This is a genomic window from Lysinibacillus xylanilyticus, from assembly GCF_001183605.1.
Classification (GTDB): domain Bacteria; phylum Bacillota; class Bacilli; order Bacillales_A; family Planococcaceae; genus Lysinibacillus; species Lysinibacillus xylanilyticus.
Genome location: NZ_LFXJ01000003.1, coordinates 1 through 57,671 on the forward strand (window position 1 = coordinate 1; position 57,671 = coordinate 57,671).

At 38.0% G+C, this 57,671-nt stretch carries 39 protein-coding genes and 1 riboswitch (1 of these 40 running past the window's edge); of the genes, 16 read left to right on the plus strand and 23 right to left on the minus strand.

Annotated features, from left to right (window positions below):
- Window positions 1–391: 391 nt before the first annotated feature.
- From ACZ11_RS02670 to hutH, 6 genes are all read right to left on the minus strand, one after another.
- Complete coding sequence (locus tag ACZ11_RS02670) at window positions 392–2,239, minus strand: SLC13 family permease (RefSeq protein ID WP_049663534.1); 1,848 nt, start codon at window positions 2,237–2,239, stop codon at window positions 392–394.
- Between the two features lie 233 nt (window positions 2,240–2,472).
- On the minus strand, window positions 2,473–3,087 hold the full coding sequence (gene nadD, locus ACZ11_RS02675; RefSeq protein ID WP_049663536.1) for a nicotinate-nucleotide adenylyltransferase: 615 nt from the start codon (window positions 3,085–3,087) through the stop codon (window positions 2,473–2,475).
- Window positions 3,088–3,522: 435 nt separating this feature from the next.
- Complete coding sequence (gene hutI, locus ACZ11_RS02680; protein ID WP_049663539.1) at window positions 3,523–4,809, minus strand: imidazolonepropionase; 1,287 nt, start codon at window positions 4,807–4,809, stop codon at window positions 3,523–3,525.
- Window positions 4,806–6,476, minus strand: coding sequence for a urocanate hydratase (hutU, locus tag ACZ11_RS02685; protein WP_049663542.1), 1,671 nt, complete (start codon window positions 6,474–6,476; stop codon window positions 4,806–4,808). The genes hutI and hutU overlap by 4 nt, the downstream gene beginning before the upstream one ends.
- Window positions 6,477–6,491: 15 nt before the next feature.
- Entirely contained in the window at window positions 6,492–7,757 is a 1,266-nt protein-coding gene (locus ACZ11_RS02690) for a YjiH family protein (RefSeq protein WP_082172645.1), read from the minus strand.
- Window positions 7,758–7,921: 164 nt separating this feature from the next.
- The gene (hutH, locus tag ACZ11_RS02695; RefSeq protein ID WP_049663546.1) at window positions 7,922–9,436 is read right to left on the minus strand and encodes a histidine ammonia-lyase; all 1,515 of its coding nucleotides are present in this window, start codon (window positions 9,434–9,436) and stop codon (window positions 7,922–7,924) included.
- Window positions 9,437–9,669: 233 nt separating this feature from the next.
- Here hutH and ACZ11_RS02700 point away from each other — a divergent pair, with 233 nt between their 5' ends.
- On the plus strand, window positions 9,670–11,115 hold the full coding sequence (locus tag ACZ11_RS02700; protein WP_049663548.1) for a response regulator transcription factor: 1,446 nt from the start codon (window positions 9,670–9,672) through the stop codon (window positions 11,113–11,115).
- 447 nt (window positions 11,116–11,562) lie between these two features.
- Complete coding sequence (locus tag ACZ11_RS02705) at window positions 11,563–13,068, plus strand: catalase (protein WP_049663550.1); 1,506 nt, start codon at window positions 11,563–11,565, stop codon at window positions 13,066–13,068.
- A 130-nt stretch (window positions 13,069–13,198) separates the two neighbouring features.
- Here ACZ11_RS02705 and thiC read toward each other — a convergent pair whose 3' ends face one another.
- The 3 genes from thiC to ACZ11_RS02720 all read right to left on the minus strand — a co-directional run bounded on the left by thiC (window position 13,199) and on the right by ACZ11_RS02720 (window position 19,126).
- Window positions 13,199–14,977 carry a phosphomethylpyrimidine synthase ThiC gene (gene thiC / locus ACZ11_RS02710; protein WP_049663551.1) on the minus strand — a complete coding sequence of 593 codons (1,779 nt, stop codon included), beginning with the start codon at window positions 14,975–14,977 and terminating at the stop codon, window positions 13,199–13,201.
- Between the two features lie 135 nt (window positions 14,978–15,112).
- Window positions 15,113–15,227: riboswitch (TPP riboswitch) on the minus strand.
- Between the two features lie 280 nt (window positions 15,228–15,507).
- Window positions 15,508–16,437, minus strand: coding sequence for an AEC family transporter (locus tag ACZ11_RS02715; RefSeq protein WP_049663554.1), 930 nt, complete (start codon window positions 16,435–16,437; stop codon window positions 15,508–15,510).
- A 586-nt stretch (window positions 16,438–17,023) separates the two neighbouring features.
- On the minus strand, window positions 17,024–19,126 hold the full coding sequence (locus tag ACZ11_RS02720) for a methyl-accepting chemotaxis protein (protein ID WP_049663556.1): 2,103 nt from the start codon (window positions 19,124–19,126) through the stop codon (window positions 17,024–17,026).
- Window positions 19,127–19,377: 251 nt separating this feature from the next.
- Here ACZ11_RS02720 and ACZ11_RS02725 point away from each other — a divergent pair, with 251 nt between their 5' ends.
- The 5 genes from ACZ11_RS02725 to ACZ11_RS02745 all read left to right on the plus strand — a co-directional run bounded on the left by ACZ11_RS02725 (window position 19,378) and on the right by ACZ11_RS02745 (window position 25,788).
- A complete protein-coding gene (locus tag ACZ11_RS02725; RefSeq protein WP_201778494.1) occupies window positions 19,378–21,288 on the plus strand; it encodes an S-layer protein in 1,911 nt (636 codons plus the stop codon).
- Between the two features lie 448 nt (window positions 21,289–21,736).
- Complete coding sequence (locus ACZ11_RS02730) at window positions 21,737–23,038, plus strand: hypothetical protein (RefSeq protein WP_049663557.1); 1,302 nt, start codon at window positions 21,737–21,739, stop codon at window positions 23,036–23,038.
- A 398-nt stretch (window positions 23,039–23,436) separates the two neighbouring features.
- Window positions 23,437–23,697, plus strand: coding sequence for a FeoA family protein (locus tag ACZ11_RS02735; RefSeq protein WP_049663559.1), 261 nt, complete (start codon window positions 23,437–23,439; stop codon window positions 23,695–23,697).
- Window positions 23,694–24,419 carry a FeoB small GTPase domain-containing protein gene (locus ACZ11_RS02740; protein WP_049663561.1) on the plus strand — a complete coding sequence of 242 codons (726 nt, stop codon included), beginning with the start codon at window positions 23,694–23,696 and terminating at the stop codon, window positions 24,417–24,419. The genes ACZ11_RS02735 and ACZ11_RS02740 overlap by 4 nt, the downstream gene beginning before the upstream one ends.
- Window positions 24,391–25,788, plus strand: a complete 1,398-nt coding sequence (locus ACZ11_RS02745; protein WP_049663564.1) for a nucleoside recognition domain-containing protein — start codon at window positions 24,391–24,393, stop codon at window positions 25,786–25,788. The genes ACZ11_RS02740 and ACZ11_RS02745 overlap by 29 nt, the downstream gene beginning before the upstream one ends.
- Window positions 25,789–25,903: 115 nt before the next feature.
- Here ACZ11_RS02745 and ACZ11_RS02750 read toward each other — a convergent pair whose 3' ends face one another.
- The gene (locus tag ACZ11_RS02750) at window positions 25,904–30,322 is read right to left on the minus strand and encodes an S-layer homology domain-containing protein (protein ID WP_049663567.1); all 4,419 of its coding nucleotides are present in this window, start codon (window positions 30,320–30,322) and stop codon (window positions 25,904–25,906) included.
- 675 nt (window positions 30,323–30,997) lie between these two features.
- On the minus strand, window positions 30,998–32,560 hold the full coding sequence (locus ACZ11_RS02755) for a sensor domain-containing diguanylate cyclase (RefSeq protein ID WP_049663568.1): 1,563 nt from the start codon (window positions 32,558–32,560) through the stop codon (window positions 30,998–31,000).
- Window positions 32,561–33,179: 619 nt separating this feature from the next.
- Here ACZ11_RS02755 and ACZ11_RS02760 point away from each other — a divergent pair.
- A complete protein-coding gene (locus ACZ11_RS02760; protein WP_049663570.1) occupies window positions 33,180–34,091 on the plus strand; it encodes a CAP domain-containing protein in 912 nt (303 codons plus the stop codon).
- A 452-nt stretch (window positions 34,092–34,543) separates the two neighbouring features.
- On the plus strand, window positions 34,544–35,728 hold the full coding sequence (locus ACZ11_RS02765) for a CaiB/BaiF CoA transferase family protein (RefSeq protein WP_049663571.1): 1,185 nt from the start codon (window positions 34,544–34,546) through the stop codon (window positions 35,726–35,728).
- A gap of 197 nt (window positions 35,729–35,925) precedes the next feature.
- On the opposite strand, the gene ACZ11_RS02770 is transcribed toward ACZ11_RS02765, so the two are convergent.
- From ACZ11_RS02770 to ACZ11_RS02785, 4 genes are all read right to left on the minus strand, one after another.
- On the minus strand, window positions 35,926–37,401 hold the full coding sequence (locus tag ACZ11_RS02770; RefSeq protein ID WP_049663573.1) for a hypothetical protein: 1,476 nt from the start codon (window positions 37,399–37,401) through the stop codon (window positions 35,926–35,928).
- Window positions 37,402–37,970: 569 nt separating this feature from the next.
- A complete protein-coding gene (locus ACZ11_RS02775; RefSeq protein WP_049663575.1) occupies window positions 37,971–38,525 on the minus strand; it encodes an HPP family protein in 555 nt (184 codons plus the stop codon).
- A 224-nt stretch (window positions 38,526–38,749) separates the two neighbouring features.
- Complete coding sequence (locus ACZ11_RS02780; protein ID WP_049663576.1) at window positions 38,750–40,108, minus strand: acetamidase/formamidase family protein; 1,359 nt, start codon at window positions 40,106–40,108, stop codon at window positions 38,750–38,752.
- Between the two features lie 82 nt (window positions 40,109–40,190).
- Window positions 40,191–40,805 carry a PH domain-containing protein gene (locus ACZ11_RS02785; RefSeq protein WP_049663578.1) on the minus strand — a complete coding sequence of 205 codons (615 nt, stop codon included), beginning with the start codon at window positions 40,803–40,805 and terminating at the stop codon, window positions 40,191–40,193.
- Window positions 40,806–41,285: 480 nt separating this feature from the next.
- On the opposite strand from ACZ11_RS02785, the gene ACZ11_RS02790 reads away from it, so the two are divergent.
- Both ACZ11_RS02790 and ACZ11_RS02795 read left to right on the plus strand, forming a co-directional pair.
- Entirely contained in the window at window positions 41,286–42,008 is a 723-nt protein-coding gene (locus ACZ11_RS02790) for a response regulator transcription factor (RefSeq protein WP_049663579.1), read from the plus strand.
- A complete protein-coding gene (locus tag ACZ11_RS02795) occupies window positions 42,005–43,384 on the plus strand; it encodes a sensor histidine kinase (protein ID WP_049663581.1) in 1,380 nt (459 codons plus the stop codon). The genes ACZ11_RS02790 and ACZ11_RS02795 overlap by 4 nt, the downstream gene beginning before the upstream one ends.
- Window positions 43,385–43,411: 27 nt before the next feature.
- Here the strand turns inward: ACZ11_RS02795 and ACZ11_RS02800 are convergent, their stop codons facing one another.
- From ACZ11_RS02800 to ACZ11_RS02830, 7 genes are all read right to left on the minus strand, one after another.
- The gene (locus tag ACZ11_RS02800) at window positions 43,412–43,774 is read right to left on the minus strand and encodes a YxeA family protein (protein WP_049663584.1); all 363 of its coding nucleotides are present in this window, start codon (window positions 43,772–43,774) and stop codon (window positions 43,412–43,414) included.
- A 1-nt stretch (window position 43,775) separates the two neighbouring features.
- A complete protein-coding gene (locus ACZ11_RS02805) occupies window positions 43,776–45,644 on the minus strand; it encodes an ABC transporter permease (protein WP_049663587.1) in 1,869 nt (622 codons plus the stop codon).
- Window positions 45,631–46,398, minus strand: a complete 768-nt coding sequence (locus ACZ11_RS02810) for an ABC transporter ATP-binding protein (RefSeq protein ID WP_049663590.1) — start codon at window positions 46,396–46,398, stop codon at window positions 45,631–45,633. Before ACZ11_RS02810 ends, ACZ11_RS02805 begins: the two co-directional genes overlap by 14 nt.
- A 1,256-nt stretch (window positions 46,399–47,654) precedes the next feature.
- Window positions 47,655–48,128, minus strand: a complete 474-nt coding sequence (locus tag ACZ11_RS02815; RefSeq protein WP_049663592.1) for a glutathione peroxidase — start codon at window positions 48,126–48,128, stop codon at window positions 47,655–47,657.
- Window positions 48,129–48,146: 18 nt separating this feature from the next.
- Window positions 48,147–49,481, minus strand: coding sequence for an FAD-dependent oxidoreductase (locus ACZ11_RS02820; protein WP_049663594.1), 1,335 nt, complete (start codon window positions 49,479–49,481; stop codon window positions 48,147–48,149).
- A gap of 13 nt (window positions 49,482–49,494) precedes the next feature.
- Window positions 49,495–50,640: a VanZ family protein gene (locus ACZ11_RS02825; RefSeq protein ID WP_049663596.1), complete on the minus strand. Its 1,146-nt coding sequence runs from the start codon at window positions 50,638–50,640 to the stop codon at window positions 49,495–49,497.
- A gap of 749 nt (window positions 50,641–51,389) precedes the next feature.
- A complete protein-coding gene (locus ACZ11_RS02830; RefSeq protein ID WP_049663598.1) occupies window positions 51,390–51,677 on the minus strand; it encodes a DUF6509 family protein in 288 nt (95 codons plus the stop codon).
- Window positions 51,678–51,846: 169 nt separating this feature from the next.
- On the opposite strand from ACZ11_RS02830, the gene ACZ11_RS02835 reads away from it, so the two are divergent.
- The 5 genes from ACZ11_RS02835 (at window position 51,847) to tatC (ending at window position 56,989) form a co-directional block, all read left to right on the plus strand.
- A complete protein-coding gene (locus ACZ11_RS02835; protein ID WP_049663599.1) occupies window positions 51,847–53,031 on the plus strand; it encodes a serine-tRNA(Ala) deacylase AlaX in 1,185 nt (394 codons plus the stop codon).
- Window positions 53,032–53,372: 341 nt separating this feature from the next.
- Window positions 53,373–54,119: a gluconate 2-dehydrogenase subunit 3 family protein gene (locus ACZ11_RS02840; protein ID WP_049663601.1), complete on the plus strand. Its 747-nt coding sequence runs from the start codon at window positions 53,373–53,375 to the stop codon at window positions 54,117–54,119.
- Between the two features lie 18 nt (window positions 54,120–54,137).
- Window positions 54,138–55,850, plus strand: a complete 1,713-nt coding sequence (locus ACZ11_RS02845; protein WP_049663603.1) for a GMC family oxidoreductase — start codon at window positions 54,138–54,140, stop codon at window positions 55,848–55,850.
- Window positions 55,851–55,928: 78 nt separating this feature from the next.
- Window positions 55,929–56,132: a twin-arginine translocase TatA/TatE family subunit gene (gene tatA, locus ACZ11_RS02850; protein ID WP_049663606.1), complete on the plus strand. Its 204-nt coding sequence runs from the start codon at window positions 55,929–55,931 to the stop codon at window positions 56,130–56,132.
- Between the two features lie 11 nt (window positions 56,133–56,143).
- Window positions 56,144–56,989 carry a twin-arginine translocase subunit TatC gene (gene tatC, locus ACZ11_RS02855; RefSeq protein ID WP_049663607.1) on the plus strand — a complete coding sequence of 282 codons (846 nt, stop codon included), beginning with the start codon at window positions 56,144–56,146 and terminating at the stop codon, window positions 56,987–56,989.
- 15 nt (window positions 56,990–57,004) lie between these two features.
- Here the strand turns inward: tatC and ACZ11_RS02860 are convergent, their stop codons facing one another.
- Window positions 57,005–57,671 carry the 3' portion of a metallophosphoesterase gene (locus ACZ11_RS02860; protein ID WP_049663608.1) on the minus strand. 149 nt of this gene lie beyond the right edge of the window, so only the last 667 of its 816 coding nucleotides appear in the window; the start codon falls outside the window, past its right edge; it ends in the stop codon at window positions 57,005–57,007.

Below are 57,671 nucleotides of genomic sequence, written 5' to 3' on the forward strand. Positions count from 1 at the left end.
TTGATTACGTTTTGCTTGTTCAGTTTTCAAGGTTCATGTCGTTACCGTTTTCTCAACAGCAACTTTTATATAATATCATGTCGAAAACTCTATGTCAACAACTAATTTCATTTAATTTAATTGTTTTTCAGTAGATGTCTTAGCGACTTGTATAATAATACACGCTTAATCTAATACGGTCAACACTTTTTCTAAAAAAAATTGATAGTTTTTCATTTTGCTGAGAAACTTCCTATTATAATGATCACGAAAAAAATTAAATATTAGACTCACAATCTGAAGTTAATTTAATGTTTTATTGTTATTTAAAATATAACTTTATCATAATCTCTATTAAAAAATTAATTATTTTTCAACTGAAAATAAAAAACTCGGTTATTATACCGAGTTTTTAAAACGGGAAGAAAAATGGAATTGCTAGCATCATGACAATAAACATAATAATCTGTAATGGTATTCCAATCTTCACAAAATCCATAAATTTATAACCGCCAGCCGTCATTACAAGCGCATTTGTCGGGGAAGCAATTGGTGTAACAAACGCCATACTTGCTGCTACAGCAACAGCAATCATAAATGTCGTTGGACTTGCTTCCATTGCAATCGCCGCATTCATAGCAATTGGTGCAAACAAGACAGCAGTCGCCGTATTACTAATAAATTGTCCAAAAATAACTGTTAAAATATATACACCAACTAGTACCCCATATGGTCCATAATCTCCAAGTGCGTTAATAATACCATCGGATAGAATAACCATACCACCTGTTTTCTCCAATGCAGTCGCCATCGGAAGCATCGCAGCTACAAGCACAATACTTTCAAAGTTCATATTGCTGTATGCATCCTCCATATTACGTAAACAGCCTGTTAATATCATTAATACAGCACCAATCATGACGGAAATAACAGCAGGGAAAATTTCAAATGCCATTAACACAATCATTAAAAGCATAATGACACCAGCAATACCAGCTTTACCCGTTGCTGCCGCGACACTCGCATGCTCTTTCGGCTGACCGACAACAACGACATCCTGCGTTTCCCTTGCAAGTAATAGAATTTCATCCCATGATCCTTGCACTAAAATGGCATCGCCAAATTTCAATTTATGCTTCACCATGTCTTGAAGTTTATAGCCGCCTCTACGATTAATGCCGATTATATTAAGATTATATTTTTCTCGGAAGCCCAGGGTGCTAACAGTCTCGTTAATAAAGCTCGAATTTGGCGTTAATAATACTTCAGCAATACCAAGATGTTTCGATACCAATTCATCCGCTTCTCCTTCGACTAGTTCCTGCATCTCTAGACTATAATCCGCAGCAAAGCGACGAATATTTTCTTCCTCACCTTGGACATACAATTCATCTTTGGCATGTATCACGCTTGTCGGACCTGCCATCTCCTGATATGTCATCGGTAAAAAATTAATACCTTCTTGAGATCGGCGGTGAATTTTCATCATACAAAGCATATATTTGGCCGGAAGCTTTAGTTCTGCTAATGTTGCATCAATAATCGGCGAACCTTCAGGGACAAACACTTTAAACAAATGATTGTTTAAATCATATTGCTTAATAATCTTCTTCGGTGATAGTTTATAGTCAGCTTTTGTTTGTGTGCGATTTTTTTTATTCGGTAAAAGAATATTGCGCACGAGTACTAAATAGATAATACCGGCAATCATTCCTACAATACCGATGGGAGTCACTTCGAAAAATCCTAGTTTATTATAGCCACGGTCTACTAATAACTGACTGACAATTAAATTTGTTGGTGAAGCAATTAATGTCATAAGCCCCGAAAGACTCGCAACATAAGAAAGTGGTAGCAAGAATTTCGAAGGGCTTTCCTTCATACTAATGGCAATACTAACAACGATCGGCATCATTAAAGCTACAGTACCTGTATTACTCATAAAGGCACCTACCGTCCCTACAATAATGAGCAGTAACACAAATAATTTTAGCTCACTATCACCAGACCATTTCAACAACAATCGTCCTGCCATCCCTGCAAGTCCAGTACGTAAAATTCCTGCACCCACAACAAACAACCCTGCAATCATTAAAACTACAGAGTTCGAAAAGCCAGCAAGCGCCTCTGTCGGCGTTAAAATATCTGTAATGACGAAGGCAAGAAGCGACACAATCGCAACGAGATCTGCCCGTACTTTATTTGTCACGAATGCAAAAATTGTCGCTCCTAAAATAAGAAATGTTAATGTAAGCTGCACTTCTAAGAATTCCTTTCTAACATTAAATATTGTGCTAGGTAATACGCAAAACCTTTTGTAATTGTAGCACCTTGCACTTTTGCTATATCACTTTGTTTTATTATATCTTACCCAAAACGATATATGAGAGAGTTCACCATCTTTTCAAAATAAAAGATTCATTGCTTTTGCCTATAATCTGAGATGTGCGGTATTAAACCGCATTCTACTATCATGTATCGGCCTTACCCAGATTATTTTTGATAAAGATTATGTTCTTTAATATAGTCATAACAAGCGGAAGGCAATAGATATTTTGGTTCACCGCCCATTGCGAATTCTTCTCGAATATAGGTAGAGCTAATTTCCATCGCCAAACCTTTGTCAATCAAATGAAATCTTCCATCATCATGATTCCTCAAAATTGGAGAACGACTAATTGTTGATAACATATCAATTCCATGCCTTGCCATTACAATAAATTTGTTCTCATCTACTAACGCTTCTCCGTTTTTCCATAATCCTGCGCCAATATCAACTAATAAATCGGCTCCCATAATAAAATGAATGTCATCATTCGGGTTTTGTTCTCTAAAATATTTCATCGTATCATATGTGTAAATGTTCCAGCCTTCTTGCTCCATTTCATATGAATTTGCAATAAAACGCTCATCCTTAGCAATAGCCAGCTGTAACATATTCCATCGATGCGTATTTTCAGTTTTTATCTCCTTGTCCTTTCGTTTATTTGAACAAGGTAAAAAAATTACTTTATCTAATTTGCAACGATGTGCGACTGTGCTCGCGGTCCAAAGATGAACATTTGTGATTGGATCAAAGGATGATCCGTAAATCCCTATTTTCGCCATCATCTATCCCTCCATTTCCATCCCCTATTAATTTCCCCTACTCATCATCTTCTCGACTTTTTCTTTAATTTCTTTAATTTCTTTAATTCTTGTCATTTTGTTATCCCAGCACGCTTGGCTTAAATCGATGGGATACTTTTCTGGATTCATTGTTCATTTATACTCACTCCATAGTAGATGTAAATTCTCTTCTACATATACTTGGATTTCTTTAAATCTTGGTTCTTTGTAAAGAATAGACCCATTTATACAATGTCTTGATGTAATTCTTTTGCTGTGAAATCCGTCATAAATTTACTGATATAAGTATAAACAAGGCTAAACATTTTCAAGCGCGCTTCCTCATACGGGTTTACATAGTAAACGCAATATAATCCCTTCAATTAAAAAGGCATAAACAAAGCATCTCTGCCTTATTTATGCCTTTCGTATTATTTAATTCACTAGTTGGTTTTTCAAAAGAATACCATCCTGTACGACAACTCGACCATTTTTAATTACAGTATTCGTATGATTCATGCCATAGAAATATTGTAACTGCTTGTAATTGGCAACATCCAATATAATGACGTCGGCTTGTTTACCCGCTTCAAGAGAGCCAATTTGATGTCCACGGTTAAGTGCATATGCTGCATTAATTGTTGTCGCAGTTAACACTTCCTCTAATGTCATACCCATATGCATACAAGCTAAATTCATGATAAACGGCAGACTCAACGTTGGGGATGAACCCGGGTTAAAATCAGTTGATATAGCTACAGGTACCCCTTCATCAATCATTAGGCGTCCCCTTGCAAATGGTGCACGTAAGAAGAATGCTGTTCCAGGTAGCAACACCGCAATCGTGCCAGTTTCAGCCATTTTTTGTATACCCTCATCAGAAGCAACTAATAAATGCTCCGCTGAAATTGCCCCTACTTCCGCAGCAAGCTCCGCTCCCTTATAAGGCTCAATTTCATCTGCATGAATTTTCGGTGTTAACCCTAACGCTTTCCCGGCCTCTAAAATGCGTCGTGATTGTTCTGGCGTAAATACACCCTTTTCACAAAATACATCATTGAATTCAGCAAGGTTTTGCTCAGCTACTTTCGGCAGCATGTCATGAATGACTACATCGACAAATTCATCCTCGCGTCCCTTATAGTCACGCGGCACCGCATGCGCCCCCATAAAGGTACTAACGACATCGATGTCATGTGTAGCTTGTAATTCCTTAGCTACCTCAAGCTGTTTCTTTTCAGTTTCCCAATCTAAACCATAGCCTGATTTTGCTTCAACCGTTGTGACACCATGCTTTAAAAACACATCTAAATGACTCATAGTTTTTCTATATAAATCATCAAAGCTAGTTTCTCGCGTCCACTTTGTCGTGGCATGAATACCACCACCCGCATTCATAATTGCCATGTATGTGGCACCATTGAGTCGCATATTAAACTCCTGCTCACGTGTGCCTCCATGAACTAGATGTGTATGACAATCGACGAGACCCGGCATAACAATCTTACCTGAGGCGTCAATAACCTCAGCCGCCTTTACAAGATCAGGAAAATCCGCTTCTAGCTGCGCAATTGAACCAACTGCTATAATGCTATTTCCCTCCATTAAAACACAGCCGTTTTCCACTACTGCAATGTCACGCATTTGTTCCTTTGTACGAGGACCTTGTGCGACACTTTTTAACGTAATCACTTCATTGGCGTTTTTGATTAAAATTGTCACTTCGCATCATCCTTTAGCATTGGTATACGCACACCTTTGTTCTTTGCTGTATTAATGGCAATTTCATAGCCAGCATCTGCGTGACGCACAACTCCCATTCCTGGATCAGAGATTAACACTCGCGCAATCTTCTCAGCAGCTAACTCAGAACCATCCGCTACTAACACTTGGCCAGCATGTTGCGAATAACCCATTCCTACACCACCACCGTGATGCACACTTACCCAGCTAGCACCACTTGCTGTATTAACAAGTGCATTTAGAATTGGCCAATCTGATACTGCATCAGAGCCATCAAGCATACCCTCTGTTTCACGATTTGGTGATGCAACTGAGCCTGAGTCTAGATGATCACGACCAAAGACAATCGGTCCTGATAACTCACCATTGGCAACCATTTCATTAACCTTCAATGCAAAACGATGACGATCACCATAGCCTAACCAGCAAATTCGTGCCGGTAACCCTTGCCATTTCACCATTTTTTGCGCCATATCAATCCAATTCACAAGACCTTTATCTTCAGCAAACATTTCTTTGGCAAGTGCATCTGTTTTATAAATGTCCTCAGGGTCACCTGAAAGTGCGGCCCAACGGAACGGCCCTTTCCCCTCACAGAATAAAGGACGAATATACGCTGGAACAAAACCAGGGAAATCAAAGGCATTTGTTACACCCATTTCTTTGGCATAAGCACGAATATTATTACCGTAATCAAATACTTCCGCACCTGCTTGTTGGAATTCAAGCATTGTACGAACATGCTCAGCCATCGTCTCTTTCGCTCTTCGCTCATACGTTTTTACATCACTTTTACGCAGTTCAAGTGCTTCCTCAAACGTCATACCATTTGGAACATAACCATTTATCGGATCATGGGCAGATGTTTGGTCAGTTACAAAATCAGGAATGATTCCACGGTTCAATAACTCACTATTAACGTCTGCACAGTTACCAACAAGACCAATTGACGCAGGCTCTTTTTCGTCACGTAGTTTATTGACTAATTCAATAGCTTCATCTACCGTTTCCACAAGATAGTCGCAGTAGCCTTCTTTTATTTTACGTTCAATTCGAGCACGCTCTACTTCGACTACTAAAATGACAGCGCCAGCCATTTTTCCAGCTAAAGGCTGTGCACCGCTCATGCCACCCATACCACCTGTAAGGATGAATTTGCCTCGTAGATCTGCTGTGCCAAATACTTTTTTACCTGCCTCTATGAATGATAAGTATGTTCCTTGTAAAATCCCTTGTGCACCAATATAAATCCAGCTACCAGCCGTCATTTGACCGTACATCATTAAATCGCGGTCCTCTAGCTCATAAAAATGCTCCCAATTTGCCCATGCTGGCACTAAATTAGAATTCGCAATTAATACACGTGGTGCATGTTCATGCGTACGGAATACAGCTACCGGCTTTCCTGATTGAATAAGAAGTGTCTCATCATTCTCTAATTCTTTTAACGACGCAATAATTTGCTCATAGCTTTCCCAATTACGCGCCGCTTTACCAATCCCACCATAGACAATTAGCTCCTCTGGATTTTCTGCTACTTCAGGATCTAGATTGTTCATTAACATACGCATTGCAGCTTCTTGTGTCCAACCTTTACATGTTAATTCATTCCCACGTGGTGCACGAATATTTGTTTTAACTACCATTAAAAACACGCTCCTTTAAAATAGTAAAAATGCTATTGGTGTTACGATGATTAAAGTTAATACGACACGCTCAAACCAAATGAGTAAAATTTGGCGCAATGTCAATGGAATTTCAGATGATAAAATAAGTGGAATAACGGCCGAAAAGAACAAAACTGCCGATATTGAAACGACTGCCACAATAAATTTCGTCACGAGTGTTGCTTGTGTGACTACAAGTGCTGGTAAAAATACTTCTGCTAACGATAATGACAGCGCTTTCGCTGCTAAGTATGGTTCTGGAATCTGTAACACATATGTGAATGGTACAAAAATATATGCAAGCCAATCAAAAATTGGCGTATATGTTGCAAGTACAAGCCCTAGCAGACCGATTGATAGAATCGATGGAATAACTCCCATCGCCATAATGAAGCCATCCTTTAAATTCGTCCATAAAACTTTAGATAAAGGTGGATTTTGCTCAACTGCATCCATCGCTTGACGCCACGCTTCTTTAAAACGGTCCTTCTTCACAATCTTTTCTGGCATCGGCGTTGCGCCCTTGTAGTAGTCATCCTTCATTGAACGAAGTGGATAAATACGCGCTGTTAACGCAGTGACCACGAATGTTACAACGAGCGAAACCCAGAAAAATGCATTCCAATGCTGCATAATATCTAGCGTACTCGCAATAACAACCATAAACGTTGCGGATACAGTCGAGAAACCTGTTGCAATAATCGCGGCTTCCTTTGCTGTGTAGCGACCTTCCATATAAACACGGTTTGTTAAAAGTAAGCCAACCGAATAACTGCCGACAAATGAGGCAACTGCATCCACTGCTGAACGTCCCGGTGTTTTGAAAATAGGCTTCATAAACGGCTGTGTTAAAACACCGATATATTCAAGTAATCCATAGCTTACTAAAAGTGCTAAAAACAAAGACCCGATTGGAATTAGTATTCCCACTGGCTTAACAAGCTTTTCCAGTAAATACGGGCCAATACTTTCATCCGCTAACCATGCAGGTGCTAAATTGAAAATTAACAAAATCCCCGCAATCATACCGCCCACTTTAAAGATGGACATCACAATATTGACTATCGACTTATTCCATTTCTTAGTTATGAAAGGATGAATCGCTCCACCTACAAGCATTACGAGTACATACGCAGTTACAAGCAGCGGTGCTTCGGCTCGAATAAAATTCACGATGTGATCAATTAAAATTGTATTCTTGCCCTGCCAGTCAAACGATACAAAAAAGCTGAATATTCCGACTAAACTACAGACAAACATCTTAATAGCTGAGGAGACTCGAAATTGCAAGTCTCGCTCCAGCTCTCTTTGATGAAATTCTATATCAATCCCTCCGATGCAAGTACTTTTGAAAGAAATTACTAGGTCATCCAGACAACCTGAAGGATATATTGGATTTTCTTTAGGAAGTTATCACCTAAGGTTTACACATACTCATTCAATAGAACATCACTCGTTAGTAAATACTGTGCAAGCGCTTCAATTTCATCGCCGATTGGTTGATCCGCTAACAACGGTGGACAAAATTCACGCACTTTTTCTAAAAACTTTCGTGTCATTGGAGATAACTGCTCTTCTGCCTTATCTAAATGGATAGCCTGCGATGCACAAATCATTTCTATCGCAATGACAAGTGCAGCATTGTGTACAATTTGACGTACTTGGCGGGCTGATGTTGTACCCATGCTTACATGATCCTCTTGGTTACCTGAAGTCGGTATAGAATCCACACTTGAAGGATGTGCTAATACTTTGTTTTCAGATACGATAGAGGCTGCTGTATATTGAGCAATCATCAGTCCACATTCAAGACCAGGATTTGTCGCTAAAAATGGTGGCAAACCTTCATTAAGCTGTGGATTAACCATGCGTTCTGTACGTCGCTCAGAAATATTAGCCCACTCACTTACACCGACTTTTAAAAAGTCCATTGCTAATGCAATTGGTTGGCCGTGGAAATGCCCACCAGACAATACTTCTCCACTTTCTAAAACAATTGGATTATCTGTCGTTGCATTCATTTCAGTTTGCACACGGTCCTGGGCATAGAAAAAGGACTGCCATGAAGCACCATGCACTTGCGGAATGCAACGTAGTGAATAGGCATCCTGCATGCGGATTTCACCTTGCTTTGTCACACGTTTACTTCCATCAAGCCACTTACGGATTCTCCCTCCAACAAGCTCTAATTCCGGGTGTGGTCTAACTGCCAATAGCGCTGGATCAAATGCGGAAGTAATACCCTTCAGTGCCTCAAGCGTTAAACTTGCTGCCATATCTGCCGCTAGCCCAATACGCTCTGCCTCGTTCACTGTTAAAACCCCGATACCCGTCATTGCTTGTGTACCATTTACAAGCGCTAGCCCTTCTTTAGCTTGTAATCGGACAGGCGTTAGCCCAGCTTGCTGTAACGCCGCACTGCCGCTCAAAACCTCTCCATTAAACTCCGCCTTACCCTCGCCTACTAGCACTAAAGCCAAATGTGATAACGGCGCTAAATCTCCACTTGCTCCAACTGAACCTTGAGAAGGTACAATCGGATGCACTCCATTATTAATAAATTCCAATAGCAGCTGCACTGTTTCCAGACGAATTCCTGAAAAACCTCGTGCTAAAGCATTGGCACGTAAAATCATCATGGCGCGTACAACATCTGTCGGGAACGGTACACCAACACCTGTTGCATCTGAACGCAATAAATTCAACTGTAAAAGTTCAATGTCTTCCTCTTCAATCTTTATATTACTAAGCTTTCCAAAGCCTGTATTCACACCATATATCGTTTGCCCCTCAGCTAAACGCTTTTCAATTCGCTCTCTACTTAAACGTATACGCTCCACACTGTCTAGAGAAAGCGCTACCGTAGCACTACCGTCTACAATTTCCCCTATTTGCTGTCTTGTTAATGTCTTGCCATCAAGTTCGATAATAGACTTCATAATAATGACATCCCCCTGTTTCCTTAGCGCTATGTAAAAATGTTTTTAATCAATTTCGCTATCGCTACAAAAGTTAAATAACAAATTACACTAACTACATTGTACTAACTACCTTTTTCAGAAAATAGGGAATTTTAAAAGAGAAAACATGAATTATTTCAGAATTTTTGTTATTTTAATAATATAATAGTACTTTTATACGAAACTAGATAATTTTAAGGAGGTTTACAGTTTTGAAATTGTTATTAATTGACAGAGACTCTACCGACCTTTCAGGAATTCGTTGGTTTTTACATACATATTTCCCTGGGGATGTAACTATAGAAATAGGTACGACTATTAATGAGGCACTTCAAAGTATCCAGCAATTTGAGCCTGAGGTGATACTGCTAAATATTGACCTATTCTCAAATAATCGTTTAATTGCACTTTATCGCGTTTTACAAAAGCATTCAGGGACTATTTTAGCTATGACGACAGAGCCTCTGTTTAAAAATGCATTAAAGGCAATTGATTTACAGGTCGCACATCTCTTCGTTAAACCAATTGATTTAGAAGTATTAAAGCAAAAGCTCACTGCTATTTCTCTTCGGACAACCAAAGCAGAAGCAGTGTATCAAGAAGCTACAGACGAATCCTTTTACTATCAACTATTTTTAGATAGTAAAACTAGTTCCCTAGAGACAAATATACATTTCACAATGATCGAGCCCGAGCATTCCGAAATGTTTAACAAACTATACAACTGGCTTCAGCAAACTCCTATTTATTCTAGTATGAGAATTTATCCTTTATCAGAAAAAATTGTATGTCTATTCCAAACGAATGATTTAGAGAAGGATGTTCGTACATTAATGAAGGAATGGCGATTAACAAATAATAGCTCTTTAAATATTGGGGTTTATGATGGGGAACCGACCACCATGAAGAATATGTATACCTTAACAAAACGCGCACTTCATCAAAGCTTTTATGAAGGCTATGGACATATTTTTTATGCTAGCAAACAATTGGAAACACAGACCTTCGATCCATTACTAACGCCTGAAGAGCAGCAATTACTAATAAGTAGTTTAGAGGACGGAAATATTGAAGCCGTCAAAGCATTTTTATATCGACTATCTAATGAAGGAATTTATTACAAGCAAGATGACTTACGTATTCATCTAACGAGTGTTTTGGCGCAAATTCGGCGCTTTATGCTGAAGTATAAATTACATGAGAAAGCTGCTATTGAGCAAAATTACCGTCAGCTTTTTCATTTAATTATCGAGCATCCTATATTTTATACCATTCTAAATGGCATCATCTCATTTACACAAAGACTAATTGAATTAGCTAATGAGGCTCGAATAGAAAAACGGGCTGACTATGTAGAACTGGCCATAGAAATAATCGACCAGCAATTTCAGGATAGCGGGTTATCTTTACCTTTCGTTGCCCATAAATTAGGGATTAGCCCCAATTATTTAAGTACGATTTTTTCAAAGAAGCAAGGCTTGCCATTTAAACGCTATCTACAGCAGGTCCGAATTCAAAATGCCACAAAGATGCTTGCAGAATCAGATTTTGCTATTAGCGAAATTGCATATTTAAATGGTTTCGATGATTCGAATTACTTCATTAAGATCTTTAAACAGCACATCGGAATTACCCCTCATCGTTATCGTAAAACGTAACATGAGGGTGATTTCCGTTCCAGCTGGGAACTTGTGCGAAAGCGTAGTAGATGAAGGCTTTATCTTCGCGGAATCTCAACGATAGCTGCTGGTTCCCAAAGAGTGCCCCACTGTCACTGTAATTAATTACTTTTTTCAATTATCATATTCCATTTTCAATAAGAATAAATAAACGAAAGAGTTCATTTTAATTTCTTTTATTCTTGAGCTTCCTCTTCTCCACAACTTATTTTTAAGTAATTCTCGAAAATGGTTTAAAAAAGCTAGATTAGTTGTAAAAATTATTCATAATTCTTTTAAATCTAGCATATATTTATAGTTTATATCTTAATGTAAAAATTCTTTAACAATAATAATTATAATCTACTAGCAATTCTAGTTTGTATTTGTTATAGTTATTGATGAAGAGTTTGACTCACAATTTTTTTCTTCAGGAGGTAAACTAAAATGACAAACCAAAATGATCGTAGCCGTCGATTTACAACAGCAGGTGGCGCTCCAGTAGTAAGCAACCACGATTCAATGTCAGCAGGTCCTCGTGGTCCTCTATTACTTCAGGATGTATGGCTAGTTGAGAAATTAGCAAACTTCAACCGTGAAGTTATTCCTGAACGTCGTATGCACGCTAAAGGTTCAGGTGCATTCGGTACTTTCACTGTAACGCATGATATTACTAAATATACAAAAGCAAAAATCTTCTCAGAAGTTGGGAAAAAGACTGAAATGTTTGCACGTTTCTCCACAGTTGCAGGTGAGCGTGGTGCAGCAGATGCTGAGCGCGATATTCGTGGCTTTGCACTTAAGTTCTATACAGAAGAAGGTAACTGGGATTTAGTTGGTAACAACACACCTGTATTCTTCTTCCGTGATCCTTTACACTTCACAGATTTAAACCACGTGGTTAAACGTGACCCACGTACAAATATGAAAAACGCTAATTCAAACTGGGATTTCTGGACTTCATTACCTGAAGCACTTCACCAAGTAACAATCGTAATGTCTGACCGTGGTATTCCAGCTGGATACCGCAATATGCATGGTTTCGGTTCTCACACTTATAGCTTTATTAATGCTGAAAATGAGCGCGTATGGGTTAAATTCCATTTCCGCACAGAGCAAGACATTAAAAACTTAACTGGTGCTGAGGCTGCTGAAGTAATCAGTAACGACCGCGAATCTTCACAACGCGATCTATATGAAGCAATTGAAAAAGGCGATTTCCCTAAATGGAAAATGTACATTCAAGTAATGACAGAGGAACAAGCTCGCAAATTACCATATAACCCATTTGATTTAACGAAAGTATGGTATAAAAAAGACTTCCCATTAATTCCTGTGGGTGAATTCGAGCTAAACAAAAATGCGGACAACTACTTCGCGGAAGTTGAGCAAGCTGCATTTGCACCATCTAACATTATCCCTGGTATTAGCTTCTCGCCAGACAAAATGTTACAAGCTCGTATCTTCGCGTATGCGGATGCACAACGCTACCGTTTAGGTGTGAACCACTACATGCTTCCTGTAAACGCACCAAAATGCCCATTCCGTTCGTTCCACCGCGATGGCGCTATGCGTTTCGATGGCAACCTTGGTTCAACGTTAGGCTATGAACCAAATAGCTATGGTGAATGGGAGCATAATTTAGACTACAAAGAGCCTGAATTACGTATTGACGGTAATGCTGGTATCCACGACTTCCGTGAAGACGACAACAACTACTTCGAGCAGCCGGGTAAATTATTCCGTCTAATGACTGCTGAAGAGCAACAACGCCTATTCGAAAATACTGCTAATGATATGGCGCCAGTTGAAGAATTCATCAAACGTCGTCATATCCTTCACTGCTATTTAGCTGATCCAGCGTATGGTGAAGGGGTAGCAAAAGCTATGGGTCTTTCATTAGAAGGCGTAGATCTTTCAAACCCATACGTAAAACAACCAACTAACGTCTAATTTTCCACTATTATTGATATCCAAATCCAACTTTCTACTCCATGTGAAGGGCACAACTTCACATGGAGCTTTTTTATCTTAACGACAAAAAAGCTTGTGCCTAATTTGATAGACACAAGCCCTTTGATAATTATTGATAAATTTGACTGCCTGCCTTTTTAAATTCCTCAGACTTTTCCTGCATACCTTTGTGGATCGCTTCAGTCGTATTTAGGTCTTGATCTTTTGCATAATTACGAATATCCTGCGAGATTCTCATACTACAAAACTTAGGTCCACACATTGAACAGAAGTGCGCAGTTTTTGCCCCTTCTGCAGGCAACGTTTCATCATGGTATTCGACTGCACGCTCTGGATCTAACGAAAGATTGAATTGATCACGCCAGCGGAATTCAAAGCGCGCCTTAGAGAGTGCATCGTCACGCTGCTGTGCTCCCGGATGCCCTTTCGCTAAATCTGCAGCGTGTGCAGCAATTTTATACGTAATAACTCCTACACGAACATCCTCACGATTTGGTAAGCCTAGATGCTCTTTGGGCGTCACATAACATAGCATTGCCGTACCATACCAACCTATCATCGCAGCACCAATAGCCGATGTAATATGGTCATAGCCAGGAGCAATATCTGTTGTCAGTGGCCCTAAAGTATAGAAAGGAGCTTCCTTACACACCTCTAACTGCTTGTCCATATTTTCTTTAATAAGATGCATCGGCACATGCCCTGGTCCTTCTACCATCACCTGTACATCATGCTTCCAGGCAATTTGCGTTAATTCCCCTAGCGTTTCCAACTCCGCAAATTGAGCCTCATCATTCGCATCTGCTATAGAACCCGGGCGTAAACCATCACCTAAGGAGAAGGCAACATCATAGGTTTTCATAATTTCGCAGATTTCTTCAAAATGGTTATATAAGAAGCTCTCTTGATGGTGATATAAACACCACTGCGCCATTATCGAGCCTCCACGAGACACTATGCCTGTTACACGATTAGCCGTTAATGGCACATAGCGTAGCAATACCCCTGCATGAATCGTGAAGTAATCAACACCTTGCTCAGCCTGTTCGATTAACGTATCACGATACACCTCCCACGTTAAATCCTCTGCCACGCCATTTACTTTTTCTAACGCTTGATAAATCGGCACCGTCCCTACTGGTACCGCGGCATTACGGATAATCCATTCACGTGTCGTATGAATATGCTTACCAGTAGATAAATCCATAATGTTATCGGCACCCCAGCGTGTAGCCCACGTCATTTTCTCTACCTCTTCTGCAATAGAGGATGACACCGCCGAATTTCCAATATTGGCGTTAATTTTCACATGGAAGTTACGTCCAATAATCATTGGCTCAGCCTCAGGGTGATTAATATTAGATGGCAAAATAGCACGGCCTGCCGCGATCTCTGAACGCACAAATTCTGGATCCATATTTTCGCGAATCGCTACAAATTCCATTTCTGGAGTTATAATTCCCTTTCGTGCATAGTGAAGCTGTGTTACATTTTTACCTTTCTTCGCACGCAAAGGCTTTCTAGATAAATTTGGAAAAACATTTTCATTCATTCTTGGATCATCAACTTTGCGGAATCCATTATCTTCTGGCTTGATAGTTCGACCTTCGTATTCTTCAACGTCACCGCGCTCTTTGATCCATGCACTACGTAAAGCTGGCAATCCTTTCGTAATATCCACTTTATAAGCAGGATCAGTGTACGGGCCGCTCGTATCATAAACACGCACTGGCGCGTTTTCCTCTTCACCAAAGCTTCCTGTCGTTGGACTTAGAGCAATTTCACGCATTGGCACTAAAATATCTGGTCGAGAACCTTCTACATAAACTTTTTTACTTCCTTCAAAACTTGACATAATCGTAATATTCTTGTCGCTAACTGTTGTCATAAACTACTTCGCTCCCTTTTACATTTATACAAGGACCGAATCTAGCTCACCCCAACAAAGACAAAAGCCGAATCCAAAAAAAATTTTGGATCCGGCTAAGAATGTAAAGGTATAGTTATTGCAAATAACATGGAGTGCAATAATGGTTAACTTTCCCACGCTGGTATGAGCCAGATCAGGTCCAAAGGGTCAAGAAACCTCTATGCGTTTCCCTCTCAGCCTGACTCATCAGACTCCCCTAGTTAATACTATTAAGTTTGATGATAGTGTAGCAGATATTGCAAAGAGATGGAAGCTTCATTTGAATATTTTTGGTACATTCATCAAGAGTCAGCGCCAGATGTGACTCTGGGCGCATGCGAAGCAGTTCATCATTGATGAATTCATTTTTATATGAATCCATTGAAGATTTATCGGAACAAAATCTCATTTTATCGGAACAATTTTAACTTTTATCGGAACATTATCTTGTTTTATCGGAACAATTTCAGTTTTTATCAGCTATAGGCAATCAAATGAGCACCAAACCGTTAGGTAAACAACAGCTCCGCTACGTAAATCACAATCGTCACTGTAATACAGCTCACAATTGTTGAAAATAAAACGGTTTGTGCAGCAGTTGCCGATTCTACGTCATATTCTAATGCCAGACTAGAGCTATTTCTTGATGTCGGGAACGAACTAGCTATAAAAAGTGATTGTGCCACGACACCATCAAGACCAAGCGCAAAAATGATTAACAATGCTACAGCTGGCCCTATTATTAGTCGTGTAAAACAACTAATGAAGACAAGCTTATTAAACATGGATTTGATTTCAAGCTGGGATAGTTGCGCCCCTAAAGTTATTAATGCAACAGCGATAAAGCCATCTGCCACATGGTCTATTGGAATTTTTACAAACTGTGGAATAGCGATATTAAAATAGTTCATTGCAACACCAATAATAAGTGCATGAATTATAGGCATTTTGAGGAAGTCTTTCAAAATAGACATGCCCGATTTTGTTGAAGAAATTAAATTGTACAAGCCGTAAGTATAGGTAGTCATATTTTGAAATATAACGAGAATGACCTGAATCGCTACTCCAATCGGCTGGGTCACGAAAATCATTTGTGCCACCGGAATACCATAGTTACCTGAATTAATTAGGACAACACTATTTTTAAACACTGCCGCCTCTGTTTTTTCTAAACCGAGTCCCTTTACTAGAAAGTGACTAAGCACCATTTGGCTTCCGATAAAGAGTAGAATAAATAACGCAACTTCCCCAAGCACAGACAGCTCTATAGTCGTTTCATATAAATTCACAAAAACAGCTGCTGGCATGAAGCAATATGTAATAAGTTGAGATAACGCCTTTAAATTAAAGCGAAATTTCTTTTGTAAAACTGCTCCAAGCACTAGAAGCACTAAAATCGGAGCTACAATTTGAAAAAATATCATACCGAGATACACCATAGCGATGTCCCCCTTCCCTCTCCTATAGTAGTGCTGTTTTTATGCTTGGTCAATGTACTTCATAGTTAACTCATAGCCATTCTTTTACCATAAAAAAAAGAAAGACTGCCTCAAAAATATTGGCGCAGTCTTTCTTACAATTCTAATCAATTATGCCTCGGTAATTGCGTCCGGAATCGGCTTTGTGCTTAGGCCTGCGTGAGGGCCGACACGATGTCGGTCATTTCGGTAATGCCACAGTACGTGGCGCTTTTACCGATGCAGGTCAGTTAGACGTTATCGCACGGATGCGATGATTTTAGGCTAACATCCTTTATTAACTCCTTTCCGATTCCGTAACATCCGCCGGAGGCTTTGGGCCAACGTGATGTTGGTCACTCAGTCGTGTGTTGTTGTTGCTGTCACTTCGCTTTCGCACAGAAAGCAAACTTGTTGCTGTCGCTACGCTTTCGCACAGATAAAACCCTATTGTTGTCGCTTTGCTTTCGTTACATAAAACATTTGTAGCTGCCGCCTCGCTTTCGCTACATAAAACATTTGTAACTGCCGTTTCACTTTCGTTACATAAAACATTTGCTGAAAGAAGTTAAGCAAGCTTAAAGCGATTAACGACCTCTTGTAATTCTTTTGAAATCTCGTTCACATTATTGATGGACTCTGCAACCTTTTGTAGTTCCGCTTGTTGGTCAATAGAAGATGCACTTACCTGTTCTGCAGATGCAGCAGTCTCCTCAGAAATAGCAGAAATACTTTGGATTGCCATAATCGCTTGATTTTTATGCTCTAACATATGAGAAAGTTTAGTCATTAACTCACTTATTGACGTTGCAATAGAACTAGAAAGCTCACTATTGTCTTTAAATGCAACCTCCGTGCTTTGTACTGACTCATTTTGAGCTTGTATTAAGCTCGCGTTTGAGGCAATGACAGCAACTGTTTGCTGAGAGTTTTTAAGAATGCTATCTACCGTTTGCTTAATAACCTCTGTTTCATTTCTGGATTGCTCCGCTAGCTTTCGTACCTCCTCGGCGACAACTGCAAAACCTTTACCATGTTCACCAGCACGAGCAGCTTCTATACTTGCATTTAAGGCTAATAGATTTGTTTGCTCGGTAATACCCTGAATAGACGCTATAATTTGATTGATATTGGCAATATTAGACGCCAATGACTCCATTTGCTGCTGAATACGTCCATTCATTACATTCGTTTCTGAATTACGTTCACGTAAGCTTTCGACTTCTTTCATCCCTTTGTCTGTGGTTGCTTTTGTTTTAATCGACAGCTCATCCATTTCATTTGAAAGCGTTGTAATAGTATCAATTTGATCGGATAAATCAATCATCCGATAATTGGTTTCTTCTGTATCCTCAGATTGCTTTGATGCTCCCAGTGCAATTTCATTAATAGCTACTGAGACTTCTTGACTTGAAGCAACTATTTCATTAAACGCCTCATGAACATGATTTGATGATTGATTAAGTAATTTCGTAGCATTCAGCACCGTTTGAATGGCGCTATTCGTTTGATCCAACATATTATTATAAGCTAATGCAACAGCACCAATTTCATCAGGCTTAATATATTTGTCATCAACTTTTTGAGTTAAATCTCCATCTGCTGCTGTTTCAATAGATGTACGTAAAAACTTTAATGGTTTCAGTAATTTATAGATAAACAATGCACTAGCGACGGTCATTAAAACGACTATAATAATTGACGCTATAATGGTAAAAACAAGCACATGATTATAGGTTTCTAATATTTTGGATTTTGGTAGCACTATTTGTACAGTCCAAGTTTCATCAATTCCATCTAAATTCATCGGAGCAAAAACGTTAAATGAATTTTCCTTAAGCTCGTCGGAACCCAAATACATACTTTTTAGCTCGCCACTATCCATTGTTTGTTTAATGCTTGTCCAGTCCAAATTATCCTGCATATTTAACCCATCTAATGACTCACCAAAGCTATTTGCAGTTAAAACTCCATTATTAGTAATAATAGCTGCATAGCCACCATCCGGTTTTACGGACTCTGTTAATCCTTTTAAATAATCAATAGCTATATCAGCCGTCAATGTGCCAAAAATTGACCCCGAAGCATCAACTAATGGAACAGCAATCGTTGTCATTAGTACTGTTTGTCCATTTATTTTATAATCATATGGTTCCGTTAGAACGGATCTTCCTTCTTCTTTTGGTATCCAATACCATTCGGAAATACTCTTGTCTTCGATGCCTTCAAGAGAATTCGTTGTTATTCCATTTCCATCCTTACTTAAATAAGGTATAAAGCGATTTTTTGAATCCACTAAAGTAGAACTTATAGTCGGTTCTATATTTGTAGAATTCTTTTCAAAAACAGCTCCTACACCAAGTAAATCTTCATTATTAACTAAGTTAGTTTCCATCATATCTATTATGTCTTCTGCGGAAAGCTTGCCTTTTTTCTCCATGCCCTCAACTATACGTTTCGTCGTAAGTAAAGTCGTGTTTACTTTTTTAAAGCGCTCACTCATCTTTGCTGCCGAATACTCAGCAGTTTCCAATGTTGCACTTTCTGCATCATCAACACTTTGATTCTTCAAAATAACGCCTACAATAACGGTATATGTAATAAATAACACTAAAAATAACCCTATAATTAGAGCTGATAGCTTTAAAGCAATACTCCTAGATTTCCCCATCACAACACCCCATTTTTATACATAATGATAATGGATGGCAGGTCGTATCACAACAAGATATTTAACAAACCAAGTAGAATTTTGCCGTTTTATAGAGAATTTGAATGTATATATACCGAAAATCCATACCGCATAAAAAAAGGACTAATTATCCACCAATTTGGTTATCTAGTAAAACATACCCATTATATACTATAATATTGAAATATATGATATATTATCTACAAAATACTATGATTGGAGTGATTAACTTGAAGAATAAAGCGTTATCAGCTTTTATGGCAACAGCTATTACAGCAACCTTAGTTTTGCCAGTTTCACATGCAAACGCTGCTTCAAATGTTTCATCTTTAAACCACTCAATTCAAATTGATGCACAAGTAGCTGCAGCCAAAACAAAGGAGCAAACCGTTACCATTACCAGTATCACTAAAGATAAAGTACTGACATCCAATGGCCAATTTAATATTAGTCAGACGCTGAAGCATCTTTTTAATACAGCGAATAGCACTGCACTGAAGAATGCCCAAGCTACAATTGTCGTAAATAACGGCGAAATTACAAGTGTTACAGCACTAACATTAACTAAAGCTGGTACAAAAAATAATACGGTATATTTTGATGGTGGTGACGCACAAATTGAAGGAAGCCTAACTGTAAATGCGGATTATGTAAAAGTTCAAAATGTAACTATTGAAGATGAGCTTATTGTAACTAATCGTGTGAAGAATGCAATTACAATTGATGACGTTACTATTGGGGATACAATTACTTTTAAACCTGTATTGATTCGAAATATTAATTGGTTAAATGTTTCTCTAAAAGATATTAAATCTCCAAATATGAACTTAAAGCGCACTAAAGTAAGTGTCACTTCTGACAAAGCTATTTCGAAAATTGAAGTAGTTGGTAAAGTTACAGCATTTGAAGTTACAGCCAATGTTGATAAACTTATTATCGATGTTGAGAAAGACTTCAGCCTTTACGGAAAAGGTAAAATTGAGCAAGTGGTTGTCAAGCATGGGGCAAAGGTGGCATTAAATTCAGGGCATCTAATTAACAAAGTCCAGGTGGATGATAAAAAAGCCTCTGTGGCATTACCAGTTTTGAATAAAACTGAGCTAAGTAATTTAGTAGCATCGCCTCCGTACGTTACAATATCTGTTAATGGGTATGACGTTTCAACAACAGAGAAATGGACAACCCAGGCTGAACGTGCAACATTCGAATCTGCCGTAAGCAGTGCAAGAGCAGTAGTTAATAATTCTTACGCCTCTCAGGAACAAGTAAACAATGCTATTACACAGTACAAAACTGCATTAAGCGTTTATCAAGCTGTGCAAAAATATGGAACAAAATATGTCTATGGTGATAAGTCTTCACTACAATCGCTAATCTATTCAGTTCAGTATGTAACGGTTTCTTGGAACAATGGTAATGACGTAGCGTCATATGTACCTTGGACGACGCAAAGTGAGAAGGACGCTTTAACCTCTGCCGTTTCATCTGCTCAATATGTTGTAAATAATTACTATGCAACACAGTCTGATATCACAAATGCAATTAGCAATTTAAACTACGCTATCACTATTTATAAGAATGTGCAAAAATATGGTACTACTTATCAAACGAATGCCGATCGATCTGCTCTTTTATCACTTATTAACTCTGTTCAGTATGTAACCGTTTCTGTGAATGGATCTGAATTATCCTCCAATGTAATTTGGACGACGCAAAGTGAAAAAGACGCTCTAATTTCTGCCGTTTCATACGCACAAAATATTGCAAACAATAGCTACTCGTCTCTATCAGATATTTCGTCTGCATATAATTATTTAAATAATGCTATTTCAACATATAGGAGTAATTATAAATCCGGTGTGAATTCTTGGCATTACGTTGATAAATCTTGGCTACAATCACTCATTAATTCGGTTCAGTATGTAAAAGTTTCTGCAAATGGAGATGGCACTGATATCCCCTATTATGAACTATGGACTACTGAACGAGAAAAACGTGACCTAGAAAAAGCAGTTCAACACGCTCAATCTGTTGTTAATAACTACTATGCTTCTTCATACGAGGTGACAGATGCTATTAACAGTTTAAACAAGGCCATCACCATCTATAATGATGTCCAAAGTTCAGGTAAACAACGATAAAATAGAAAAGGACTCGGCACAATGTCGAGTCCTTTTTCATTCTCATATAAAATTAAATCTCAACTATCTATCAGCGAAATCATACTCATTTTTCTCTAGTCCTTATACCATTGTTCAACTCCCTCACTTGGCTCTACTACTAATTGTTCCTGCAGCATTTTCGTTAACTATCAACCATTCTTGCGATTCTATCCGTCTCTATTAAAAAAGCGATCTGCTTACCTTTCATATGCCCATAAGTACATAAGACACAAAATGTTTTTAAAAATGCACAACCTATCTACCTATTCACTCAAAATATACATAAAAGAAGACTAATATATGCTAAAATTGGTTTATCAACATATATTAGGATATTCTCGACGCAATCAAAGATTTCATCTAGGATAAAAATCCTATGATTTAGCCATCACACTTATCCAAAACCAAATAGGAGGTTTCCCGTATCATGAAAAACAAAAGAAAACTAGCCTTACTCGCCCTAGTTGCGGTCCCTTCACTTATCTATACTGCACCTACTACGTCAGCATCAGCTGCTGATATTACGGGACATGTAAAAACTGCTTACATATACAACAATACTTATTACTACAACTATAACGTTGCGAATGTTGATCGACTTATTTCAAACATTAATGATACAACCGCTTCATTCCAAACAAATTTAGAAGCAGCCATCAAAGCCTACAATGATTTAACTGAAACGGAAAAACAGTATGTCACGAACTATTCAACGTTATCAAATCATCAACAGACGAGAGTAGCGTATCGTAAGCTTGCTGCACAAATTGATGAGAAATTAGCTTCAGTAGACCCAACTTCTGTAAATTACTACCAAAATGTTATAGAAACGAAAGATTGGTACAATACGTTAAATGCAGCGCAAAAGACATTTGTGAGTGCGGAATCACAAAAAATACTGACATCCTACATCACGCCAAATACATCTGTCGATAAAGTGATCAATAAAATCCAATTATTAAACTCTTCTCGCATTACCTTCCATCAAGATGTTGCTGATGCTAGAGCTGAGCTTAATGCACTACGCAGATTTACATACGTCTATTTACCGGCTGGTATCGAAAAGACGTTATTAGATGCTGAACAGCTTGTTGCGAAGGATAAGGCGGCAGCTAAGGACGTGGAAAACGCAATTGCAGCTTTATCGCCTAAAACGTCTACTGCTCAAGATGTACAGGCAGCGAAAACAGCCTTCGAGGCTTTAACACCTGTGCAGCAGCAGCTTGTGCCTAATGTCTGGACTTTAGTAGACTTTGTAAACGGAAAATATGATCTACCGACTAAAGGGAACGGGACAAAAACGCCAATTTTATCGGATACAGCAGCCGTACCTGGTAAAATTACTGCTATGACTAAAAACAAAAATACCTATACAGCAAAAATAAACGTTGCCGACACGGAAAATAATACAGAGCGCTTCGTTTTAACAACAAAATCCAATATGACTGTTATTATTCCACCACTAGGAACTCTTCTTAATGAGGATACTGGTGTTATGGAAATTAAAATTACAAAAAGTTCGAATCGTATCACATTCCAGGCAACATTAAATAAAAAAACAGTTGAATTTGAGGCGAATATGGAAATCATTATCGATAATTTATCACAAAACGCTTCCATCGTTCGTACCTATGACTCTGGCAAACAAGTGCCAGCTGATTACACAGTAGAAGGAAATCGCCATTTCATTCAAACAAATACCCCTGGTTCATTCCAAATTAATTATTAATCCACTAGTGGAAATTATGACCCTCTGCCAATACTTTATTATTTGCAGAGGGTTTTAATATGTATTTTTTCTGCTCCACCATCGCTTCTTCAAAGCAGAGACTCTTCTTTCAAAACTCTATGGGCACCTGTAACGAAATCCTACTTACACTAATACATCATTAAGAGGACCTTTTTTATCATTACATCACCAACTTTTTGGCACACCAAACAGTTCCCCTTTTTTTCAACATTGCTTGGTCCAACAACTGATTAAGTAGTATGCTCCGTTTTCGCAATTTCCCTAAAATTTTCAGAAAACTATTGACATTTGTCATAAAACAGGCATAATCAATATTAAAGTTTCCTTATAGAAACAATATGATGTTCGGGAAATATTATTATAGAAAGGAATAAAAGATGCTTATGGAAAAGACATTAAAACCTCTTTCTGAATGCTCGTTTGGAGATTGCTTTTTAATAAAAGAAATAAACATTAAAGGCCCTTTAAGAAGAAGATTATTGGATTTAGGCTTTGTAAAAGAAGCAGAAATCTCTGTTCTTCGTAAAAGTCCTTTAGGAGACCCTGTTGCTTATCGTGTAAGCAATACAACGATTGCATTACGTCATGATGAAAGCTCTATGATTCTGGGCGAAATTGTTAGGGGGAATACAAAGTGAGAGTAAATAGAATAGCTTTAGCAGGTAACCCAAATACAGGTAAAAGTACATTATTTAATACATTAACGGGATTGAAGCAGCATACCGGGAACTGGCCAGGGAAAACGGTTGTTCATGCTGAAGGATCTTTTGAACACAAAGGAGAGCAATATATTCTCGTGGATTTACCCGGGACCTATTCTCTATTTTCCAATTCAGCAGATGAAGAAGTCGCAAGAGACTATATTATTTTTGACCAACCGGATGCAACAATTGTTGTGCTTGATGCAACATCATTAGAGAGAAATTTAAATCTTGCACTCCAAGTTTTAGAAATGACTAATAATGTCATCATTTGTATCAATTTAATCGATGAAGCTGAGAAAAAAGGTATCCGAATTGACGAAAAGAGATTGGCTCGTGAGCTAGGCGTCCCAGTAGTAAAAATATCGGCGAGAAATAAAAAAGGTATTAATCGATTGCTCGATACATTAAGTCAACTGGTGAAGGGGCAAATTGTTACAACTCCGTATCGTATGAAATATTCGAAAGAAATAGAAGAAGCCATTACAAAGGTAGAATCGAAATTAGAAGGTTATTTTGATGAAAAATATCCATCAAGATGGGTTGCCCTTCGCTTACTTGATGGTGATGAAGAATTGATTTTAAAACTACAAAATCATAAGAATAATAAACAGCACGAGGTGAGAACGAATGGAGTCCCAGTCAGTGTTAAATCATAGTGTACTTAAGGGGATTTTAGCTGAAGTAAATGAAGTTTCGAATGAGGATATTCGAGATGAAATCGTTAGTGATATTTATACTAAAAGCAAATCTTTATGCAAAAAAGTAGTATCGCAGCAGCACTCTGCCATGTACAGATCTGATAAATTAGATGAAATTTTCACATCCCGCATTTGGGGATTCCCTATTATGCTTATCATGCTTGGGGCTATCTTTTACATTACTATTGCTGGCGCAAACGTACCATCAGATATGATAGCAAGCTTATTTGGCTATCTAGAGGGTAAGCTAACAATTCTTTTTGAAACAATGCACGCACCAGAATGGCTACACGGCATTTTGGTACTTGGGTTGTTTAGAGGTACCGGGTGGGTTATTAGTGTTATGTTACCGCCTATGGCAATATTCTTCCCTATCTTTGCTCTTTTAGAAAACTACGGCTACCTTCCACGTGTAGCATTTAACATGGACCGCTTATTTAAACGGGCAGGAGGACACGGGAAGCAATCATTAACAATGGCAATGGGCTTCGGCTGTAATGCTGCTGCTATCCTGTCTACGAGAATTATAGAATCTCCTCGTGAGCGAATGTTAGCCATTTTAACGAACAATTTTGTTCCTTGTAACGGGAGATGGCCGACACTTATTTTATTAGCATCATTATTTATGGTAACTGGTTTTTCAGGTGCAACAGGTACACTTGTAACAGCGGGTATTTTAATAGGATTTGTTATGTTGGGTGTCGTTGTGACATTATCTGTGTCCTGGATTCTTTCTAAAACAGCTTTAAAGGGTGTACCAACCCATTACACATTAGAGCTTCCACCATTCCGAAAACCAAAGTTCTGGAATACAATTTTAAGAGCAAGTCTTGATAAAGCATGGTATGTATTAAAAAGAGCAGTTATCGTCGCAGCGCCTGCCTCTATTTTGACTTGGGTATTCGCTAATATTTATGTTGGTGATACAAGTATTCTAATGCACTTTGTTAACTTTTTAGATCCATTTGGTCAGGCTCTTGGTATGGATGGCTTTATTATGGCTGCATTCATTCTTGGGCTACCAGCCAATGAAATTGTTATCCCTATCCTAATTATGGCGTATTTATCTCAAGGAGCTATGCTGGAAATTGAGGATTTATCGAAACTAAAACAAGTGTTTATTGACCAAGGCTGGACGTGGCTAACAGCTTTAAATATGATGTTATTCTCTCTGCTACACTTCCCTTGTGGAACGACTTTAGTCAATATTTATAAAGAAACAAAAAGTCCAAAGTGGACATTTATGTCATTTTTAATTCCAACTGTTATTGCCATTGGCGTGACTTGGCTAACGGCGACAGTTGCTCGTGCTTTTGGTTGGGTGTGAGGATGGGAGGGGCTGTTTAAAAGCCCCTCTTTTTTCATTCTCAGAATTTAGCTTGAAATTTGATGTAAAAAAGCTAGAGAATTCGACATAAGAATTCTCTAGCTTTGCTTCTTTTTTATGGTTTAGGTGAATACTGGATTTCAACATATTGTTGTGAAGTATGGCCTGTACCATTCGTCTCTTTTTGATAAGCCCAGACAATATTTCCATATTGATCTTTTGTGAATAAAAATACTCTTTGACCAGTTTTAAACACATTCTTAACTCCACCAGGGGTAGTAGATGGGTTAGCTACAAGAGGTAAGATTGCACTACCATCTGCTGCTTTTTTAATAGAACCTTTACCAAATGAAGATATTCCACTATCGGCCGGTTTATTATTCTTAACACTATCTATTATTAATTGCGGGTCTAATGTTGTTTTATTCGCCATAGTAACCGCATAGAAATATTCTTGGTTTAATTCAAGCAGTGTCAGAATATTTATAGAAACATTCATTGTTGTTGAATTGTATTCTGCTAGTACGCCCTCAACATTTCCTGTTAAGTTAGCATAACTCATTGTGTTATATGCATCTTTACCTGGATATACATACTTACCGAAGTCAGCTAAATCAAACTTATTACCTTCAGAGCCTGAAATAATGTAATCACGAGCTATATCATCTTTCATCTTCACAGTAAATGATTTGTCCGACGTACCAGAGGCAGTTGGTTTAATAATTAACTGACTTTCATCTGTTGTCGCTTTCCCCTGTGTATACTTAACAAATTGATATTGTGAAGTAATATCTTGACCCGCGTCGTCTGTAATTGTTAATAGACTTAGATCTTTAATAGAAGAATCGCCTTTTTCATCACGCATTATGGCTTCACTGAATGAAATCGTAAACGTATCATCTAGATTTCGATATACAATATTGCGTTTCTTTTCTTTATCAACCGTCATCTCAAAACGTGGTGGTGTGCCATCGGAATAGAAATCTTGTTTCATCCAACCATCATTTGATTCATCGTGATTTCCATTTGTATTGGCTTTATAAACCGTAAAGTTACCATACGTATCCTGTGCACCTAAATAAACAACATATTCGGTATGTGGTGTTAAAATAACCCCTGTCAAATCTAAAGGTCCAGACGCACCTTTTCCACTTTTTTTAACTACAGGACTTGATTTAAGCTTGTCTTCTAATGTTTTTCTTTCTGCTGCCGTGTCAATAGTTAGCTTTGCATCCGGATTATCTGTTCCATCAGCATTTTTCTTTGGTACGAACCAGTAATGCAGATCTGTTGTCTCATCTGTACTGAAACTTACAGTGGCTTTCGTATCGTCAGGACCTTTTTTTGCAGTCCCAGACTTAATCTCTAAATCAGTAACTAATGGTGCTTTTGAATCCCCAAATATTTCTTTAGACACTATATCGGAAAGATCGCCACCACGGTCTTTTAATACCATATGAACCGAATAGCTTATAAATGGATTTAGTTTATTTTTATCAATTACAATAGGGAATTTCTTTGTTTTCTCTTCTAAGTCGGCCGGACCAGAGCCAATTTCAATATAAATATCTTTTCCGCCTATTTGGAAGTAGCCTGATTTTAATGATGAATTAGTCGCAAATTCATTATAGAAATCTCTCTTCGTAATGCCTTTATCTTTTAAATATTGTTCAAATGTTTTCGTTTCATTATTGTCTACGACCGTATCAGGTAACACCATGTAATAGTACGTCCCTGCTTTATTTGGCTCAAATTGTACCTCAGCTCGTTTATATTTTTCATCTTGGTCTGGTTTCCCAACAACCATTAAATTAGAAATCATCGGTTCATCATATATTACATGCACGTATTCTGCAAAGTTTCGAACATTTTTACCAGGTTCAACAGTATTGGTATTTTCAAATTCATTGCCTGCCAAATCCTTAACACCAGGTAGTACAGTTACACGTAATGTATCTCCATAAACAAAACCTGTTTCTGATGGAATTGTTAATAATACTTTTTTATCGCCTTCTTTATACTCTACAGCAGAGGGTTTAATTTTTTTCTGACCTGTCGTATTGACGATAACTGTTCCTGATAAATCGTAGTTATTTACATCTCGAGCGCTTTTAGGGTCTAATGCTTCATTTAGATAAATGTAAAATTGATTTACCTTTCCATCAGTAGATTCAAGTTTCGCCTTCTCTACAAATGGATGTATTTCATCTAACGCAAGTGTTGTGAACTTTGTTGTAGCTACCTTTGATAGATTACCTGAGTCATCCTTCATCACTATAAAGAAGTCATATTCTGTTTCGGCCTCAAGATTTTCTAGCATTATTTTCTTTATTAACTCGGCGGCAGTATTGCCAGTAACCTTACCCTTATTTGTTGATTTTGCAACTTCCTCAGCCGTTGGTGCAGGAGCGTTAGTCGATTTTTTACGTACTATATAGAAATATTCCCCAGGTTTTGTTGAACTAAATGTTGCTTCTGCTCTTTTTCCTCCTGGAAGTGCTATTATAGGTTTAAGTATCACTACAGGTGGTATAGTATCTTTCATTTTGAATTCTTGTGATTTAATATCCGAAACATTTTTCGCTCCATCAACAACCATCACATAAACAACATATTCTTTTTTCTCACCCAAATTAGTGATTTTAATAGTGTTTTTGCCATTCACTGCTGCGCTCGTTCCATGTGCTGCATTGTCAGTAGAAATGCGATTTACCATCTCTTTTTTCGTCGGTGCATCGGCGCCTTTTTCACGAACAATATAGTAGTAAGTTCCAACTTTATCTGAAGTGAAATCAACCTGAACATCACTACCACTTAAAACTGATACATTCGTAATGTCGATTAAAGGTTTTGTTTTATCAGCTGGGTTTTGTTTATCAATATCGTCTTTATCGACTGGTTTACCGTCTTCATCTACAATATTGCCGATATTATCTTTATCCTCTAAGAAGTCGTCGAAGATATTATTCGGTCCCTCGCCCTTCGGTATAATCACTTTGTCAACATACGTGTAATCTCCAATATCAACCCAACCGTATACATTATCAACATACAGAACACCTACACGACCATCTAGATATAGCTCTAAATCTGTATAGCTATTGTAGTTAATCCAGTCAATATTGCCATCTCCGTAAATTGTCAGCTTCGTTTCTGTATCAAGGTTTAGTGTGCCGATATTTCCTTGAATCTCAAATTCACGAACATTCCCGATGATGTCTACACGTGGTAGCTTCATATTTGTTTCGATTTTTGTACCGCTTTGAGAGACAACAAGTCGTGATACAGTGCTGTTATAAAATTCAATATGTTTTTCAACATTTTTCATCGTCACTTTATCTTTAGACCAATTCACAAATGGCTTGTTTTTATCAGGATTCTTGTCGGAATTCTGATCTGTCCAATTTTGAAGATCTGTTGCTGGACCGTTATTGGATGAGGACGAGCCTTCATCATTTGGATTATCTGGATTAGACCAGTTGATAAATGCAGTATTAGTGCTTGCTATACGGCCAAGAGATAATGGCTTATAGTAGGAAACGCCTAATTGTAAAGGTGGACGTACCGTTTCGTTGACAAGCATAGTGCCAGTCAGGGTAACATTTGAAAATTCAATATAGTTCCCATTAACAACGATTGTCCCACCAAAGGACCCATGATTACCATCAAACTCTAGAAATCTTGAACTTGTCCCACTTGCATTCAATGTAAGCTTTGATACAGAGCGAATGGTTTTACCTGAAAGATCCCCTTCAATAAGTGCTCCTTTTAATACCGGTGCATTATCTTCGTTAAAAATATGCGAGAGACTTTTTGGAACTGAGTAAGGCTCGCCATTTATGTAGATAGTGTCGTCTTCAACACCTGTAATTTTGAAAGATGTGGCATTGCCCTTTTTCTCTTGTGAACGCACAATAAAGGATGAAAATTGTCCACGTGTAACCGCATTAAATGGTGAGAAAGCGACAGACGTTGTCCCTTCCGTAATCTTTAAATCTACTAAAGTTTGGATATAGATGGCGTTGCTTGTTTGGCTAGTTACATCTTTGAAACTATTGTTGTAATCAGATGCTACCTCAAATTTAAAGCCAAGCACTAAAATTTTCGCTAATTGCCCTCGTGTAACTACTTCATTAGGCATAAATGTTCCGTTTGAATACCCAGACATGATTCCTGCATTTTGTAAAGCAGCTACGTACTTGTAATACTCACTGTTTTTTGGGACATCTTTAAAATATGGATCTTGGACATTTTTCAAATCTAAGTTTAAAACAGTTGCCAGCATTTTTGCCGCCTGACCACGTGTTACACTTTGATTTGGTCGAAAAGTTTGGTCTGCATACCCACTAATCGCACCTTCATTGTATAGTTTTAAAATATCGTTATAATGACTTGAATATGGGTCAACATCCGTAAATGGTGAAGAAGCTGCAGCTGCCTTTTGCGGTGGTGGCACTACAACAGCAATCCCGCTAGTAGCAAAAACAGTTGCTATAAGTGCTTTATTCACTTTTTGGACTTTTGTTTTATCCATCCCACTCTTCCTTTCATCTATGTATTTGATACGTTCAAAATATCATTTTCATCATACCCTTTATATCGACAGGTAGATAGTGAACCTTCATAGATAATTCTAAAATACTGGAAGAAAATCGTTAACAAAATTAGGCAATAACATAAAAAGTTTATTATCAAAAGTTAGAGAAGACATTTGTTTAACCGATTGGAGTGGAGACTGGGCGACTCAGTGGGGATTAGCAACAGAGGAACGAAAATCAGCTCCACGTTATTGTGATGAATTGAATACTTTGAAGATTTATCGGAACAAAATCTCATTTTATCGGAACAATTTTAGCTTTTATCGGAATATTTACTCGTTTTATCGGAACAATTTCAGTTTCATCCAAACCATTTTACTTTTAACCCCACATAAAAAAAGCCAAGGAGCATCGGTGCTTACTTGGCTTTAACGATATATAGGCATACATCTAGTCGTACTTGTGATGTCATAAAGGGAAAGGGGGATAACCTTACATCTTGTCAAGTCGATCGAGAGATGTGTCCCGAGTTTACGTATCATTTGAACAGGATTTACAAGTCATATGGGGAATGACTTAAAAATAGTTTGCCCAAATGATCGTTGCATTAATCATGTACCCCAAAAATTAGAAATGTATGCCTATTTCAAAACATTTTTTTATTTTTTTATTTATTCTTGTTCTGCTACTATGACTCGATTCCGTCCAGCTTGTTTTGCAAGATACAGCGCACCATCCGCTGCTTCAATTAACTTTTCTGTCGTATCAGCCATTTGTGGATACACTGCAACACCTGCTGATAATGTAACTGGGCGACCACAAGGACTTATAGTATGTGTCAAAATATCGCGTAGTTGCTCGGCCACCTGTGCCGCTTCCTCAGCAGTGGTAGTTGGCAATAACATTACAAATTCCTCACCACCGTAGCGACAGCAAACATCTCCCTTACGAGCGACTGCTTTCATATTTTTAGCTAAAAATTGTAAAACTTTATCACCTACAGCATGCCCATATGTATCATTAACACTTTTAAAATGATCTAAATCAAGTAAGATTAAGGCATGTGGCAAATCCTTTTCAAGCCACTCAGCTAGCATCGCATCCATTGTGCGACGATTGGTTACACCTGTTAACGGATCTGTTGTAGATTGATCTTTAAAATAGGACACCTGCCCCTGTAAAAATGTCAAACTCCGAATGAGTGCACTTTTTAGATAGTGAGCTTCAAAATACCAACTACGTACAGATTTCAAGCCTTCTACATTTTTTGATTCCATGCTCTCCTCTGTTAAAGTAGCTAATTGCTGTAAAGGATTAGCAATACGTGCGGCCATCCAAAGGACAATAAAAATTGAAATTAGCATAAGCGGAATGGATTTTATAGCTACATCCTGCACTCTATCAAATGAAGGAGCTAATGCTACATTTAACGGTCTTTGAGCAACTACTCCCCAGCCTGTTAAAGGTACGTTGCTATAACCAGCAAGCATTTCCACTCCTCTAGTATTCAATACTTGCTGAGCCCCATTTTTTCCTGAAACCACTGCTTGGACAACTTTATTATCGATAGCAATATCATTAACTCGGCTTGGGTCCTGGTGATAGATAACGCGACCATCAGAATCAACTACGTAGACATATGAACCATCATGATAATAATGCTCTCCGAGTAAATCATTGAAAACATTTCGTTCCTTTAAATAAATTGTTCCTGCTACCATTCCTAAATATTCATTTGTCTCTGAAAATATAGGATACGATATAAAAATAAGGAGACGCCCTGTCATTCCCTTATAAGGCTTTGAGACAAGAGGTTCCCTTTTAGATAGAGCCTCTTTCGCTCCAACTGATGTTAATACTTCACCTTGTACCTCTTCAGATGGTGGTGAAATAGATAAAACAAGACCTTTTGCATTTGTGATAAGAACAGAGTTAAACATGTTATTTTGGTTTTTTAAACGCTCTGTTTCCTGAATCAATGCATTGTTATCATGCATTTTCGTCTTTATCGTACTGGCGCTATACCCTAAAATCTGAAAAGATTCTTCAAGATAAGAACTTGCGGTTGTTGCTAATTTTTGTGCATATACTCGATTCGTTTCAAGCGTATTTTCTTTAATCGAAGCAACATTCATACGGTAACCACTCCAAACGCTACCAATTCCTGTTAAGAAAAAAGCAGCCATGGCAACACCCATGATTAAATACTTTAACTTTATCTGTTTTGATTTCATCTTCTATCTTTTACCCCTAGTTTATAATTTCCTCTCTTATTCTATTAAAGCACAAAAAAATTCCTTATTAAGAAAATTTCTTTTAATAAGAAAAAAGTATTTGTAAAAATAGTACTTTTCATGGCCCTCTACAACAAAAATAATGCTCGCCACTAAAACGTGGGGTTGATTTCCGTTCCGGTTGAGCGCTTTGTAGCTGTCGCTACAGAAAACATTTGCGGCTGACGCGCAGATAAAACATTGTTGCTGACGCTTCGCTTTCGCACAGAGCAAAGCTTCCTAGGGGCGTCCGATGAGCCACTTGGGCCAACACAATGTTGGTCACGAAGGCATTATCACAGGACGTGATGCTCTTAGCCTTTGTTCCTCTATGTGCTCGCTCCAGGGTCCTATCCGTGACGCTAATCCCCAAGGAGTTGCCCAGCCTCCACTCCAATCAACTTATATATAAATATCACACATTTTAAAAAATATTATCCTTTAGTAAGCCATAAAGTAGGTGAAGTTCCAGATATTTAGCATCGTTAACGGGACAAATATATAGTATTTTATATCTATAAAGCTTTTATTATTTTGATAGATTTTTATTATAAATTTATTATTAAAAGAGGGTTTAAATATGTTGTTACGCAAAGTAGCTCCAATAATGGTTGGTTTTAGTATGGCTCTTTGGACGAATACTTCTCTCAATCCAAATAAGTCAGCTCGTACAAAAGTAACAAATACACAAAAAACTTTGTCACTATCTAGCTTTCAAAGTGAATATAAAATGAAATGGCATCAAGTAGAGATGGACTACCCCCAATTTTCCCTCTTAGGAAAGCATAATTCCAATGAGGTCGGAGGATATGAAACACGTACTGGACATAGCGTATTTGGTATTCCTATCGGTTCTAACCGAATAGATGTGAAAAGAAAATACGGTCTTCCACTTAGAGACATTCACTATCAAAATACAAGCTATTTGCTCAATTACAATGATTGTGAAGGCAATACTACACATGGGACCTATTTGATTGATGGTCACTATGTTACTTTTTTCTATGATTTACACAAAAACAATATTGTTCGTTCTATTATTTGGATAAATGCTAAAACCGAATTAAGTAAATGTGGTTATTATAGTATGCCTTCCTATGAATTACGAACAGGACTTGAAGATTTAATGGTTGATCTTATTAACCATGAGCGGGCTATAGAAGGATTGCAACCACTCTTTTATGACAAAGGGTGTAACCCTATTGCTCGGCAGCATAGTAGCAATATGATCACACATCAATTTTTTAGTCATGAAGATCATAAAGGTAATCATTCCAATGACCGCCTCACTGCTGGTGGAGTTAATCACTATTGGTATGGCGAAAATATAGCACATGGTCAGCCCAATAGTATATTTGCCCATGAAGCACTTATGAATTCCAAAGGACATCGTATAAATATTTTAAGAAAAGAATTTACACATATTTTTGTTGGTGTCTGTTTTAAAGACAACGGTGCACCCTATTATACAGTTAACTTTTATTCCAAGTAATTTGAATGGCAAAAATCTCTATGCAGAAATCTATTGCATAGAGATTTTTTGTAGCCTTGTCGTAATCTGTAAGGATGCTTTAACTTCTTTCAGCGGATGTAGCTGTCGCTTCGCTTTCGATACAGATAATAGTTATAAACGTATGCCCTTTTTATAAGTTGATTGGTTGAACAAATCGGAACGAAATCACCCCCATGTTATGAAAATAATACTACATTCTGAATATTTTTACTTTTATCGTTATTCTGACATATAATTTTCCAACTAAATATTCTATAATAAAAATTAACATAGTCAAGCCATCAATTCTTCTGTTATAATACTGATAATTTATCACCACTCTGTACCAATACAGTGGTGATGCATGCTTTTCACAAAATGGGGATTATGAGAAAAGCGCTACAATGCATTTTTGAATACAATGTAGCCTACACAAAAAGGGGTTGGGAGATTTGGGTATTTTAAAGGGGTTAAAAATTCTCGATTTTTCTGCATTACTACCGGGGCCAATGGCGACAATGATATTTGCTGATTTAGGCGCTGAGGTTATTCACGTTGAATCATCAAAGCGCGTAGATTTAACACGTATTATGCCTCCTTACGACGATGATCACGAGGCGTATATTCATCAACATTTAAATCGTTCTAAAAAGTCATTAACATTAAATTTAAAATCTCCTGAAGCTATTAAGATTGTTAAGTCACTCGTGAAAGAGTACGACATAATTATCGAAGGATTTCGGCCTGGTGTCATGCAACGACTTGGCATCGGCTATGAAGCACTAAAAGAAGTAAATCCTAAGGTTATTTACTGTGCTATTACAGGCTATGGACAAACCGGATCATATAGCAATCGGCCAGGACATGACAATAACTATTTATCATTAGCTGGCATACTTGATTATTCACGTCATAAAGATAAAAAACCTGTCTCAATGGGTGTTCAGCTAGCCGATATTGCTGGGGGAACAATGCATTCAGCAATTGGAGTACTAGCAGCTGCTTTACACCGTGAAAAAACAGGTGAAGGGCAATATATTGATATAAGTATGACCGATGCTGTATTTTCACTCAATGCTATGTATGGTTCTGCTTATATTGGCGGCGGTCGTGTACCTCAGCCTGAGCAGGAAATTTTAAATGGTGGTAGCTACTATGACTTTTACAAAACAAAGGATGGCCGATTTTTCTCGGTAGGAAGTCTTGAACCTCAATTCCGCAGATTACTCTGTGAGGCGCTTGATATTCCTGAGCTCATTGATAATACGTTTAATGATTCATACTATACACAAATTCGTTTTAAAGAAGCTGTCCATGATGCGTTTTTATCGAAGACTTACGAAGAATTGCTTGAAGTATTTAACGAGGATTTCGAGGGATGTGTCGAACCTGTATTAACTTTCCCGGAGGCATGCGATCATCCTCAGCTTAAGGCTCGTGGTATGATTGTTGATATTCCTAAAAGCGACGGTACTACGCAAAAACAAATTGCTTCTGCTTTTAAGTTTGACGGTGTTAAGCCGCAGTACAAGCATGTCGGTGCCAAGCTTGGAGAGCATAATGAAGAAGTGTTGTCTTCACTTGGCTATAGTGTCGAGCAAATTGCTGACTTAAAGGACAAAGGGGTTTTAGAATAAAATTGGCCAACTGCACGAAATAAAAAAGGTGTCTAATGCTGCAATTAAAATACATTAGACACTTTTTTGATGTAGGTCACTCAGTCTTTGCCACAGGACGTGGCGTTCTTAGACTGATTTCCTTTATTTCAGCGAATGTCTTTTGTGCAAAAAAGCGTAGCGACAGGTACGGATGTTTGTACACCTGCAGAAATAAGTTAAACATATGCACTTATAAAGACTCGTAGTTTTTCGAAATGATCATCAATGAGTAAATATTTTTTATAAATTTCCATTAATTTTTCAAACACCTCATACTGCTCCGTCACAAATAAAACTTTTAATATATTGAGCATATGCGCGGATGCGCTCTGCGCTACCGAATAGCAAGGCGTTCCTATCTGACGATAAAGTCGACGCCATTCTTCCACAGACAAGCCGATATGCTGTAATGAATTATTAACATGAAGAGCAATATCCTGCTGAACTGATGCCTCAATCGCAATAAATTGCTCATTACTATAGTTACTCTGTACTAAAGAGGCATGTATTTTTTTATTGGATGCTAGTACATGCTCCTTTAAAAGCAGGAGCCCCTCTTGATAACGCCCCATTTTTACATAATGATCAAGCAATACTGCATACAAGTTTTCTAAAAAATTAAGTTCATAATTTTTAATAATGGCAGGAGGTGTTGGCTTACGATTCGGCAATAAATCCTTATATTCCAACAAAATCTCTATCGCGTAATTATTAAGTCGTTCATCTTCTAATAAATACTCACCGTAATGAATAACAGTTTCGTGGCTCTGCTCCTGATGCGCTATATGAAACAGAAGATAGGCAATCAAAGCTTTTTCTTTCTCTGTCAATGCATACATTGAATAACGCCAATCCGCTTCAAAAGAAGTAATTAGCGCTTTAACACACCGATAATCCCCTTCCGATAGACGATATTGCGTTACAATTTGGTAAAGATGTAACTGTTTTTTAGCCAGGCAAGTAGAATTACGGTTATCCACATAAGTTATACACTTATCCAGAATCCCTCTATAATTATTCACAAAGTTATCCACATGTACACAAGCTTTTCTTGTAGATTGCTCAATATGCCCCATCATTTCATGGATAAATGTGAATTGTTCTAATGGTTTGTGGATAAACAGTGAATAAACTTTTTTTATGAAAAGCCAATGCCAAAATTGGGCTTCTCCTTTATAAATCATATGCACAAAATATTCATTTTCAAATTTATATAAAAATATAGTTTGTAGTTCGTTAACTGGCATTGTAATTTGCATACGCTTCCCGAAAATTAGCCAGATTAATCGTTCTAAGTCCATTGTATGCTGTGCAAAAAGCTGCTCAAAAAAGGTCTCCTTGCCTTTTTGCGTATAAAAAAAGGCATTGAGACGTTCAGTGACAAATTTAGTATCCAAACCATGTTTATTAAAAAAAGTTTGCATATCTGTCGTTACACGGCCCCAATATTTTCGTGCAGTTGAAAACGCAATATTCATCGCTGTTTCCTCATTCACTAGAAATAAATTTGGTGAAAGTGCAGTACCTAGAATTTTCGGGTCTACTGGTGAATCAATCTCTGCTTCTAACCATTTTGAAAGTAATTTTTCAGCACCCTTTTCACCACTTTGTTTATATGTCATGAATAACTGCTCATCACAATCCAACAGCATGCAACTGGAGCCCCCCATCAAATTCAACCAACAAAGATCTTCCCCTATCCTGTAAAATACTTGATTATATCTTTTAACACTCTTTCTTCAATATAACAAATCTTATCCAACATATGCTAAAGAAATCATGATTTACATAAAAGAAATGACAACAAAAGTATTCGTGAAAAATCGACAACTTTAACTACAACGCATAAAAAAAGCCACCTAAAGGCCAAATACCTCATAGATGGGTAAAGATTAAATTTGCTGTTTAAAAGAGGAGCAGCTAATGAGTTCCTTGGACAAACACTCATAAACTGGTAGCCCATTCGTATTGTTACAAATAATCATTGCCTACGCCAACTCAAAGCTAGCACCATAATACGCACAACTAAAAAAGTTATGCATCATTCACCAATACAAGATAGAAAAAGCATTTTCACAACAGTAGACGAACAACTAACAAAATAGATACAAAAAAATACGTCAAAGTCTTTGACCTATTTTTTCTGCATCGAAAGCGCAGCGGCAATGTTTATTTTCACGAAGCGCAACACATTTTTTTGCCACATGCTCGAATTTATTCCTCACCAAAACAAAGGATACTTCCGCGTTTCTCGTAGATTATTTATGACAAGACCAAAGAATACGATAATGAGAGCACCAATAAGAACGGGCATTACTAGATAGCTCCATCCATAGCCTCCTAAAATAATTATAATTGGATTCGCTCCTGCTGGCGGATGAATAATTCCTAATAAGGCCATTAAAAAAATTGTTAAACTTACGCCAAGGCTAATTGAGACAATGCTCGTCCCTAACAACGAATACATGGTCAAGCCGATTAAAGCTGAAATCAAATGACCTCCAATAATATTTCGAGGTTGGGACAATGGCGCATTCCAAACGACAAATACGAGTACACAGCTTCCACCAAGTGACGCCATTAACCATGAGGCACCTGTATAGTTCGTCAACCAAAGCAACATAGAAATACATATTAATCCACCGATTGCACCTGTTATGGCATCAGCAAAATTTGTTCGCGAAGGAGCATGTCCCCCACCTTTCATCTTGAATATGTATGCTTTAATAGGTTTCGATTTTTCTTCCTTGTCCTGCAAGCGTATGAAATCTGCCATGAGTTACCTTCCTCTTTATTCTAAATTATATAGAACCGTATCGATTTTTTGTGAATTCTAAGCTTGTTCTATTATAACACTACTAAATAGAATTTAATTTCAAAATGTCGAATTTTAGACATAAATTCAAATCCGTCTTTCACCATATAAAAATATATCCAACACAAAAAAGCAAACTATGAAATCTTCTAGTTTGCTTTTTTTCTGGGCTTTTTGGAATGCCTTTAATCATATTGTTTTTTCACTGGCTTATAAATTCTTGCTTTTTTTAGTACTGTTTTAGGTACTTGCAAGGTTGCTGTTACAACTCCAGGGTGACGACCAATTTCAATTGATCCTGTAATTGTCGCTCGATTCATGACCTCTGGCTCGCTCATCTCAAAAAGCCTTGCAGCACGGCTTATAGCATTAGTTGTTGCTTCATTTAATGATGTTCCAGAACCAACAATTGATACAGGGAATACTTCTTCCACTTGTTTAACGCCGAATTCCTCAGCAAGCTCACGTGCACGACGTTTTTCTTCCTTTGTAAAAGGTTTAGCCGTATAAGGCAAATCCTCTGTATTTGGCAATAAAATAGGGCCATCCAAAGCTACCTTTTTCAACACACTTACCTGAAGTTGAACAATGCCGGCAACATCCGTTGTATGTCCTGCAATTTCTCCGTCCCCTTGCATTGCGTGCATATCACCAATATACACACCGCCCCCAGGAACCTTAACTGGGCAAATTATTGTTGCACCCTCACGAACACGGCTTATATCCATATGTCCATCTGTACGATGTGTATCTAATTCAGTCTGCGTAAATGCATATTCATGTGGCGCACCGATTAAAAATGAACCAAAATCACCAGCATTATGGGAGTCTGGCATCGCCTTTGAAGGTGTTGTTCCAAGCTGCCCTAAAAAAGGTCTCATTCTTGCCATAACACCAATTAAATCACTTGGTGCTAATGCAACCACAGGATTTTGCACAGAGTTTTCAGGTGTACGCATATAATTTTTAGCATCAAGTGCTATACGGCGAGCCCCTTCCCGCCCAACAGTCACACCAATATTACCTTTATGATCTAGCGCCATAGTATAGCCGTTCGTCATGTTAAAAGGCGATGTTTCTGTATCACATGTCGAACAACGAATGGCTTGCCGACCTATCCCTTTGACAACTGTACTAGGATGAAGCTTACCACAACCTGGGCATTTTACTGATACGAATGGATCCCCAATGAATCGATCTGGAATTACCTCATCGTGCCCAGATGCTGTTGCTATTGATGTCACCTGTATGGATTTAATTTTGATGACAATAGCGTCTCCTACCTCTGCCCCTTCTACAAATACAGGCTTTGTTACTTCATGCCCACCACGAATCGTTGGTGTAAGCATCGGGCCCCAACATCCCGGCGTAGTATTAGCAATAATTGTGCCACCATCTTTTACAGGTCCAAGCATTTTCTGTTGTGGATCTAAAATACCATCTATGAACTCATTTACGAATAATGTTTCGACGGCTTGCGGATGCTGTACAAGGTCTTCGCTTTCCGTTTCTTCATTTTCTAGCATTTGCAACTCGTTTATCATTTTTCGTCACGCTCCTAGTTCTGATTTTATGTATATACTTATGTTAAAAATGCTCTCCACAAAACGTAGAGAGCTATATTCCTTAATTGTTCATGTATAAATCAAATATGTGTGAGAAATCTTCTTTCTTGTATTTGTCCTTATGGTCAATCATCCAATTATTCGCAAAACGTGTAATCTCTTCGAAGGATGCAGATGGTGAGACATTGTCATTACCGATACGACCAATGGATGAAGAAGCAACGGATAAACTCTTTTCTGCCACCTCTAGCTTGTATGCATTTTGCTTTTGCTCATAGCTGATGGCATGCAACGCTTTATATAAATCTTTAATGTCATCGATAAAACGTTTATGAATATCAATTGATAATGGTGTATTGTCGATTGTAAATTTAATTTCGACATCAAGGTCAATAGTTCCTGCTGTTTCGAGGAATACATCGCTAATATAGTGCATTGAGTAGTCGTAACGACACAGTAAACGCTTTTTGCTCATCGCGCTTTCACCGTCTACATGGATGATCGCACGATTTGTAAAGCAATACTCATCTGCCTTCGTCTTAATTAAAAAATAAATTTTCTCATCAATTTCATGCAGGATAAAATCATCTGCATCCGTCTTATCATAGTCCTCACGAGTGACAACTACCCCAATATCCGAAAGTCCGAGTGCGTCTGCTGCTATTTTTTTAAACATTGTTTGCCTCCTTCAATGGTTAATACTCTTATTACGCTTTACATCTGTAAAAAGTTTCAAAAAGCCTTAATGCTCTTAATAGTACTGACCTTTTCTGAAATGGTTTAAAAAATTTATAAAAACAGCTCCTGCTATCAATGACCGAATGCAGGAGCTAGCGAGTATTCTAATGTATTTTATAATATAACCCACTTAATGAAATGAGATTATCTAAATCCGGATAACAATTACCATTTTCCCATTTTGAAATAGGTAACTGATCGGTTAACGTTTTTATATTTTTAATTCAAGGAATGTCTCAATTCCTTTTTTAAGCAAATTTCATTTATAATGAGTCACATAAAGTGATATTTCAATCGGTAACTTTTATTTCAAATAATAAGTAATTGCTTATCGCGCTATTACTAAACTTATTAGCCATACTCTATTCTTAAAATTCTAATGACGATTTACAATATAAAGAAGAAAGGACGTGGAACTATGCAAGAACCAACTATTCTAGTGGTGGATGATGAGGCAGATTTAGCAAATCTTCTAAAAGTCAGCCTACAAAGAGAAGGTTATAAGCAAATTCATACAGCTGGCTCCATTCAAGAAGCTTGGACGAGCTTTCAACAGACGCAGCCCGATATTGTACTTCTTGATGTGATGCTTCCTGATGGTGAGGGCTATGATTTATGTCGACGTATTCGAGAAGTGTCACATGTGCCGGTGCTTTTCATGTCAGCGAAAAATGAGGAAATTGATAAAATTTTAGGACTTGCTATCGGAGGTGACGATTACATTACGAAACCTTTTAGTCCTAAAGAGGTCGCCTATCGTGTGAAAGCACAGCTTCGCAGAGCTGGCTATCAAACGCAAGAAGCAGCGCCAGTAACTTCCGTGAAGTCTATTCAAGTTGGTCCATTCTTGCTTAATGGTGACGAAACGGAGGTACATAAGGACAGCGATTTATTGGAGCTAACGGCAAAGGAAATCGGCTTAATGGCTTGCTTTATGCACAATCCTAATCGAATTTTAAGTAAAGAGACGTTGTTTGAACGTGTATGGGGAGAGGATTTTTTCGGCTCAGACAATACCGTAATGGTGCATATTCGACGTCTGCGTGAAAAGGTTGAAAAGGATGCATCAAAACCTGTGTATATTACAACTGTAAAAGGGCTTGGCTATAAATTTGTCGTTCCAAAAGAGGAGCAAGTATGAAATGGAAATTAACAGCTAGATTCCTTCTGTCTGTGCTGTCTATTGTTATTATTGTTATTTTCGTCAATACGGCCATTCTAATCGGGCTCCTCTCTTATCAGCTAGATCGGGGAATTGCATATACAGAAGAAATCTTTGTCCGGGACTTCCAGAAGTATATTGAAATCAGTAATGGTACGCCATCAGTAAGTGAAGAGGGACTTCAACGCTTACATCAGCGAAATGCTTGGATTCAATTGCTTGATGTTAATGGTCAGGTCCTTGAATCGCATTATGCACCAGATAAGGCTCAGTCGCATTATGCACCCATCGACTTAATTCAAGTATATAAATATCAAGAATTTGATGCTGATACTACGGTGTATGTAGGCAGTAAGGATGCTGTTAGTTATCTCGTTGGTATTAAGGGTAGCGATACTGCAAGATTAGTCATGCATTTTTCTGGCTCATCAGTATTACAGTTTATTGGCAAGTTTGGGTTATTCATTGTTATTGCCGACTTATTAGTAGCTACACTAGTTGGATGGCTTTTCGGTCGTACGTTGACCAAACCTCTACATTCAATAATCGAACGGATTCGTCATTTAAAAAATCATGAGCATATGCCTAATAAAATGCCTGGTGGTGTGTACAAACCAGTTTTTGAAAATTTAAATGAAGTATCAAGAGAACTAGCTGCACATGAGCAGGAACGTAAAAGATTAGAGATGATGCGCGAGGAATGGATCAGTAATGTCTCACACGATATGAAAACGCCCCTTGCCTCGATTCGTGGTTATGCTGAGCTGCTGAATGATGGGAAAATGACTCCTGGTGAACAAACAGAATATGCTCAGATTATCGAAAAACAATCATTGCATATGCAAGATTTATTGGATGATTTAAATTTAACTATGCGATTAAGACATCAGCAGCTTCCGCTCAGCTTAACCGAGGTAAATATGGTGCAATTTGTTCGTGAAATCGTTATTGATACACTCAATACACCACAATATGAGCAAGCAAATATTGAATTTAATGCAACTAAAGATGTCATCAAGCATCACATTGACGAGCACTTTATGCGACGAGCCGTGATGAATTTTTTACACAATGCATTGCTTCATAACCCTTCTGATGTTGCAGTCAATGTTCTTGTTGATGATACTTCTATTACAATTTCTGATAATGGTAAAGGCATTTCTGCCGAAGATCTTGAACATATTTTTGAGCGCTATTATCGAGGGACAAATACTGAACAAACACTTGGTACCGGGTTAGGTACTGCTATTGCTAGAGATATTATTGAAGCGCACGGAGGAACTGTAACTATTACCTCTGAAGAACAACAAGGTACAACTGTCAGCATTCAGTTACAAGAAGGAGAAAAGGAGTAGCCCGTTACTAGGGACTACTCCTTTTTCTTATTTCTTCATTAGCTCCTGTACTTTTTTAGGTAGCTCATGGAATTTTACTTCATCATATGATGTAACTTCCGTTTCTTTTTTTACATAAAGCTTCATGTATGCATCATGGCGTAAATTTTTCTGAGCTGAAAACTTTAATGTTTGCTCTTTACCGTTTTCGTCATAAGCAGGTATCTCGTACCAATACGATTTCATAATTTCTCCACTATCTAGCTTATATTCCTCTACATCACCATCAGTAGTGATATGAACATAGTATGCTTCTTTATTTAAACGGTTAAAATCTACGGTCATCAGAACAACAAGACCTGCTACGAACAATAAGAACAATACTCCTATACCTGCGAAAACCTTTTTCATATTAATTCCCCTGTCTAATAATTTTATAGAATGAACGAACTGTAAAGATATAATATACGCCGTAAATTGCTGAATAAGCAATCATCCACAGTATTACTGGTTTAGTTATATCCATACCAAATAGCTGTGAAAAGGCTAGTAGCGCAAATGCACTATGGACGATGCCGACAACGAGTGGTGCACTAAAGATAACGGCAACCTGCCCTGCAACTGTTTTTAATATTTGTTTTTTGTTAACACCGATTTTATTTAAAATTGCATATTTAGGCTGATCTTCCTCTGCCTCTGTTAAAACTTTGAAGTAAATAATACTTCCTGTCGCTGCTAAAAATACTAATCCTAAAAAGCTTCCTACAAACAATAGTGATCCTACAGTAGCTAAACCATCCTCATAACTTTGCGGAACACTTGAAAACCCTTCCTGCTGTTCAGCTGATAGTTGCTTGTAAATTTCCTTTGAAATTGCCTGTTGCTTCAAGTCATTATCCATACCAACTACCTGCATTTTAACACCTTCTGCATTTGTTGCAGCGAACACTTTATCATTAACTACGAGGACTGTCCCAGCTGGAATAAAGTTTAATACACTCTCTGTATACATTTTATCAACATGGAATGATTCCCCGTTCTCCAATTTAAACTCTTCACCCGTAAAATCATGTGAAAAACGTTCATCGAAGCTTGCATCAAGTAAAACTGTTGAACCATTTGCAATGTGCAGTTCTTCATCTTTCCCCTGCAATTTTGCTAAACGATTATAGTCAGATTCCTTTAATAATGTATATTCAAAAAATGAATATTCATTATCCACGCGTAAATTTTTCACAGAAAGCGATTCGTTGTATAAGACGTCTTCTTGAGAAAATTTCACCGTATCGCCCTTCCACATAAATGTGTTAGGTAGCATTTGACGTACACTGGCCTCCGCATTGTAGTACATTCCGAAAACGCCGCCACCTGCTGTAATCGTAGTTGCACTTAAAATAGCGATGATTGAAAGAGATTTAGCATTTGCTCGAATACGGTACAATAATTGCGATACACCAATTAAATTCAAGCCTTTCCATGACCAAGAAGTTGCTTTTTTCAACGCTGTTAACACAAATACGCTAACACTATGGAATAATAAATATGTCCCTGCAATTGTCATACCTATAACCATTAATGGAGTACCTAGTATAGTGAAGAATCTCCAAATATTACTCGTAAAGATTTCTGAAGACGCTGTATAATAACCAAATGCAAGTAACGCTGTCCCAAGAATAGCTGTTAAAATCGATGCACGTGGAATTTTCTCTCCTTGCTTCTCTGCATGGAACAGGTCAATCAATTTAAATTGATAGATAACACGATAGCCCTGTAAAGATGTGAATAAAAATAGTAGCGTAAAAATTCCTGCTGTATTTACTAGAGCCTCCGTGGAAAATGTTAAACTCCCTACAACCTCATAGCCCATCAAACGTACTAAAATCATTAATAAACCTTGAGACATAAAGAATCCAAGAACAATTCCTAGTATTAGAGAAACAAAACCGATTACTAAATTCTCAAAAAAGAGCATTAAGCCAATTTTCTGCTTACGCACACCTAGAAGTGAGTAAAGTGCAACTTCCTTTTTTCGTTTTTTCATAAAAAACGAATTAGAATATGCCATAAAGATGATGATAAAGAATAATAGCACAACGGATGATGCACTCATCAATCCTTTAATTTGCTGTGATGATTGTTTTAAGGCTGAAAGATCATCATTATATTTCAGCGTCACAAACGTGAAGTAGATGACGATACTAAAAACCATTGAGGCTATATATAAAAAGTAGTTCGACAAATTGCGCTGAATATTTTTACGCGCTAAACTAAATAACGTCATTTACTCCACCTCCGATGCCAGCAAGCACCTGTAAAATCTCTTGGAAAAATTGCTTTCTTGTTTGAGTACCACGATGAATTTCCTTAGAAAGCTGTCCATCCTGAATGAAAATAATACGCTGGCAGAAGCTTGCTGCGAATGCATCATGCGTAACCATCATAATAGTGGCCGCTTGAGAATTATTCAGATCACTTAAACTTTCAAGCAAGTCTGTTGCTGATTTTGAATCAAGAGCACCTGTTGGCTCATCCGCAAAAATTAATTTCGGCTCTGTAACTAATGCACGTGATGATGCTGTACGTTGTTTTTGCCCACCTGAAATTTGATATGGGTATTTATCGAGTAACTCTTTTATCCCAAACAGTGTAGCTATGCGTTCTACCTTTGCGTTAATTGCCTTTGTTGGCACTTTTGCAATCGCAAGCGGCAGTACGATATTTTCGCGAACTGTTAATGAATCGAGTAAGTTATAGTCTTGGAAGATAAAGCCTAGATTATCGCGACGAAAATCTGCTAACTCTGCATCCTTCATGCGCGCTAAATTTGTATCTCCAATAATGATTTCACCAGTCGTTGGTGTATCAATTGTCGCTAACACATTTAGTAGCGTCGATTTCCCAGCCCCTGAAGGCCCCATTACACCAACAAACTCTCCTTTTTCTACTTCAAATGATATATTCGATAGCGCTGTAAATGTATTTGCGCCTTTGCCGTAAGTCTTTTCAACATTTTGTACCTTTAATAATGGCGTCATAAACGCTCACCTCTTCTTTCTGACTTTAGTATACCCCCCCAAACTTACAGCAAATTTGTCGCAAGCTTACAACAACCTTAAATCGTCATCATAAATGAGGGGTTGATTTCCGTTCCAACTGGGGTTCATTCTGTGCGAAGCGTAGTGCAACGAAGCGACAGCAAAAGGGGTTCATCTGTGCGAAAGCGAAGCGGCAGCGGCAACAGCACCGATGTTGGTCACAAAGGCGTTATCACAGGACGTGATGATTTTAGCCTTCGTTCCTCTATGTGCTCGCCCCCAAGGAGTCGCCCAGTCTTCATTCCAATCAACCTATCCTCATGACAGGAGTTTTAACAAAATGTCATCCAACTTTTTAGTTATTCGGGCACTTTCAAGAATTATCGACTAACTTTTAATCTTTATCGATTAACTTTCACGTTTTATCAACCAACTTCTGAACTTTATCGACTTCCAACTGCCAAAGAGCAAAAAAAGATTCACACACAAAACTGTGCGTGAATCCTTTTACTTTATTATGTCTCCCGGTCTCCACTCCAATCAACCTATCCTCATGACAGGAGTTTTAACAAAATGTCATCCAACTTTTTAGTTATTCGGGCACTTTCAAGAATTATCGACTAACTTTTAATCTTTATCGATTAACTTTCACGTTTTATCAACCAACTTCTGAACTTTATCGACTTCCAACTGCCAAAGAGCAAAAAAAGATTCACACACAAAACTGTGCGTGAATCCTTTTACTTTATTATGTCTCCCGGTCTCCACTCCAATCAACCTATCCTCATGACAGGAGTTTTAACAAAATGTCATCCAACTTTTTAGTTATTCGGGCACTTTCAAGAATTATCGACTAACTTTTAATCTTTATCGATTAACTTTCACGTTTTATCAACCAACTTCTGAACTTTATCGACTTCCAACTGCCAAAGAGCAAAAAAAGATTCACACACAAAACTGTGCGTGAATCCTTTTACTTTATTATGTCTCCCGGTCTCCACTCCAATCAACCTATCCTCATGACAGGAGTTTTAACAAAATGTCATCCAACTTTTTAGTTATTCGGGCACTTTCAAGAATTATCGACTAACTTTTAATCTTTATCGACTAACTTTCACGATTTATCAACCAACTTTTGAATTTTATCGACTAACTTTCACGATTTATCAACCAACTTTTAATCTTTATCGACATCTACCTGCCAAAGAACAAAAAAAGATTCACACACAAAACTGTGCGTGAATCCATTTACTTTATTATGCTAATGCTTTTTTTATCTCATCCTCAAAGCTACTTGGCTTATCCGCTGATCCATAACGTCCAACAACCTCGCCATTGCGATTCACAAGGAATTTTGTGAAATTCCACTTTATGCCGTTGCCGAGAAAACCTTTTGAATGGGATGTTAAATGGTCAAAAATAGGGTGTGCATCCTTACCATTAACTTTCACTATTTCATGCATAGGGAACGTCACCCCATATGTCAAACGACATTGTGATGCCGCTTCCTCAGCAGTCGCAACTTCTTGCTTAAACTGATTTGATGGGAAGCCAAGCACAACAAGGCCTTCATCTTGATACTTTTTATATAGACCTTCTAATTCCTCAAACTGTGGTGTAAAGCCACATTTGGAAGCCGTATTAACAATTAACATTGCCTTACCCTTATAACGATCTAAGCTATATTCAGTACCATCTTCTAAAGCAACCTGAATGTCGTACATGCTCATTTCAAATAACCTCCTATGTTATAAACGCGCATTTTTTCTGGCAACCTGCTGTAGGGGATCCCAAACACCATTGAATGGAGGCGCATAGGCTAAATCTAAATCTAGTAAATCTGGTAATGTCATTTTATTGTATAAGGCTGTTGCAAACACATCGATCCGTTTATCAACACCTGCGGGTCCAACAATTTGTGCTCCTAAAAGCTGTTGATCTCGTTTACGAACAACAATTTTAATAAACATCCGTTGAGCACCTGGATAATAGCCTGCAATATGGCGGGCAGATAATTTAAATGCCTCATATTCAAAACCTAGCTCTTTAGCATTGCGCTCATTAATACCTGTCGTGGCGATCGTTAAATTGAAAAACTTTAAGATTGAAGTACCTACAATACCACTAAACGGCGCAGACTTACCCGACATATTGAGTCCTGCTAAACGACCTTGTTTATTAGCTGTCGTGCCAAGAGGTATATAATCTAAGCGTTCCTTTACAATATTAAAATGCGTTGCACAATCTCCCGCAGCATAAATATTTTCAACAGATGTCTCTAAATGTCGATTGACGATGACTGCACCATTTTTAGCTAATGCAATGCCTGTTCCCTCTAAAAATTGTGTATTCGGTTTAATCCCCACAGCCATAATGACTAAATCTGTTTCAAATGTGCCATTGTCCGTAATAACACGTTCAACACGGTGATTGCCCTCAAACGCTTCTACTTTTGTATTTAGCACAAGCTCGATGTCGTTCTTTTTCGCTTCCTCATGAACATGTTGCGCAAACTCTTCGTCTAGAATTCTTGCAACATAGCTACCTCGTTGAATCAATCTTACCTTTTTGCCGCAAGCGTGTATCGTTTCGGCCATCTCTAGCCCAATATAGCCTGCACCTATAATCGTTACATTTTCTATATCTGACGTTAAATCAGCTAGCAAATCCTCTAGCTGAGGTATTGTTTTCACCGTGTGTATACCCGTTAAATCTGAACCCTTCTCCACAGGCATAATAGGGTCTGCACCTGTTGCAATAAGTAGCTTATCATAGGGAAATTCAAATGATTCTCCAGACGACTGCGTTCCAAAAACAAGTTTCTTGTCTACATCAATTCCGTTAACCTCATGACCAACACGGGCATCAATACGATACTTATCACGAAACGTTTCTACATCTCTTGCTATAAGCCGCTTTGTCGATGAAATACGCCCATCTACAACATAGGGCAAGCCACACTGCCCATATGAATAAATAAATCCACGTTCTACAGATGTAATCTCTGCTCCTGGTACATTTCGATATATTTCCATTGCTGCTGACATTCCGGCAGCATCTCCTCCGATGATTACGTATTTCATCCAACAATCCCCCTTATTTTTTTCTCGTTGCTATTAAGCCTGCATAATAGTCCATAAATAAACGGCGTCTGCCTCCACTTACGATGATGCGTATTACATGAATAGCAATAATCATCGTTAGAATAAAGTTCGCTATAAATGCTAGCAATGTAATGACAATTTGCAGCACATAAAATGGTGAATCCATATCTAATTGGATATGGCCTAGCGTTGTTATAATCTTCGATGTACATACTACCACGAGAATGGCAATACAACGGCGCCATGATTGACTTACAATACTTTTGCCGTTTTCACTTACCATTGTAAAGCGCATAAACTTCATCCCTAATGTTGCACCGTTTGTAAAGCTTGGAACAACACCAAATAGCAACATATATAATGCAATTTTCACTAAAAACTCGAACATACCACTATATCCTGTTACAGCATCAATTATGAATAAAATGAACTGTGCGATAATTAAATCTATTGCTAGTGCTAACAAAATTGATAATGGCTTGACGATATCTTTTTCGACCATCTCTGCTGCTTTAGCCGCCACCTCTTCATGAGAAGGAAACAGCGCCCACACAACGGGAGCTAAAAAGAACCCTAATAGTGCACCAACACTGTTAAGCATTAAATCATCCACATCAAAAATTCGATACGCACAATTAAAGATGCCATAAATCCCTGTAAATTGGGTTACCTCATAAAACAATGTTAACAAAAAGCTAAATAGAAATGCACGCTTCCAGTACTCCCTTTTTTTAAGAAAATAACGCAAGTATACACCAAATGGCATGAGCAGTAAGAAATTATAGAACGCCTGGAAAAAAGCAGCCTTTTTCGGTATATACATCCATGTTGATGGATCCGTCAGAACAATCCTACTATCCTTTAAAATATCAGTGACAAATTGAAAAGGATGTAAATTATAATGGACTGTATCTGGGGCTTGCAAAGAGCAAGTATCACGTGTTTCCGGGAAAGGCAGTAAAACTAGGCATAATGCCGATAAAAAGTAAAAAATAAATGAGAACATAATAATGGTTTTGGATACAGATAAATAGCCATATTTCCGATACGTATAAATTAGCCAAGGTACAAATAGTACAAAGGATGAGAAAATTGTTATTAAAAAAGCAACCATAATAGAATGTGTATAAACTGACATACAACACCTCTTCGTTTAAAAATCGGCTTTCAACATAACGTGGGGTTGATTTCCGTTCCAGCTGGGGCTTTCCTGGGGGCGTCCGATGAGCCGCTTCGCTTCGCTGCAGGGTCTCATCTGTGACGCTAATCCCCAAGGAGTCGCCCAGCCTCCACTCCAATCAACTATATACAAGCATACGTTTTAAAAATATTATCCCTAACTTTTAATGATAAATTTAAAAATCCCCGTTTTATTTAAGTCTTAAGCTTAGTCTAACACTTCAACACAACACGAATATTTCACCAATCTTAAATAATTCTTAATTAGTGATGTAACGATCAATTATGCCTCGGCATAATTGCGTCCGGAATCGGCTTTGTGCTTAGGCCTGCAGATGTTTTTTGTGCGAAAGCGTAGCGGCAGCAACAGGATGAAGGTCAGTTAGTCGTTATCGCAAGGATGCGATGATTTTAGGCTAACATCCTTTACTAACTCCTTTCCGATACTGTGACATCCGCCGGAGGCTTTAGGCCAAAACGATGTTGGTCACTCAGTCGTTGCCACAGGACGTGGCGTTCTTAGACTGAGTTCCTCTATTTCAGCGAATGTTTGGACATCTGCTGAAATAAGTTAAAATTCCGCGTTGACTCCCAGGAGACAAACAAGAGTACACCAATGTAGCTCTTGCCTGCTCACGGAAAGAAAAGCGGAATTTTATCAAATAAGAAAATATTAATTTTTGTTGGAAAGGCTTTTACGCGATCATACTATGCTTTTGCGATTTCCTCTTTGCAGAATGCTAAAATCTCTTCTAGCTCTTCATCCTCTAATGCAAAATCTAAATATTCACCTTTTGCTTTTTCCATGATGAAGTAATTTAAAATAACTGGCTCTTCGCCTTTTTCGGCGATTAGTACACGAATTTCAATTCCTGCTTCGTGATAAAGCTCATCTTCTTCATCAATATCTACATCTAAAATAAATTCGTAACGCTTACCTTCAATAATGTTTGTTGGATCTAAAATTTCTTCCATTGAGAATTGTGTAATTTCCATTGTACGATCTCCTTTAAGTTAACCTGTTCATACTATATATTAAATCAAATTCAGCATTGGTCAAATAGAAAACTCGTATACACTTGAAAGTAATTATGCCACAATAAAATGGACCTAGTTGAGAGACGCGATTCTCTTAAGAATACTCTACATAAAGGAGGTTTTTTTCTTGAAAGATCTACTATATTATCAAGATGTTACGCTACGTGAATTTAATGCAACAATTGTCAATAAAGGAACCGATATAGATGGCCGTAACTACGTGGTGCTATCAAATACTGCTTTTTATCCAACTGGAGGTGGACAACCTCATGACACGGGTACTTTAAATGATATCGAGGTCATTGATGTTGAGAAAATTAATAATGAAATTCGACATTATATTCAAGGTGACTCTTCAAGTTTAGCTGGAGTAGTGCATGGTAAATTGAACTGGCAACGACGATTTGATCATATGCAGCAACATGCAGGTCAACATATTTTAACAGCGGCCTTTGTCGAGCTTTTTGATGCACCAACTGTTAGCTTCCATTTGGGCACTGAGCAGGTCACAATTGATATTGCCGTAGACAGCCTAACTGAAGAACAGCTTGTGGCTGCGGAAGCCCGTGCAAATGAAATTATTCTAGAGAATCGTCCAATTGACACGAAATGGATTAAAGAAGAAGAGCTTGAGAACTATAGCCTTCGTAAAGAGGTAGCCGTCACAGGAGATATTCGACTTGTTATTATTCCTGATTTTGATTACAACGGCTGTGGCGGTACGCATCCAATATCTACAGGACAAGTAAGTGCAATAAAAATCCTTGGCACCGAAAAAATGAAGGGCAATATTCGTGTCTCCTTTGTCTGTGGTCACAGAGTTTTAGCGGAGCTTGCAATGCGAAAGAAAGTATTAGCTGATGTTGCAAGACAATTAAGTGTACCTGAAACTGAAGCAGCTTCAGCACTTACAAAAGTCTTAACAACACAGAAAAATACAGAAAAAGCACTCGCGGCAGCAAAAGAGGAACTACTAAATTATGAAGCAAAAGCGTTAGTTTCTAGTAAAGAACGTATTATTACTGCAGCCTTTACTCAGCGTTCTATGCAAGAGCTTCAAAAATTAGCAAGAACTATTGTCGCAGAGCAGACCGAATCTATCGTATTACTCGTTTCAGAAAATGAAGACAAGCTTCAGTTTGTCGCGGCACGTGGTGCAAAAGTTGAGAAAAGTATGAAGGACATTGCTGCAAAAGCACTTCCACTCGTTAATGGAAAAGGCGGTGGCAGTGATCAGATGGTACAAGGCGGTGGCGAGCGTATTATCTCTACCGAGCAACTATTTGAAGCTGTGCAAGAAGTACTTAACTAACCTTTTCGATGATAGGAGCTCCCCATTACTTGGGGAGCTCCTTTATTTATTTATTTTTGCACATCATCACTTGCTGAACATTCTATTGCTACTATCCCCCATCGATGATTATCCACAGACATTCGCTCAGCTGTAGTAATCGATCTCTTAGCATATTTCATTTATCCACACATTACCCACAGATAACACACAACTTATCCACAACCATCTCGATTACATCAAGTTGATTCGCCTATTGGATTAAATTAAAAAATTTTCCAGAGATACCTGATTATAATTTACTTTTTTTGCTGATTATAAAAAATAGAATAGTTTCTATACATTTTGAGGGGAGGATTTCTATGAGTCCTGAAAAAGATATTTCACGTCGTGATTTTTTAAAAACAACAGGGATCGCAGCAGGTACATTAGTCGGCGGTGGATTAATAGGTGGTCTTGTAGGCTATAACATGCCTGGTAAAGGAACTGCCACGCTAGAGCATGGTCAGCATGGAACTGCTACCGAAGAGACTGGTTCGCCAAAAGCCAAAATGTTTTTTATGAATCAAAGAGATTTTAATATTTTAGCAAATGCTACTGAACGTATTTTCCCTGAGGACGATTTAGGTCCAGGGGCAAAGGGCTTAGATGTGCCTTACTTTATTGACTATCAGCTTGCAGGGCAATATGGCAGTAATTCTAAAGAATATATGCACGGACCATTTGGCGAGGGTGCTCCAACACAAGGTTATCAGAGTCGTTTAACGCGTGCGGAAATTTTTAAGCAAGGTGTTCAAAAGTTAGAGGCGGAAGCACAGAATCGCTATAAAAAGAGCTTTAACGATATAGATGGTACGCAAATGGATGAAATTTTAACTGCCTTCCAGAAAGGCGAAGTGCAAATGAGCGGTGTCACATCTGCTTTCTTCTTTAATTTATTACGTGCAGCAACATTAGAAGGTGCTTATTCTGATCCAATATATGGTGGGAATCGTAATATGGATGGCTGGCGTATGAAAGGCTTTCCCGGTCATCAAATGGCGTATATTACTCAAATCGAAGATCCGAAATTCCAAAAAATTGAGCCTAATTCATTAGGTAGCCACTAATATTAGGGGGTTAGAAAAATGGCAAAAACATTACCAATTGTAGACGTTGTAACAGTCGGGGTAGGTTGGACCGGCGGTATTGTCGCGGCAGAGTGTTCGAAGGCTGGCTTAAAGGTCGTTGGTCTAGAGCGCGGACAAAAGCGTGGCACAGAAGATTATCTGACTATCCATGACGAGTATCGTTATGCAATTCGTTACGATATAATGCAAAATCTTTCTAAGGAAACAGTAAGCTTCCGTAATAATCGCAATATGAAAGCATTGCCTATGCGTCAGCTCGGTTCTTTTTTACTTGGTGAAGGGCTTGGCGGCTCTGGTACACACTGGAACGGTATGACGTATCGCTTTTTACCATATGATTTTCAAATTAAAACATTGACAGACAAACGATATGGTGCGAATAAGCTTGGACCTGATTATTTAATACAAGATTGGGGATTAACATACGATGAACTTGAGCCCTATTTCGACAAGTTCGAAAAAACGGCAGGTATTTCTGGAGACGATAAAAATCCATTTAGTGGAAAACGCTCAAATCCTTATCCGACTGGGCCTATGAAAATGACACCGATGCTTACGCAATTTGAAACAGCTACAAAAAAATTAAAATTATCACCTTACATGGTTCCTTCTGCTAACTTATCAGAAGTTTATAAGAACCCTGACGGTGAAACGATTAATGCTTGTCAATATTGCGGCTTCTGCGAACGCTTCGGCTGTGAATATGGCGCCAAATCATCTGCAGAGGTTACTGTTGTTCCAACTGCATTAAAAACAGGTAACTTTGACTTACGCTACAATTCCAATGTTGTTGAAATCTTAAAGAAAGGCAATAAAGTAACTGGTGTCCGATACATTGATACGATATCTGGTGAAGAATTTATTCAACCAGCTAATGCTGTCGTTCTTACTAGTTATGTCTTTAATAATGCCAAACTATTAATGGTATCTAACATTGGAGAACGTTATGATCCAGCTACTGGAAAAGGGACACTTGGAAGAAACTATTGCTATCAAATACTACCTGGAGCAGCAGGTTTCTTCGATGAGCAGTATAACACCTTTATGGGTGCAGGTTCACTCGGTGTGAGTTTAGATGACTATAATGGCGATAATTTTGACCATAGCGACTTAGATTTTATTCACGGTGGAAGTATAGCTCTAACACAAACAGGTGCGCGCCCTATCGGCTCGAACCCAACACCTCCTGATACGCCAACATGGGGATCAGAATTTAAAAAGCAATCTATTCATTACTATACACGTTCATTCGGGATTGGTGCACAGGGTGCTTCGATGCCACATAAAGAAAATTATTTGTCTCTTGATTCTACGTATAAGGATGCTTATGGCTTACCTCTTATACAGTTAACGTATAACTTTACGGATCAGGATCGCGCACTTCATAAATATATTTCAGCACGTGCGGCTGACATTATGAAAGAAATGGGCGCCAAAACTGTTGTCCCTAATGCTGAAATTACTGATTACAATATTGTACCGTATCAAACAACCCATAATACAGGCGGAACGGTTATGAGCTTAAAGCCTGAGGACGGCGTTGTGAATAACTACATGCAGCATTGGAATGCAGAAAACCTTTTTGCTGTGAGCGCCGGAAACTTTGCACACAATAGTGGCTATAATCCAACTGGTACGTTAGGGGCACTAGCCTATCGCTGTGCAGAGGGTGTTGTGAAATATAGCAAATCAGGTGGTTCCTTAGTATAACTTCTTTCAGCGGGTGTCACGGAATTATACCAAGGCAAAATTGATATACTAAAAATTTCATTAAAAGGAGGCAAGATTATGGGAGGTCTTGGAGCAATTGGATTACCAGGGTTAATCATCATTTTAGTAATTGTTTTAATCGTGTTTGGTCCAAAAAAATTGCCTGAAATCGGCGGTGCAGTCGGTAAAACATTTGCAGAGTTTAAAAAGTCCACGAAGGGGCTTATTGATGATGAAGATGATTCAACGAAAAAAGAAAATAAAAAATCTGACGCTTCGTAGGAGGTTTTCCTATGGATCCATATGAAGAAGGAAAAAGAGAATATTTAAGTCCACTTGATAAGAAAGAAGCTGAGCCTCTCACACCTGTAGAGGCTTTTGTTGAAGTTCCAGTAGAGACAATTGAACAGGATGTGGTAGTTCATGAGCCTCTTTTCCCAATTGCATCATTACTTGAACATCTTACTGAACTGAGAAAACAAATTATTAAAGGGCTTTTCGTATTTATTTTATTTTTTATTATCGTATTCTCTACTATTAATATTTGGTTTCCTTATGTAACTCGAGGACATTCACTAATTATTTTAGGGCCTTTAGAGGTTGTGAAGTTTTACATGACCATTTCCACAACACTAGCATTCGGGCTATCTATGCCCTTTTTAGTTCATTTTTTGTGGAGCTTCGTAAAGCCAGGTTTAAAAGAAGAAGAAAGCCGTTTCCTCGGTCTTTATGCACCTGTCATGCTTGTACTCTTTTTATTAGGCGTAGCATTCGGTTATTTTATTGTTAATCCACTCAGCTACGCATTTTTAGTAAGTGTAGGAGCAACTAATTTTGATGTTATGGTTTCAGCAAATGAATACATGCATTTTTTAGTGATGACAACTATACCACTCGGACTACTCTTTGAATTACCAATTGTAGCCCTCTTTTTATCGTCTATTGGTGTACTAACGGCTGAATCCATGAAAAAAATACGAGGCTGGTCTTATATTGGGATGGGGGTTGGTTCTGCTGTAATTACACCACCCGATTTTATTAGCCAGTTACTCGTCTTAATTCCAATGATTATTTTATATGAAATAAGTATCTATCTTGTTAAACGTATAGAGCGTAAACAAATAGAAAGCACTGCGTAGCAAAGACGCAGTGCTTTATTTTTTCTTTAATTCCATTACAACAATCTCTGGTGGATTAAAAATTCGAATAGGTACTGTACTATTACCTAATCCTCGACTAACGGCCATTGTCGTTGTTCCTTCCTCAAAAACGCCAGCCGTATATTTTGGAAGTATTCCCTGTCCTCGTGCGAAAAGACCACCAAAACCAGGAATTCGAACTTGTCCGCCATGTGCATGTCCTGCAAATACTAAATCAATTCCAAAATCCACGTACGTATTAAACACTTCTGGTCGATGCGCTAGTAAAATCGTTAATATATTTGGTGGAACATTTTCAGTTGCTATCTTTAGCATTTCCTTTGTTGTTCTACCCGATAACGGATCTTCTATGCCAACAATCGCCAAGCGCTCCCCGTCGCGCTCAATGACGGTCGATTCATTGGACAATACATGTACACCTAACGATGATAGCTCCTCATAAATTACATTCACTTTATTCGTCGCTACTTCATGGTTCCCTAGTACATAATAGACATCCGCTAATTTAACTAATCCTCTAGCAGCCTGCAAGCTTCGCTCCAAATCATAACGATTACTATCAACTAAATCACCTGTAATAAAAATCAGGTCAGGATTTGTTGCTTTCACCTTTGCTATGAGCTTCTCTTGCTGTTCACCAAAGAGAGCATCCTGTAAATCT

Coding starts and splice junctions, on each gene's coding strand:
- hutU (WP_049663542.1), bottom strand. CDS start 6,476: ATGGTAGTTAAAACAAATATTCGTGCACCACGTGGGAATGAATTAACA.
- ACZ11_RS02825 (WP_049663596.1), bottom strand. CDS start 50,640: ATGTCAGTTTATACACATTCTATTATGGTTGCTTTTTTAATAACAATT.
- ACZ11_RS02715 (WP_049663554.1), bottom strand. CDS start 16,437: ATGGTGTATCTCGGTATGATATTTTTTCAAATTGTAGCTCCGATTTTA.
- ACZ11_RS02750 (WP_049663567.1), bottom strand. CDS start 30,322: ATGGATAAAACAAAAGTCCAAAAAGTGAATAAAGCACTTATAGCAACT.
- tatA (WP_049663606.1), top strand. CDS start 55,929: ATGGGAGGTCTTGGAGCAATTGGATTACCAGGGTTAATCATCATTTTA.
- thiC (WP_049663551.1), bottom strand. CDS start 14,977: ATGACAACAGTTAGCGACAAGAATATTACGATTATGTCAAGTTTTGAA.
- ACZ11_RS02720 (WP_049663556.1), bottom strand. CDS start 19,126: ATGGGGAAATCTAGGAGTATTGCTTTAAAGCTATCAGCTCTAATTATA.
- ACZ11_RS02815 (WP_049663592.1), bottom strand. CDS start 48,128: ATGAGCATGTACGACATTCAGGTTGCTTTAGAAGATGGTACTGAATAT.
- ACZ11_RS02760 (WP_049663570.1), top strand. CDS start 33,180: ATGTTGTTACGCAAAGTAGCTCCAATAATGGTTGGTTTTAGTATGGCT.
- ACZ11_RS02770 (WP_049663573.1), bottom strand. CDS start 37,401: ATGCTGTTGGATTGTGATGAGCAGTTATTCATGACATATAAACAAAGT.
- ACZ11_RS02755 (WP_049663568.1), bottom strand. CDS start 32,560: ATGAAATCAAAACAGATAAAGTTAAAGTATTTAATCATGGGTGTTGCC.
- hutH (WP_049663546.1), bottom strand. CDS start 9,436: ATGAAGTCTATTATCGAACTTGATGGCAAGACATTAACAAGACAGCAA.
- ACZ11_RS02690 (WP_082172645.1), bottom strand. CDS start 7,757: ATGTTTGTCTGTAGTTTAGTCGGAATATTCAGCTTTTTTGTATCGTTT.
- ACZ11_RS02800 (WP_049663584.1), bottom strand. CDS start 43,774: ATGAAAAAGGTTTTCGCAGGTATAGGAGTATTGTTCTTATTGTTCGTA.
- ACZ11_RS02730 (WP_049663557.1), top strand. CDS start 21,737: ATGAAAAACAAAAGAAAACTAGCCTTACTCGCCCTAGTTGCGGTCCCT.
- ACZ11_RS02805 (WP_049663587.1), bottom strand. CDS start 45,644: ATGACGTTATTTAGTTTAGCGCGTAAAAATATTCAGCGCAATTTGTCG.
- nadD (WP_049663536.1), bottom strand. CDS start 3,087: ATGGCGAAAATAGGGATTTACGGATCATCCTTTGATCCAATCACAAAT.
- ACZ11_RS02840 (WP_049663601.1), top strand. CDS start 53,373: ATGAGTCCTGAAAAAGATATTTCACGTCGTGATTTTTTAAAAACAACA.
- ACZ11_RS02745 (WP_049663564.1), top strand. CDS start 24,391: ATGGAGTCCCAGTCAGTGTTAAATCATAGTGTACTTAAGGGGATTTTA.
- ACZ11_RS02735 (WP_049663559.1), top strand. CDS start 23,437: ATGCTTATGGAAAAGACATTAAAACCTCTTTCTGAATGCTCGTTTGGA.
- ACZ11_RS02705 (WP_049663550.1), top strand. CDS start 11,563: ATGACAAACCAAAATGATCGTAGCCGTCGATTTACAACAGCAGGTGGC.
- ACZ11_RS02810 (WP_049663590.1), bottom strand. CDS start 46,398: ATGACGCCATTATTAAAGGTACAAAATGTTGAAAAGACTTACGGCAAA.
- ACZ11_RS02830 (WP_049663598.1), bottom strand. CDS start 51,677: ATGGAAATTACACAATTCTCAATGGAAGAAATTTTAGATCCAACAAAC.
- ACZ11_RS02795 (WP_049663581.1), top strand. CDS start 42,005: ATGAAATGGAAATTAACAGCTAGATTCCTTCTGTCTGTGCTGTCTATT.
- ACZ11_RS02780 (WP_049663576.1), bottom strand. CDS start 40,108: ATGATAAACGAGTTGCAAATGCTAGAAAATGAAGAAACGGAAAGCGAA.
- ACZ11_RS02790 (WP_049663579.1), top strand. CDS start 41,286: ATGCAAGAACCAACTATTCTAGTGGTGGATGATGAGGCAGATTTAGCA.
- tatC (WP_049663607.1), top strand. CDS start 56,144: ATGGATCCATATGAAGAAGGAAAAAGAGAATATTTAAGTCCACTTGAT.
- ACZ11_RS02775 (WP_049663575.1), bottom strand. CDS start 38,525: ATGGCAGATTTCATACGCTTGCAGGACAAGGAAGAAAAATCGAAACCT.
- ACZ11_RS02820 (WP_049663594.1), bottom strand. CDS start 49,481: ATGAAATACGTAATCATCGGAGGAGATGCTGCCGGAATGTCAGCAGCA.
- ACZ11_RS02785 (WP_049663578.1), bottom strand. CDS start 40,805: ATGTTTAAAAAAATAGCAGCAGACGCACTCGGACTTTCGGATATTGGG.
- ACZ11_RS02845 (WP_049663603.1), top strand. CDS start 54,138: ATGGCAAAAACATTACCAATTGTAGACGTTGTAACAGTCGGGGTAGGT.